This window comes from Acinetobacter thutiue, from assembly GCF_030385805.1.
Taxonomy (GTDB): domain Bacteria; phylum Pseudomonadota; class Gammaproteobacteria; order Pseudomonadales; family Moraxellaceae; genus Acinetobacter; species Acinetobacter corruptisaponis.
This window is the reverse complement of sequence record NZ_JAUDZE010000003.1, coordinates 173,015-230,685: the sequence shown is the minus strand read 5'-3', so window position 1 is coordinate 230,685 and position 57,671 is coordinate 173,015. Positions and strand designations below refer to the sequence as shown.

At 37.4% G+C, this 57,671-nt stretch carries 56 protein-coding genes and 1 pseudogene (2 of these 57 running past the window's edge); 44 read left to right on the top strand and 13 right to left on the bottom strand.

Annotated elements, in window-relative coordinates:
• Positions 1–1,284 carry the 3' portion of an FAD-dependent oxidoreductase gene (locus tag QTA56_RS09825; RefSeq protein ID WP_267980785.1) on the top strand. Its footprint begins 138 nt before the window's first position, so only the last 1,284 of its 1,422 coding nucleotides appear in the window; the start codon falls outside the window, past its left edge; the stop codon is at positions 1,282–1,284.
• A 171-nt stretch (positions 1,285–1,455) separates the two neighbouring features.
• On the top strand, positions 1,456–2,346 hold the full coding sequence (locus QTA56_RS09820) for a metal-dependent hydrolase (RefSeq protein WP_267980784.1): 891 nt from the start codon (positions 1,456–1,458) through the stop codon (positions 2,344–2,346).
• Positions 2,347–3,296: 950 nt separating this feature from the next.
• On the opposite strand, the gene QTA56_RS09815 is transcribed toward QTA56_RS09820, so the two are convergent.
• Complete coding sequence (locus tag QTA56_RS09815; RefSeq protein WP_267980783.1) at positions 3,297–3,770, bottom strand: BLUF domain-containing protein; 474 nt, start codon at positions 3,768–3,770, stop codon at positions 3,297–3,299.
• A 184-nt stretch (positions 3,771–3,954) separates the two neighbouring features.
• On the opposite strand from QTA56_RS09815, the gene QTA56_RS09810 reads away from it, so the two are divergent.
• The 20 genes and pseudogenes from QTA56_RS09810 (at position 3,955) to QTA56_RS09715 (ending at position 21,975) form a co-directional block, all read left to right on the top strand.
• Positions 3,955–4,545: a LemA family protein gene (locus QTA56_RS09810; RefSeq protein WP_267980782.1), complete on the top strand. Its 591-nt coding sequence runs from the start codon at positions 3,955–3,957 to the stop codon at positions 4,543–4,545.
• 33 nt (positions 4,546–4,578) lie between these two features.
• Positions 4,579–5,628 carry a TPM domain-containing protein gene (locus tag QTA56_RS09805; RefSeq protein ID WP_267980781.1) on the top strand — a complete coding sequence of 350 codons (1,050 nt, stop codon included), beginning with the start codon at positions 4,579–4,581 and terminating at the stop codon, positions 5,626–5,628.
• Complete coding sequence (locus QTA56_RS09800) at positions 5,622–6,182, top strand: TPM domain-containing protein (RefSeq protein ID WP_267980780.1); 561 nt, start codon at positions 5,622–5,624, stop codon at positions 6,180–6,182. Before QTA56_RS09805 ends, QTA56_RS09800 begins: the two co-directional genes overlap by 7 nt.
• Positions 6,183–6,613: 431 nt before the next feature.
• A complete protein-coding gene (locus tag QTA56_RS09795) occupies positions 6,614–6,982 on the top strand; it encodes a type IV pilin protein (RefSeq protein ID WP_411956098.1) in 369 nt (122 codons plus the stop codon).
• 125 nt (positions 6,983–7,107) lie between these two features.
• On the top strand, positions 7,108–8,949 hold the full coding sequence (locus QTA56_RS09790) for a hypothetical protein (RefSeq protein WP_267980779.1): 1,842 nt from the start codon (positions 7,108–7,110) through the stop codon (positions 8,947–8,949).
• 111 nt (positions 8,950–9,060) lie between these two features.
• Positions 9,061–9,408 carry a prepilin-type N-terminal cleavage/methylation domain-containing protein gene (locus tag QTA56_RS09785; protein WP_289821549.1) on the top strand — a complete coding sequence of 116 codons (348 nt, stop codon included), beginning with the start codon at positions 9,061–9,063 and terminating at the stop codon, positions 9,406–9,408.
• 9 nt (positions 9,409–9,417) lie between these two features.
• Entirely contained in the window at positions 9,418–10,269 is an 852-nt protein-coding gene (locus tag QTA56_RS09780; RefSeq protein ID WP_267980778.1) for a glycosyltransferase family 2 protein, read from the top strand.
• A gap of 96 nt (positions 10,270–10,365) precedes the next feature.
• Positions 10,366–11,994, top strand: coding sequence for an ABC transporter ATP-binding protein (locus QTA56_RS09775; protein WP_326498151.1), 1,629 nt, complete (start codon positions 10,366–10,368; stop codon positions 11,992–11,994).
• A 1-nt stretch (position 11,995) separates the two neighbouring features.
• Positions 11,996–12,760, top strand: a complete 765-nt coding sequence (locus QTA56_RS09770; RefSeq protein WP_267980776.1) for a DUF268 domain-containing protein — start codon at positions 11,996–11,998, stop codon at positions 12,758–12,760.
• A gap of 1 nt (position 12,761) precedes the next feature.
• Positions 12,762–13,562, top strand: a complete 801-nt coding sequence (locus QTA56_RS09765; RefSeq protein WP_267980775.1) for an FkbM family methyltransferase — start codon at positions 12,762–12,764, stop codon at positions 13,560–13,562.
• Positions 13,559–14,407: an alpha-1,2-fucosyltransferase gene (locus QTA56_RS09760; RefSeq protein ID WP_267980774.1), complete on the top strand. Its 849-nt coding sequence runs from the start codon at positions 13,559–13,561 to the stop codon at positions 14,405–14,407. Before QTA56_RS09765 ends, QTA56_RS09760 begins: the two co-directional genes overlap by 4 nt.
• A gap of 136 nt (positions 14,408–14,543) precedes the next feature.
• A pseudogene (locus QTA56_RS09755) lies at positions 14,544–15,461 on the top strand (IS5 family transposase).
• Between the two features lie 366 nt (positions 15,462–15,827).
• A complete protein-coding gene (locus QTA56_RS09750; RefSeq protein WP_267980773.1) occupies positions 15,828–16,727 on the top strand; it encodes a glycosyltransferase family 2 protein in 900 nt (299 codons plus the stop codon).
• A gap of 2 nt (positions 16,728–16,729) precedes the next feature.
• Positions 16,730–17,173, top strand: a complete 444-nt coding sequence (locus QTA56_RS09745; protein WP_267980772.1) for a cupin domain-containing protein — start codon at positions 16,730–16,732, stop codon at positions 17,171–17,173.
• Entirely contained in the window at positions 17,157–18,269 is a 1,113-nt protein-coding gene (locus QTA56_RS09740) for a DegT/DnrJ/EryC1/StrS family aminotransferase (RefSeq protein ID WP_267980771.1), read from the top strand. Before QTA56_RS09745 ends, QTA56_RS09740 begins: the two co-directional genes overlap by 17 nt.
• Complete coding sequence (locus QTA56_RS09735; protein ID WP_267980770.1) at positions 18,269–19,027, top strand: class I SAM-dependent DNA methyltransferase; 759 nt, start codon at positions 18,269–18,271, stop codon at positions 19,025–19,027. Before QTA56_RS09740 ends, QTA56_RS09735 begins: the two co-directional genes overlap by 1 nt.
• Entirely contained in the window at positions 19,024–20,097 is a 1,074-nt protein-coding gene (locus tag QTA56_RS09730) for a glycosyltransferase family protein (RefSeq protein WP_267980769.1), read from the top strand. Before QTA56_RS09735 ends, QTA56_RS09730 begins: the two co-directional genes overlap by 4 nt.
• A 201-nt stretch (positions 20,098–20,298) precedes the next feature.
• Positions 20,299–20,448 carry a cupin domain-containing protein gene (locus QTA56_RS09725; protein ID WP_326498150.1) on the top strand — a complete coding sequence of 50 codons (150 nt, stop codon included), beginning with the start codon at positions 20,299–20,301 and terminating at the stop codon, positions 20,446–20,448.
• Between the two features lie 3 nt (positions 20,449–20,451).
• A complete protein-coding gene (locus QTA56_RS09720; RefSeq protein ID WP_267980768.1) occupies positions 20,452–21,189 on the top strand; it encodes a glycosyltransferase in 738 nt (245 codons plus the stop codon).
• Between the two features lie 18 nt (positions 21,190–21,207).
• Positions 21,208–21,975: a glycosyltransferase family 25 protein gene (locus QTA56_RS09715; protein WP_267980767.1), complete on the top strand. Its 768-nt coding sequence runs from the start codon at positions 21,208–21,210 to the stop codon at positions 21,973–21,975.
• A 12-nt stretch (positions 21,976–21,987) separates the two neighbouring features.
• On the opposite strand, the gene QTA56_RS09710 is transcribed toward QTA56_RS09715, so the two are convergent.
• The 4 genes from QTA56_RS09710 to tviB are packed head-to-tail and all read right to left on the bottom strand — an operon-like array spanning position 21,988 to position 27,305.
• On the bottom strand, positions 21,988–23,007 hold the full coding sequence (locus QTA56_RS09710) for a glycosyltransferase family 4 protein (protein ID WP_267980766.1): 1,020 nt from the start codon (positions 23,005–23,007) through the stop codon (positions 21,988–21,990).
• Positions 22,997–24,082, bottom strand: a complete 1,086-nt coding sequence (locus QTA56_RS09705; RefSeq protein WP_267980765.1) for a UDP-N-acetylglucosamine 2-epimerase — start codon at positions 24,080–24,082, stop codon at positions 22,997–22,999. Before QTA56_RS09705 ends, QTA56_RS09710 begins: the two co-directional genes overlap by 11 nt.
• Before the next feature lie 18 nt (positions 24,083–24,100).
• Positions 24,101–26,011 (bottom strand): acyltransferase family protein, encoded by a 1,911-nt coding sequence (locus QTA56_RS09700; RefSeq protein ID WP_267980764.1) that lies wholly within the window; start codon positions 26,009–26,011, stop codon positions 24,101–24,103.
• 19 nt (positions 26,012–26,030) lie between these two features.
• Positions 26,031–27,305 carry a Vi polysaccharide biosynthesis UDP-N-acetylglucosamine C-6 dehydrogenase TviB gene (tviB, locus tag QTA56_RS09695; protein ID WP_411956097.1) on the bottom strand — a complete coding sequence of 425 codons (1,275 nt, stop codon included), beginning with the start codon at positions 27,303–27,305 and terminating at the stop codon, positions 26,031–26,033.
• A gap of 349 nt (positions 27,306–27,654) precedes the next feature.
• On the opposite strand from tviB, the gene QTA56_RS09690 reads away from it, so the two are divergent.
• On the top strand, positions 27,655–29,295 hold the full coding sequence (locus tag QTA56_RS09690; protein ID WP_267980763.1) for a PglL family O-oligosaccharyltransferase: 1,641 nt from the start codon (positions 27,655–27,657) through the stop codon (positions 29,293–29,295).
• A gap of 69 nt (positions 29,296–29,364) precedes the next feature.
• On the opposite strand, the gene bfr is transcribed toward QTA56_RS09690, so the two are convergent.
• The 6 genes from bfr to gmk all read right to left on the bottom strand — a co-directional run bounded on the left by bfr (position 29,365) and on the right by gmk (position 34,333).
• Positions 29,365–29,829: a heteropolymeric bacterioferritin subunit Bfr gene (bfr, locus tag QTA56_RS09685; RefSeq protein WP_267980762.1), complete on the bottom strand. Its 465-nt coding sequence runs from the start codon at positions 29,827–29,829 to the stop codon at positions 29,365–29,367.
• Between the two features lie 238 nt (positions 29,830–30,067).
• Positions 30,068–30,262, bottom strand: coding sequence for a bacterioferritin-associated ferredoxin (locus QTA56_RS09680; protein ID WP_267980761.1), 195 nt, complete (start codon positions 30,260–30,262; stop codon positions 30,068–30,070).
• Positions 30,263–30,482: 220 nt separating this feature from the next.
• Positions 30,483–30,866 carry a RidA family protein gene (locus QTA56_RS09675; protein WP_267980760.1) on the bottom strand — a complete coding sequence of 128 codons (384 nt, stop codon included), beginning with the start codon at positions 30,864–30,866 and terminating at the stop codon, positions 30,483–30,485.
• Positions 30,867–31,030: 164 nt separating this feature from the next.
• Positions 31,031–33,139, bottom strand: coding sequence for a RelA/SpoT family protein (locus QTA56_RS09670; RefSeq protein ID WP_267980759.1), 2,109 nt, complete (start codon positions 33,137–33,139; stop codon positions 31,031–31,033).
• A gap of 206 nt (positions 33,140–33,345) precedes the next feature.
• Positions 33,346–33,624, bottom strand: coding sequence for a DNA-directed RNA polymerase subunit omega (gene rpoZ / locus QTA56_RS09665; protein WP_004678747.1), 279 nt, complete (start codon positions 33,622–33,624; stop codon positions 33,346–33,348).
• An 85-nt stretch (positions 33,625–33,709) separates the two neighbouring features.
• Positions 33,710–34,333: a guanylate kinase gene (gene gmk, locus QTA56_RS09660; RefSeq protein ID WP_267980758.1), complete on the bottom strand. Its 624-nt coding sequence runs from the start codon at positions 34,331–34,333 to the stop codon at positions 33,710–33,712.
• 102 nt (positions 34,334–34,435) lie between these two features.
• On the opposite strand from gmk, the gene ispH reads away from it, so the two are divergent.
• The 18 genes from ispH (at position 34,436) to rplS (ending at position 53,302) form a co-directional block, all read left to right on the top strand.
• Positions 34,436–35,386: a 4-hydroxy-3-methylbut-2-enyl diphosphate reductase gene (gene ispH, locus QTA56_RS09655; protein ID WP_267980757.1), complete on the top strand. Its 951-nt coding sequence runs from the start codon at positions 34,436–34,438 to the stop codon at positions 35,384–35,386.
• A gap of 141 nt (positions 35,387–35,527) precedes the next feature.
• Positions 35,528–35,974, top strand: a complete 447-nt coding sequence (locus QTA56_RS09650; RefSeq protein ID WP_267980756.1) for a pilus assembly FimT family protein — start codon at positions 35,528–35,530, stop codon at positions 35,972–35,974.
• A gap of 9 nt (positions 35,975–35,983) precedes the next feature.
• Positions 35,984–36,475, top strand: coding sequence for a type IV pilus modification protein PilV (pilV, locus tag QTA56_RS09645; protein ID WP_267980755.1), 492 nt, complete (start codon positions 35,984–35,986; stop codon positions 36,473–36,475).
• Positions 36,462–37,460, top strand: a complete 999-nt coding sequence (locus QTA56_RS09640; protein ID WP_267980754.1) for a PilW family protein — start codon at positions 36,462–36,464, stop codon at positions 37,458–37,460. The genes pilV (QTA56_RS09645) and QTA56_RS09640 overlap by 14 nt, the downstream gene beginning before the upstream one ends.
• The gene (locus QTA56_RS09635) at positions 37,460–38,218 is read left to right on the top strand and encodes a pilus assembly protein PilX (RefSeq protein WP_267980753.1); all 759 of its coding nucleotides are present in this window, start codon (positions 37,460–37,462) and stop codon (positions 38,216–38,218) included. Before QTA56_RS09640 ends, QTA56_RS09635 begins: the two co-directional genes overlap by 1 nt.
• A 30-nt stretch (positions 38,219–38,248) precedes the next feature.
• On the top strand, positions 38,249–42,013 hold the full coding sequence (locus tag QTA56_RS09630) for a pilus assembly protein (RefSeq protein WP_267980752.1): 3,765 nt from the start codon (positions 38,249–38,251) through the stop codon (positions 42,011–42,013).
• A 9-nt stretch (positions 42,014–42,022) separates the two neighbouring features.
• A complete protein-coding gene (locus QTA56_RS09625; RefSeq protein ID WP_267980751.1) occupies positions 42,023–42,601 on the top strand; it encodes a type IV pilin protein in 579 nt (192 codons plus the stop codon).
• Positions 42,601–43,050, top strand: a complete 450-nt coding sequence (locus QTA56_RS09620; protein ID WP_267980750.1) for a type IV pilin protein — start codon at positions 42,601–42,603, stop codon at positions 43,048–43,050. The genes QTA56_RS09625 and QTA56_RS09620 overlap by 1 nt, the downstream gene beginning before the upstream one ends.
• Before the next feature lie 253 nt (positions 43,051–43,303).
• The gene (locus QTA56_RS09615; protein ID WP_411956092.1) at positions 43,304–43,795 is read left to right on the top strand and encodes a pilus assembly FimT family protein; all 492 of its coding nucleotides are present in this window, start codon (positions 43,304–43,306) and stop codon (positions 43,793–43,795) included.
• Entirely contained in the window at positions 43,792–44,280 is a 489-nt protein-coding gene (gene pilV / locus QTA56_RS09610) for a type IV pilus modification protein PilV (protein ID WP_267980748.1), read from the top strand. The genes QTA56_RS09615 and pilV (QTA56_RS09610) overlap by 4 nt, the downstream gene beginning before the upstream one ends.
• Position 44,281: 1 nt before the next feature.
• Positions 44,282–45,379 carry a PilW family protein gene (locus QTA56_RS09605; protein WP_267980747.1) on the top strand — a complete coding sequence of 366 codons (1,098 nt, stop codon included), beginning with the start codon at positions 44,282–44,284 and terminating at the stop codon, positions 45,377–45,379.
• Entirely contained in the window at positions 45,376–46,128 is a 753-nt protein-coding gene (locus QTA56_RS09600; RefSeq protein ID WP_267980746.1) for a PilX N-terminal domain-containing pilus assembly protein, read from the top strand. Before QTA56_RS09605 ends, QTA56_RS09600 begins: the two co-directional genes overlap by 4 nt.
• Before the next feature lie 13 nt (positions 46,129–46,141).
• The gene (locus QTA56_RS09595) at positions 46,142–50,419 is read left to right on the top strand and encodes a pilus assembly protein (protein WP_267980745.1); all 4,278 of its coding nucleotides are present in this window, start codon (positions 46,142–46,144) and stop codon (positions 50,417–50,419) included.
• 64 nt (positions 50,420–50,483) lie between these two features.
• Entirely contained in the window at positions 50,484–50,963 is a 480-nt protein-coding gene (locus tag QTA56_RS09590; protein ID WP_289821548.1) for a type IV pilin protein, read from the top strand.
• A 163-nt stretch (positions 50,964–51,126) separates the two neighbouring features.
• On the top strand, positions 51,127–51,384 hold the full coding sequence (gene rpsP / locus QTA56_RS09585) for a 30S ribosomal protein S16 (protein ID WP_267980877.1): 258 nt from the start codon (positions 51,127–51,129) through the stop codon (positions 51,382–51,384).
• 16 nt (positions 51,385–51,400) lie between these two features.
• Positions 51,401–51,949, top strand: coding sequence for a ribosome maturation factor RimM (rimM, locus tag QTA56_RS09580; RefSeq protein WP_267980744.1), 549 nt, complete (start codon positions 51,401–51,403; stop codon positions 51,947–51,949).
• 45 nt (positions 51,950–51,994) lie between these two features.
• On the top strand, positions 51,995–52,735 hold the full coding sequence (gene trmD / locus QTA56_RS09575; RefSeq protein ID WP_267980743.1) for a tRNA (guanosine(37)-N1)-methyltransferase TrmD: 741 nt from the start codon (positions 51,995–51,997) through the stop codon (positions 52,733–52,735).
• A 195-nt stretch (positions 52,736–52,930) separates the two neighbouring features.
• Positions 52,931–53,302, top strand: coding sequence for a 50S ribosomal protein L19 (gene rplS, locus QTA56_RS09570; protein WP_004660214.1), 372 nt, complete (start codon positions 52,931–52,933; stop codon positions 53,300–53,302).
• A gap of 59 nt (positions 53,303–53,361) precedes the next feature.
• On the opposite strand, the gene QTA56_RS09565 is transcribed toward rplS, so the two are convergent.
• Both QTA56_RS09565 and QTA56_RS09560 read right to left on the bottom strand, forming a co-directional pair.
• Entirely contained in the window at positions 53,362–54,336 is a 975-nt protein-coding gene (locus tag QTA56_RS09565; RefSeq protein WP_267980742.1) for a lipase family alpha/beta hydrolase, read from the bottom strand.
• Positions 54,337–54,442: 106 nt separating this feature from the next.
• Positions 54,443–55,486, bottom strand: coding sequence for a lipase secretion chaperone (locus tag QTA56_RS09560; protein WP_267980741.1), 1,044 nt, complete (start codon positions 55,484–55,486; stop codon positions 54,443–54,445).
• Positions 55,487–55,623: 137 nt separating this feature from the next.
• On the opposite strand from QTA56_RS09560, the gene truB reads away from it, so the two are divergent.
• From truB to QTA56_RS09545, 3 genes are all read left to right on the top strand, one after another.
• Positions 55,624–56,517, top strand: coding sequence for a tRNA pseudouridine(55) synthase TruB (gene truB, locus QTA56_RS09555; RefSeq protein ID WP_267980740.1), 894 nt, complete (start codon positions 55,624–55,626; stop codon positions 56,515–56,517).
• Positions 56,518–56,528: 11 nt separating this feature from the next.
• Positions 56,529–57,299, top strand: coding sequence for a sulfite exporter TauE/SafE family protein (locus tag QTA56_RS09550; protein ID WP_267980739.1), 771 nt, complete (start codon positions 56,529–56,531; stop codon positions 57,297–57,299).
• Between the two features lie 153 nt (positions 57,300–57,452).
• On the top strand, positions 57,453–57,671 hold the 5' end (the start) of the coding sequence (locus QTA56_RS09545) for a hemerythrin domain-containing protein (protein WP_267980738.1). The gene runs 228 nt beyond the window's last position; only the first 219 of its 447 coding nucleotides appear in the window; its start codon is at positions 57,453–57,455; its stop codon lies beyond the right edge, outside the window.

Sequence of the window (57,671 nt, the reverse complement as noted above, 5' to 3'; positions counted from 1 at the left end):
ACCCACCGCTGTTTAGGCTGTGGTAATCCATATTGTGAATGGAAATGTCCAGTACATAACTACATTCCAAACTGGTTAAAGCTGATTGCGGAAGGCCAGATTTTCCAGGCGGCTGAACTTTGCCATCAAACCAATACTTTGCCAGAAGTCTGTGGTCGTGTGTGTCCACAAGACCGTCTGTGTGAGGGCGCTTGTACCTTAAACGATGGTTTTGGTGCAGTGACGATTGGTAATGCTGAAAAATATATCAATGATACCGCCTTTGCTTTAGGCTGGCGTCCAGATATGTCTGGCGTGAAGTGGACGGATAAAAAAGTTGCAATCATTGGTGCAGGTCCAGCAGGTTTAGGCTGTGCGGATATCCTTGCCCGTGGTGGTGTGAAACCAGTGGTATTTGATAAGCGCCCTGAAATCGGTGGTCTGCTCACATTTGGTATTCCAGAATTTAAAATGGAAAAAGACGTAATGAAACGTCGTCGTGAAATCTTCACGGGGATGGGCATTGAGTTCCGTTTAAATACTGAAATTGGTGTTGATGTCACGATTGAACAACTGCTTGCTGAATACGATGCCGTATTTATGGGTATGGGAACCTACACCTACATGAAAGGTGGCTTTCCAGGTGAAGACCTCAACGGTGTTTACGATGCATTGGATTTCCTGATTGCCAACGTCAATCGTTGCCAAGGTTGGGAAAAAGACCCAAGCGAGTACATCAGTGTCGATGGTAAAAAGGTGATTGTTCTTGGTGGTGGTGATACCGCAATGGACTGTAACCGTACCTCGTTACGTCAAGGTGCGCATGATGTAACCTGTGCGTATCGTCGTGATGAAAGCAACATGCCAGGTTCTGCTCGTGAAGTGAAGAATGCCTATGAAGAGGGTGTAAAATTCCTGTTCAACCGTCAACCGATCGAGATTGTTGGCGAAAATGGCAAAGTGACAGGCGTGAAAGTGGTGACTACACAGATGGGTGAACCTGATAGTCGTGGCCGTCGTAGTCCTGAGCCAATTCCAGGTTCTGAGGAAGTATTACCAGCAGATGCGGTGTTACTTGCATTTGGTTTCCGTCCAAGTCCAGCAGACTGGTTTGGTTCAGCGAATGTTGGCCTGGATGGTTCAGGTCGCGTCGTTGCGGCTGAACAGCAAGAGTTCAAGTTCCAAACCTCTAACCCAAAAATCTTCGCAGGCGGAGATATGGTGCGTGGTTCTGATCTGGTTGTGACTGCAATTTGGGAAGGTCGCCAAGCTGCTGAAGGCATTCTGGATTATCTTGGTGTCTAATTAAACATTCTATAAGTCGTATTTCAATAAAGCCTGCTTATGCAGGCTTTATCTTTTTCATTTCATCTTTTTGGTAGTTTTGGCAAACCTTATAAGCTTTTTCGCCCTGTCGCTGAGGTTTTTCTGGCGCAATACTCGAAGATGGACTAGGAAATCATGCAGGCAACAACGATGGCTCTTGCAAATACGAATATGGAAAAAAACTATTTAAATCGCCCCAAGGCATTGGGGATTACGGTACGACGGCTAAACTTCAACCCTAAAAAGATAAAACGGCATTATTTTGCCAACTCACCGTTAATGTCACATCTTTTAACCGCACTTTCTTCAACCTTTCCAATTGGTGAACAGTATTTTGTCAACAGTGTTCGCAATGTGCGTGATAAAGTAAAAGACCCACAGTTACAAGCGCAAATTGCTGCCTTTATTGGGCAGGAGGCGATGCATTCCAAGGCCCATACCGAGTTTAATGATGCATGGCGTCGTGATGATTATAATCTGGACCGCTTTCAGGCATGGCTGGCAAAGCGTGATCATGCACTTCGGAATATCCACCCTAAATTACAGTTGGCCTTAACCTGTGCCTTTGAGCATTTTACTGCCATGTTGGGAGGATATGTGCTTAAACATCCAGAAGTCTTGAGCACGCTGGATGATGATGCAATGAAACTCTGGGTTTGGCATGCGATTGAGGAAATTGAGCATCGTTCTGTTGCATTCGATGTGTATCAGGAAATTTATGGTGATGATCGTATTCGCCGTCTGCTCATGCGCAGTGTAACAACAGGGTTTGCAAGCTTAACATTTTATGCCACCACCCGATTGATTTGGCAGGATAAGTGGGAAAGCTTGCCCAAAGTGGGTGGAAACCTGTTTGGAATATATTTATTAGCTAAGATGTTGGTTCAATTGATCCCAGAATACCTTTCTTATTATCAGGCTGATTTTCATCCTGCAAAGCATGACTATACGAAATTGGTGAATTACTGGAAAGCACGAATGGCCGATGAGTATGGCATGATCTCTTTTCAAGAGGAAACAGCTTCAAGACTCTATAGTTGATATTGATCGGGTAAGAGCTATTTTATATATAAAATAGCTCAATTTTTTACATACTTATCTTTCGGTTTCCATGAAGACTGAGATTTTGTTGTTTAACATTTTATTTTGATATACTTTTAACAAGGAGTTAATTATAGGTTTTATATTTAAATAACTGGTGAGAGTAATTAGAAACATCAAAATTACTTTTGAATCTAAACTCATAAAAAGAATACTGATGTAGAAAATACTAAGTAATGAAAGAATGAATTTAGTATTATAAAAGCAATAAGCACAAAAAACACCATATATAAATGCTGAAAGACATAGGTTAAAAATAGGAGGAATTCCAAGATGGTTGAAAAAAATAATAAAAAGGCATAAAGCAATCGCTGATATGGAAAACACCAGTACATCTTTCAATATATACATACTCTACTCTCACTCTAATTGAACTTTAAAAATATTACCCTGTTCTTTCCGCGCTGTAGAAAGAACAGGGTACTCATCTTTGTTATTCGCTACTGTTACTTATTGAGTTTGTAAAAACCTAAAAACAGGGTCGTGAAAGCCAGTTTTTTTATAGATATTCTAATTGAATTCAATAAGTAACACTTTCTTGCTGAGTTTTTCCATTATAAAAAAGAAGATGAAAGCGAAAATAAGAAATAACTTACATGATTGTAGGAAATGGCTTACATTTGTATGAAAAATAAACAAAATTAACAATTTAGTTTATTGCAAAAAGTTTTTATATATCATTTATTTATGGTCGTTTTTTGCTGTTTTGTTTTTAACTTGGTTTTTACAAAAGTGTACATTACTTTAACATTATGAATTTACTGAAAATTAAGGTTTATTTATGTGGGAATAGGGTAATAGGTATGGGTTTTATGAATAAAACAGCAATTTGACGTATCAATTTAAATTACTAAAGCTAAATAAAATTCTATTGAATGAAAAATTAATTCCTATATTAAAGGGTTGACCCCCCTATACTTAAAACCAATTTTTTTCTTTGGCTGTACTTTATTTTGAGTCGCTTTTATTAATGCATTTAAGCATTTGGTTAAGCTTTCTGAATCTAACTGATCAGGAGAAGACTTTTGGTCCTTTTGTTCTTTTAAGAATGCTTTTAGGATTGAATTGCGTCGTACATATTTCATTGACCATTCTTTAAAATGACGTTGTTCAATATTTTCTGTTTGTAGATGTATAACCTGATAATGTCGTTCATCAGACTGAATACTTGCAAAAAGTGTTTCAACGATACTTTTCTCTCCTTCCAGACATTGAAAAAACCTATGGTCGGCATAATAAAGCACACCACAAATATCATGCTGAGCATTAAAATTACGTGCTGTGATGAGAATATCCTGTAATTCCTCCAATAGATTTTCCCGATTTTGATCTCGTTGACTTACATAGCACAAACGGATGATCATTCACTAATGCTCTGAAAAATAAAAAATTATTATAGACTAATATGAGAGGGAAATAGTAAGTTTTCAGATGACTCTATGCAATGATATAAAGATTTCAACAAATAAATGTTACACAGCAAACAAAAAATATTATTACAATGATTTTATGCACAAATATAAAGAAAAACTTGAGGATAAATTTTTTATGAAAGTGATCAAACAAACTGCGCTCGCAACTGTATTGGCAAGCACCTTATTGTTCACAGGCTGTGGCTATAACACCTTGCAGGTGAAAGATGAGGCAGTGAATGCTTCCTGGTCTGAAGTACAAAACCAGTATCAACGCCGTGCTGACCTTGTGCCTAATTTGGTCAATGTAGTGAAAGGTTATGCCAAACATGAAGAGCAGGTACTTACAGAAGTCACGCAGGCGCGTTCGAATGTTGCAGGTTTAAAAGTGGATAAGGAAGTGCTGGAGGATCCAGCGCTGTTTGAAAAATATCAACAGGCACAGAGCCAGTTGACGGGTGCCTTATCACGTTTGATCGCAGTTTCTGAAAACTATCCTGATCTAAAAGCCAATGAACAGTTCCGTGATTTGCAAGCCCAGCTCGAAGGAACGGAAAACCGTATTGCTGTGGCACGTAACCGTTATATTACAACGGTTCAGGACTACAATGCCTATGTGCGTCAGTTCCCGCAAGTGATGACTGCAAAAGTGATTGGGATGAAAACCAAGGAAAACTTTAAGGCAGACTCATCTGCACAACAGGCGCCATCAGTTTCATTTAATTAATCGTTGAAATTGTTTTCGGCTTAGGAGGGGCGTATGTTGATCAAGTTAAAGCAAAAATTAAAATATGTTTTAACCATCATTTTTGCGATGCTTTGTTTTCAACATACAACCTGGGCTGAGACCGCCACTGCTACAGATCAAGGTGATCTAGTGGTTGCTGGAAAAATTATTCAGCAACAGCAGCAACAAAATAAGTCATCGACAACCACAGAGCAGCCTCCTGTACTACCTACAGTTGCCAATGATATGGCAGATGGGGAATCTATACGTGGTTTACCCACTTTAAACCAACCTGTGATTGATCAAGCTAAGATATTGAACGAGGCTGAAATACAGCAACTCAATCAAAAAATTCTAGCTCTCTATCAACAAGGTAAAGCTCAAATTGGTGTCATTATTGTACCCACCACAGGTCAGGAAGCGATTTTTGATTTTGCCTTGCGCACAGGTGAAAAATGGCAACTTGGCTCAGCAAAACGTGATAATGGCTTGTTAATGGCAATTGCGGTGAATGACCGTAAAATTCAGATATTAACGGGCTATGGTTTAGAAGGAGTTTTACCTGATGTGGTGCTCAGCCGTATTATTCGCAACCAAATTACGCCTGCATTTAAACAGGGACAATATGCACAGGGAGTTTCAGCTGGACTGGATGAAATTAGCCGTATTGTAAACCTTGACCCTGAAATTGCCCAACAGGCTGCACAAGAACTTAAGGATCGGCATGACCAAGCCTTACACGAACAGCAAGCTAAAGATAGCACATTGACTATGGCACTCTTTATCCTGATTGCTGGTGTAGTGGGTTCATTTATTGTGGGTAACCGTTTAAGTGCTTCCACTGCGGCTGTGGCAGCAACTGTTGCGGGGCTGGTCAATGGTGCTGGTCTTGTGATGAGCCTGTTATTAGGCATCGGAATTTTCTTTCTACTGATTACTTCATTGGCACAGCTTATTTTTCAAGCCTTTTTGTCAGGTGGTGGACGAGGGGGCGGTGGAGGAGGCTTTGGTGGTGGCAGCGGAGGTGGTTATAGTGGTGGTGGCGGCAGTTTTGGTGGGGGAGGAGCATCAGGCTCATGGTAACAAAAACGGATACAACACAGATTATTACCCAGCCTAAACTGGATGAGCATGTTCAACCAAGTTTAAAGCGTTGGTTTAAACACTTCCTTTATATATCTTCCACACATCGTTATTTCAATAAGCAAGATAGGGTGCAGATCGCCAATGCTGTGCAGCAGGCCGAAAAAGGTCATGTCGGTGAAATTCAAGTAGTGATAGAGGGGCATATTCCTTGTTCACAGGCCTATCATCAAAATACGAGATTACGTGCTCAACAGCTTTTTGCTGAGTTGGGGGTATGGGATACTGAACTCAATAGTGGTGTATTGTTATACCTGAATCTATGCGAGCGTAAAGTTGAAATTGTGATTGATCGTGGCTTAAAACATGCAACACAAACTGAGACGTGGAATAAAATTTGCCAAAATATCGTTGTTACCTTGACTCAAAAAGAATATTTGCGAGCTGTGACTGGTGGCGTGAATGAAATTGGGCAAGTTTTAGATCAATACTATGTAAAAATTGATCTGCATGACCAAAATGAATTGCCTAATGAACCTATTATATTGAAATAGATAAAAATTTAATGGATTGATTTCTTTATTGTTGTTTTTATTTTTGGAATGAATTGTAAATATACTGATCTGTATATTTAAAGTTCCATTGAAAGGGTGTTTTCTTTATTCCGATAAACGGTTGATTAAATTTTTAGCTTTATAAAGATTTTTTTTGTGATTTATTTCGCTCATTTTTAAAACAATTCGAAAATAATCAAGATTGACTCGTTCCCACTTTAAAGATAAAAAGCGAAAGTTGACATTTTTTGTCATTTTTTTCTTTCCTGTGTCAGGATTGGTTTATATGTGAGCAAATAGAATATTCTTTAAGTCTCTGTTTTTTTGCGTTAAAATTGGCTAAGCTAAGGATTGGCATAGAACATGCTAAATACAAAGTAGCTCGAAAGGCTTATAAAAAATTTATACATTGGAGAAATGTTATGAAATCAATGCAAAAGGGTTTTACTCTTATCGAATTAATGATCGTTGTAGCGATCATTGGTATTTTGGCGGCGATTGCACTTCCTGCTTACCGTGACTATATGCAACGTTCTGCAAACGGTGCATGTTTAGGTGAGGCAAAAGCTTACATGGGTACTGCGGTAGCCGATGCTGCTGATAACCGTACACCAAGTACATTTAACAGATCTGCGTGTGCGAGTGGTCCAACAGGTGGTACAGGTACAGGAAAGGTAAGTAGAGCTGATTATGCTGCTAATACTTCACTTACATTTGTACCACAAGAGCGTGGTAATGTTACCTTGAAGAAAAATACAAGTTGTGCTGCTGGAACAGGTTCTTGTTCATTGGCTCCATAATTTTTCTTGTTGTAAATTGTTTTTTTAAGAAAGCACTTCAGAGTGCTTTTTTTATTTAAAGAAAGATTGATATGTAAATTGAATATCTTTCATTAAATTTTAATAAATTTAGTTTAGAGATTTTTATGCGTTTTGCTCTAATGGTCCTTGTGGTGGTACTGTTTGTTATTACTTTGTTCTTACCAGGCCTAAGTGGGGACTTTATATTAGATGATGGCGCTAATATTTTATCCAATTACCTCCTTTATATACATGAATTGAATGTTGATGACCTGATCTATGCAGCCCTGAGTTTTCATGATGGTAATGGTTCTCGTGCCTTGCCGATGATGAGTTTTGCTCTCGATTATTGGCGTGCAGGTAGTATGGATGTAAGTGCATTTAAGGCAACCAACTTATTTATTCATGCGATTACGACCTTTGTTCTAGCTCTGTTTTTTCGACGTTTATTATTGCTTGCAAAATGGACACCACAGCAAGCGGCATGGGGAGCCTTAGCTCTCACCTTGTTATGGGCAGTTCATCCCTTACAGGTGTCTTCAGTTTTGTATATTGTCCAGCGTATGCAAACTATGGCGACTTTATTCCTCGTATCCGCACTCTGGTCTTATCTATTAATGCGGCAAAATCAAATTTCTGGAGGGCGTGGACGTATACAGGGTATATTGGTTATTATTTTCTGGTTGTTGGCATTAAGCTGTAAAGAAGATGCAGTTTTATTGCCTGTTTATACCTTATTGTTAGAATTAACTGTATTGCAGTTTAAGGCTGGGCAAGCTGTTGTAGCTCGGGGATTAAAGCAAAGTTATAGTCTATTTGTTATTTTAGCGGTATTGCTCTATATATTTGTAATTATACCTCGCTTTGGATGTTGGAAAGATATTTGTTGGCAACGAGATTTTAATAGTGGAGAGCGTTTACTAACGCAAGGACGCGTATTGGTAATGTATCTAGGGCAAATTATATTTCCATTGTCTGATCGTTTACCTTTTATTTATGATAATTATCCTATTTCACGTAGTCTATGGCAGCCTTGGACGACTTTACCCTGTTTACTTATTATTGCTAGTCTAATTGTTTGGGGATGGCGCTGGCGACATATTCGTCCTTTATTTGCATTCGGTATATTATTGTTTTTTGCAGGACACTTTATTTCTAGTAATGTGATTTTACTGGAGATGGTATTTGAGCATCGTAATCATCTCCCATTGATTGGTACTGTACTTGCTTTAGGCGACTTGGTTTTGCTTATTTGTCAACGTTTGCAATTTGGTCAAAAAGTACTTGCTACTGTATTTGTAGTGATTGCCTTGTTATTGACAGTAAGTACATTACATCAAACTTATATTTGGGGAGATACTGAGCGACTTGGTCAGAAAATGACAAAATTAGTTCCTACTTCAACACGTGCTTGGAATCAATATGCGGCATTTTATTTTAGTCGTTACAATGTAGGTAAAGATCCTAATGATTTAATTCACGCAATAGAAGTAATGGAACAAGCATTTAAAAATATTCCTTCTCCCTTGTTTGTGAGTAATATTATTATCTATAAATCTATCTTAGGTAATGTACAAGAACAAGATTGGCAGAATTATTATCAAAGTTTGGATAATGCTAATAATAATAAAGAGAAAAAACAATCATTTGACTTATTGTTGGCTGATTTTTTGAAAGGATTTGATATTGATGAAAATAAGCTTATAAGATCTATGGAAGTGATTGAAAGAAAAGGAATTATTGGCCGAGGGGATTATTTTATAGTAGCCAATAAAGTCTATAATAGCAAACGTCGTGATCGAGCAATTGTATTCTTTAAGAAAGCTGTTGAAGTTTCTTCTAATAATGACCCAATGATTCAGGATTTAATCGATGGTTTGGCTGATGGTGGTCATATGAAGTGGGTGGATGAATTGCAGAAAGTGAGAAAGCAGAAAACTGAGAAAAATATTAGTTCTAATTTTTAGAATATTTTGCTTAATTTTGTCAATTAGGGTGATTGGCATACTGTTTGCATAATTATTGATATGAACTCAAATATTGATAATGGTTTTTAAAGTATTGGGGAGTAAAAGGCTATGGAAAGGGGCTTTACTTTAATCGAGTTGATGATTGTTGTGGCAATTATTGGTATTCTTGCTGCTATTGCTTTACCTGCGTATCGGGATTATATGCAACGTTCAGCGAATAGTTCCTGTTTGGCAGAGGCCAAGACTTATATGAATTCTGCTATTGCAAATTTTGCTGATAATACGACGGCACCCACCTATGTAAATTCTGCTTGTATCAGTGGCACACAACCTACAATGAATGATTATCATAATCATGGTATAGTGGTATTTATACCAGCATTACGAGGTAATGTTTCATTACGTCAGAATGTAAATTGTAATGTTGGCACAGCAGATTGTCAGTTAGTTCCTTGAGTTTAGAGAATGCTTATATCAATTGTTCTTCCTGCTAAAAATGAATTTTCTGCAATTGGGCAGACAATTGAAAAAATTAAACAATTGAACATTATTCATGAAATTATTGTAGTGAATGATGGCTCAACTGACCACACAAAGGAAGTTGCTGAACAAGCTGGGGCAAAAGTTGTTTCCCATCCCTATTCTAAAGGAAATGGAGCCGCGATTAAGACAGGAGCTAGAACTGCAATAGGTGATGTGATTGTGTTTATGGATGCAGATGGACAACATGATCCACAGGATATTTCACGTCTGATAGAAAAAATCGAACAAGGTTATGATCTAGTGGTGGGAGCAAGACAAAAGGGTTCACAGGCGAGTCTAGGACGTGGAGTTGCGAACAAGCTTTATAATAATCTTGCAACGTATATGACAGAACACCCTGTGGAAGATTTAACCTCTGGTTTTCGTGCAGTAAGAGCGGAAAAATTTAGAGAGTTTTTATATTTATTACCAAATGGTTTTTCTTATCCGACTACAAGCACAATGGCATTCTTTAGAGCAGGTTACTCTGTAACCTATGTTCCGATTCATGCTGCAAAGCGTATTGGAAAAAGTCATATTCATCCTATTAAAGATGGAATACGTTTTTTTCTTATCATCTTTAAAATTGCAACATTATTTTCACCACTCAAAATGTTTTTGCCAATTGCAACGGTATTATTTTTAGTAGCAACAGGGTGGTATGGTTATACACTTTATGAACATGGTCGTTTTACCAATATGAGTGCTTTACTTTATACAGGAAGTGTCATGATTTTTTTGATGGGGCTAATCTCGGAGCAGATTACAGCTTTGATGTATAAGGATAATCAGTAGAGAAAATCAGTGATCCGCACCCTAATGCAACTTTGGCAGATTTTAACTCCACTGGATAAGCGTAAGTTGTTACTGACTCTTATTTTGGTCATGCTCATGGCAGTAATCGAAGCGGCTGGTGTCGTTTCGATTATGCCATTTTTAGCAGTTCTATCGAATCCTGATAGTATAGAAACCAACCGTTTCCTCTCTTATTTTTATCAATTATTTTCAAGCCATAACCCACAGCAATTTATTATGTATTTGGGGCTAACTTCTCTTTTTGTTGTTGTATTTTCAGCATATTTTAAAATAATTACTCAATATACTTTAAATCGTTTTAGTAGTTTGCAACGACATTATTTTTCAACTCGTCTATTAAATATTTACTTAAGACAAAATTATGAATTTTTTCTTCAACGTAATAGCTCTATTTTAAGCAAGAATATCTTATCTGAAGTTGATCAACTCATCTGGACGATGATTATACCTACTCTCACGTTAATATCATTTGCATTAGTATTGATCGCAATGATTGGTCTTCTACTGATTTATAATCCTGTTATGGCTCTTTCAACTGCGACAGTGTTAGGCGGTTTTTATAGTATTATTTATTGGTTAGTACGAAAAAAACTCAATCAAATCGGAGCAAGTTTTACAGAAGCCAATGCAGAACGTTATCAATCTTGTCAGGAAGCTTTAGGTGGTATTAAAGATGTGATTATTAATGATGCCAAGCAAGGATATATTGATAATTTTGAACAGTATTCACGTGTTTTTGCTCAACATATTGCGACACGGGATACATTAGGACAAATTCCTTTATATATTATTGAAACTGTGGGTTATGGTTGTTTAATTATTCTTGCGATTATATTGGTGATGTCTGGTAAAGATGTTTCGCATATTTTACCTATTTTGGGATTATATGGTTTTGCGGCCTATCGTATGTTACCTGCTGCACAGAATATATATCGTGCGATTACACAAATCAAGTTTGCTCAACCTGTTTTTGATATTTTAAAACCTGAATTTGCTTTAGAACAGTTAGAAAATAATAGTCCCATGCGTAAGCAAAATATTATTTTTAGCCGAGGAATTTGTATAGAAAACTTAAGCTTTGCCTATCCTAACCGTTTAGATAGGCCAGTTTTGCAGAATTTTAATTGTAAAGTTGCTAAAAATAGTAGTATTGGAATTGTGGGTAAAAGTGGCAGTGGCAAAAGTACTTTAATGGATATTATGCTGGGTTTGTTACAGGCACAACAAGGAAAGATTTATGTGGATGATGTGGAACTCACACAGGAAAATATATCATCATGGCAAAGTATTGTAGGTTATGTACCGCAAAGTATTTATCTGGCTGATAAGTCGGTTGCAGAAAATATTGCTTTTGGCGTTCCCAAAACCCAAATTGACATGGCACAGATTGAACATGTGGCAAAGCAAGCACAGATTCATGATTTTGTTATGCAGCAGTTACCACAAGCTTATGATACGATAGTGGGCGAGCGTGGTGTGATGCTTTCGGGTGGGCAACGACAGCGATTAGGCATTGCACGAGCATTGTATAAAAATCCACAAATTTTATTTATGGATGAAGCAACCAGTGCTTTGGATATAGAAACAGAACAGACAGTGAATGAGGCGATTCAAAGTCTAAATGGTCAAAAAACCATGGTGATTATTGCTCATAGAGAAAGTGCCGTAGCAAAGTGTGATAGGATACTTCGGTTGGGAAAATAAAATGATAAGAGCAAAAACAATTTTAAAAAAATCAGTACGTTTATTTAGAGAATCTAAAAGCTTTTTTGTATTTAAGCCATTTTTAATGTTGTGCCAATTTTATTGGTTTTTCAATCAACTGAATGAATTAAAAAAAAGTGGGGATAACACCAACTTTAATAATATAGAATATTATCCATGTTTATTTGATAATATTAACTATACTCCTTTAGAACCAACTTATTTTTTTCAGGATAGTTGGGCAGCTAAGCACCTTTTCGATATAAAGCCTAGTCATCATTACGATATAGGTAGTTCAGCAAAAACAATGGGTATATTGTCACAGTTTATTCCTATAACAATGATAGATATTCGTCCTATTGAATTAGAATTGCCTAACTTATATTTTAAAAAAGGATCTATTCTCGAATTACCTTTTGCAGATAATTCATTGGAAACCCTCTCTTCGCTTTGTGTGGTTGAGCATATAGGCTTGGGGCGATATGGCGATAGTATTGATGCATTCGGTAGTGAAAAAGCGATAGTAGAGTTAAAACGAGTGTTAAAAGTTGGTGGAGTAATTTTGTTTAGTGTGCCTATTGATAGTGAAAATAAAATATATTTTAATGCCCATAGAGCTTTTACAAGAGACTATATTCTTGCATTGTTTAGTGATTTCGAAATATTAGATGAAAAATATCATTATGGTTTAAAAATGTATGATGAATATGATCCTCAGAAAGGATTTGGAACAGGCTTATATATGTTAAAAAAAAGGAGTAATTAACATGTATACAGCAAAGGAAGTATGGAAAGAAAAACTAAGAAATTTAGCTTGGAAGCTTTTCTCTAAATTAGAGAACAATGATAACGTTAATTTTGATGAAAATGGAGAATCTTTTTTTATTGAAAGTTTATTGAAAACTTTAAGTCAAACAGAAGATAACAGTAAGAAAATTATAATATTTGATATTGGTGCAAATATTGGTCATTATACAACAATACTTCAGTCTATATCACTATTAAATCAATTAAGTTTAGAGATTCATTTGTTCGAACCCACTCAAAGCTGTTTTAATATACTTACAGAGAAATTCGGTCATGATACAAACATTATTTTAAATAATTTTGGTGCGTCATCTGAAGATGGTGAAACTGTTATCTTCTATGATAAAGAACAAAGTGGTTTAGCTTCTTTATATGATAGAAATTTGGATGCTTATAATCTAAAATTTTCACACGTTGAGAGTGTTAGTGTTAAGAAAATTTCTAATTATATTAAAGAGAGAGGAATTTTACATATTGATTTTATAAAAATTGATATTGAGGGGCATGAATTAAAAGCATTTGAGGGTTTTTGTGATTATATAAATGCTGACTTTATTGACTATATTCAATTTGAATATGGGGGGGCAAACTTAGATTCGCATACAAGTCTCATGGAGCTTTATACATTCTTTCAAAAAAGGAATTTTAGTATAGCTAAAATCATGCCTAATGGACTATCAATTAGAATATATCAACCTTGGATGGATAATTTTACTTATGCAAATTATGTGGCTATATCAAATAAGGTATTAAAAAAATGATCATTTTTTTTTCTGATGGTAGATTGGGTAATCAAATATTTCAGTATGCTTTTTTAAATACTATTGCAAGAAAAAATGAAAGAATAATAACAACCAACATGAAAAGCTTTCTTAATACTTTTGATTGTATGAATGATAAATTTAAAACCTATCAGCCTTGCAAATATCAAGCATCTTTTATTAGGATAGTATTAAAAAGAATATTTTATTTTTTGGTGAATATTCGACTGATTGGTTATATCAAACAAAATTATAATAATCAACATCCTTTGCCTGGTATTAATAGGAAACATGGATTATTTCCTGTTACATATGTTGAAACTCACTTTTTTCAATCCGAAAGTTTTTTTGATATGCAGAAGTTGAATTTTTGTTTAAAGCCTTTTTATATTGCTAATGCTAAAAATATTTTAAGAACTATTCCTGATACTTTTACTAAAGTTTTTGTTCATGTACGGCGTGGTGATTATTTATTTGAAAAATATTTAGGAGATCGTGGTATTGATTTGCCAAAAAAATATTTTATTCGAGCAATTAAAGAAATAAAAGAAAAAGTAGAAAATCCATATTTTATTTTTTTAAGTGATGATCCTCACTTTATCGAGTGTTGTTTTGAAGAAATGCCAAATAAATATGTTTCTAGGAATGATATGCCGACAGATTTAGCGTTAATGACACTTTGTGATTATGGAATTTGTTCAAATAGTAGCTTTTCATGGTGGGGAGCTTATTTAATGCAAAATAGGAAGTTAGTTCTAATGCCTAAATATTGGTATGGATGGAAGAAAAAGGTTGAGTCACACGTAGGGATTCAACCAAATTGGTGTAAGATTATAGAGATTTAAATAAAGGTTGGGCTAAATCATTATGATGTGTGCTAACATTACAGGACACTTCCACTTGTTGGGGGATTTTAGGCAACCAAAAGGTTTTATTGTACAAACCTGCCATTAATGGCTTATTCAGTAATATAATTTCCGAATGAATAAGCTAGCACTTAAAATTTATCGTACAACCAACTGGTCTTCTTATAATAAAGCCTTGGTGAATTGAGGAAACATACTATTGAATGATAGGCACAAATAAAAGGCAAACAAGAGCGAAATTAGACCTATTCAGATACGGCTATTCAATGGTGTCTCATGATCAAATCTCTATTTCGATTTTATTTACGTATGGTGGCTGGCTCTGTGCAAAGCAGCATTAAAATTTGTGGATTAGATTGGAAAGCATCAAATTACTCTATTCTATGTAGAAGACAAAGGCATATTGATATTGCGTTAGCTATCAAAAAGGTTGCAACGGGCTTTATCTACTCCTAGGCTTTACTGGCTTAAAATTTTTAGATGAAAGTGGATGGAAATGGAAAAAATATAAGCCTGAATATCGTAGACAATGGTGTAAGTTACATATCGGGATAGATGCCAAAACTCTGCAAATACGAGCTGTTCAACTCACTACCAATAATGTGAGTGATTCACAGGTACTAGAAGATTTGCTTCATCAAATTCCACAAGATGAAAAAATTGATACAGTCTATGCTGATGGTGCTTACGATACAAAGCAATGCTGTTAGGTAATTAAGGATCTGCAAGCACATGCAGTCATTCCACTAGGAAAAATGCGATGACATGGAAAGATACAAAAATAGGTTCAATTGAAAGAAAGGAATTACTAAAAACCGTCAACTATTTGAAAAGAACGATCTGGAAAAAATGGTTGGGTTATCATCGGCGAAGTTTGGTAAAAACCAAGATATGTTGCATTAAATTATTAGGAGATAAACTCAGCGCCAAGAACTTTCAAAGCCAAGTGAATGAGATTCATGAATGTGTAGCGGTTCTGAATAAATATACAGAATTAGGCAGATCTCATACTCAGATTTTACTTAAATTTTAATGGATTAGAGAAACTTTAATTTTTAAATCTTTGTACAACAAAACCTTTAGGAATTGCCAATAACTGGGTTAAAATTTTTTAAAAAAGTCATTAACAACACAGAAAACTTCTGTAAAATCGAACATGGTATAGAGGATCTAGATTGTGCCAGAACTTTATAAATGGCTCTAATTATCTTTTTTTAAAGAGGATTCCTTATCCGTAATTCGGATTATTATAGTAAATAGATTATCTTTCGATTTGTTGGATATAAGGGTAAATGTGTTTTCTTGAGATCTATATCAGAAAGATTTTTAACTATTTTAATGAATTATATTATGGAATCTAAGAATTTTTTAAATTAAATATCGTTTAGAGGTAAATGTAATGAGTAAACTATCTCCTATTGTTATTTTTACTTATAATAGACCTTGGCATACTCGTCAAACGGTGGAAGCTTTACAGAAAAATGAATTAGCACAGCAAAGTGATCTTATTATTTATAGTGATGCACCTAAAGACAGTATGGTTACAGATGAGGTACAACAAGTACGTGATTATCTTAAAACTATTTCAGGATTTAAGTCTATTAGGATCTTTGAAAAAGAAGAAAATTGGGGATTAGCGAAATCAATCATTAGCGGTGTGACAGAAATAGTTAATATTTATGGAAAAGTTATAGTGTTGGAAGATGATATGATAACAAGCCCATATTTTTTAAATTATATGAATGATGCTTTAAATCGGTATGAAAGTTATGAAAGAGTATTTGGTATAACTGGGTTTGCTTACCCTGTAGATTATCATAATTTGCCTAATGCTTATTTTATGAAAGATGAGGGGTGCTGGGGATGGGCAACATGGAATAGAGCATGGAAATTCTTTGAAAAGGATACAAATAATTTAATTAATACATTTACACCAAATATGATTAAGGAGTTTAATTTTGATGATACAAATAATTTCTGGACACAGGTCTTATTGAATCAACAAGGAAAAATTAATACATGGGCAATTTACTGGTATGCAACAGTATTTTTAAATGATGGCTTATTTTTACACCCTAAAGAAACTTTTATCAAGAATATTGGACATGATGGTAGTGGAGTACATTGTGACAAGACAAATGAATTCGATAGCCCATTTATACAGAAATATGACATAATTTTTCCTGAAAAGCTTGAGATTTGTAATATAGCAAGAAACGCGCATAAAAGATATTTTCGCTCACAAACAGGGTTTGTAAATCGAATGAGAAAAAAGTTATCATCGTTAGTGGGATTTTAAAGATGATTGAAAATATTATCTACAATAATCAACTGCTATCCATTATCATCCGTCGTAACTTTGAGAAACAAGGTATAGAGTTTTTTACTCCTGATGATTTTTCTCAACAGCTTGCTTATATGAAGCGTCCTCAAAATTATGTGATTCCTCCTCATGTACATAATCTTGTGTTGCGAGAAGTACAACTCACACAAGAAGTGCTTTATATTAAAAGTGGTAAAGTGCGAGTGGATTTTTATAATGATGATAAAAACTATCTGGAAAGTACGATTCTTGAAGCAGGAGATGTTATTTTGCTAGCATATGGCGGGCATGGTTTTGAGATGTTGGAAGAATCTGAAATCATTGAAGTTAAACAGGGACCGTATGCTGGTGAGATGGATAAAATACGGTTTGAGCCAGCTTCACAGAGCGTAATAAAGGTAAAAAATGATTCCAGTCAATGAACCCTTACTGAAAGGTAATGAAAAAAAATATCTCAATGAATGTATAGATACGGGCTGGATTAGTTCGGAAGGTGCGTTTATTCAAAGATTTGAACAGGGAATGGCGAACTATACTGGACGAAAATACGCTGTATCTGTCACCAATGGTACAGCAGCTCTTGAAATGGCGATTGTTGCTTTAGGTATTGGTTTGGGGGACGAGGTAATTATGCCAAGCTTTACCATTATTTCATGTGGACAAGCAGTGGTAAAGGCAGGGGCAACACCTGTACTTATTGATAGTGATTATTATAACTTTAATATGCAAGTTGAAGAGATTGAGGCCAAAATTACACCGAAAACAAAAGCGATTATGGTGGTGCATATTTATGGTTTACCTGTGGATATGAATCCTATATTACAGCTTGCAAAAAAATATGATTTAAAAATTATCGAAGATGCTGCTGAAATGCATGGTCAAACTTACAATGGCAAGATGTGTGGTAGTTTTGGCGACATCAGTATTTTTAGCTTTTATCCAAACAAACATATTACTACTGGTGAGGGTGGTATGGTATTAATGGATGATGAGAAATTATATGAAAAGTGTAAATCTTTACGGAATCTCGGTTTCTCAGCAGATAGTCATAAGCGTTTTATCCATGAAGAGTTAGGTTGGAATTTAAGAATGACAAATCTTCAGGCGGCATTGGGTGTGGCACAGCTAGAAAAAATTGATGAATTTGTCGAGAAAAAACGCTGGATTGGTGAAATGTATCAAGAGTTATTAGAAGATATAGAAGTAATTAATCTTCCTATAAAACAAAAATCATTTGCAGAAAATATTTATTGGGTATTTGCAATTACATTAGAAGATAACTATAAAAAAGATGCACGTCAAATGATGCAAGAGCTTGGAGCTAAAGGAATAGGAACACGTCCATTTTTTTATCCAATGCACCAACAGCCCATATTTAATAAAATGGGTTTATTTATAGATGAAGTTTATCCCAATGCAACTAAGCTTTATGAAAGAGGATTTTATATTCCAAGTGGTTTAGCATTGACAGAACAACAGATACGGGAAGTATCTAATATTATGCATGAGGTTATCTAATGAATCAATTTAGTGATTTATATTCAAAATATTATGATTTAATATATCAAGATAAAGATTATCAGAGTGAAGTTGCTTATGTAGATGGTTTGATAAAGATATATCAAAGCAATGCAAAAACTTTATTGGATATGGGGTGTGGAACAGGTAAACATGCCGAAATTTTTTGTGATAAAGGCTATATTGTACATGGTGTAGACTTAAGTACAGATATGTTGGCGATCGCCGAAACAAGAAGAATAGGTAAAGAAAATAAACTGAGTTTTAGTTATTCCAATATCCAAGACTTAGCTTTAAACCAAAAATTTGATATCGTGGTATCACTGTTTCATGTAATGAGTTATCAAAATTCGAATCAAGAATTGATAAAAGCCTTTCAGGTTGCAAAAGAACATCTTATTGATAATGGTATTTTTATTTTTGACTTCTGGTATGCTCCAGCTGTATTGACAGATTTACCGACAACACGAGTTAAACGATTGGAAAATGAATGGATTAAAGTTACTCGCTTGGCTGAACCTGTAATACATGCACAGGAAAACATTGTGGATGTAAATTATGATGTATTCGTTCAAGATAAAAAAACGCTGGATGTGGTAGAAAAAAAAGAATTACATAAAATGCGGTATTTGTTTGATACTGAACTTGAGTTAATATGTGAACAGCTTGGGTTTAAGATTTTAAATAGATTTAAGTGGATGAGTCATGATGTTCCATCACTGGATAGTTGGAATGTGGTATGGGTACTTAGTCAATGAAATGGTTAATTATATTTCCTGATTCATGGATTAGCTATTCTCCATCAATTCTAAATTTTTTAAAGATGCTTGAGTTATATGAGCAGGAATATTTAATAGTATATTTAAATACTGATGAATTTGATAATTCAAAAATAAATCTTAATGATATAAAGATTGAGATTAATAGTTCTATTGTAAAATTTTTAAAAAAAATTAGATTGTATAGGTTTTATATTTATCTAAAGTTTATTTATAGGATTAAAAAAAATGTAGAAATAAACGAGTTTGATAAAATTGTAGGGATAGATAGTATTGGATATAGTATAGCTAAAATTTTTTCTATTAATCCAATATACTACTCTTTGGAAGTGTCTAAAAATTGGTTAAATAAAATAATTTTTAATTTTTTAAAACCAAGTCTTCTTATAGTGCAAACTAAAGAACGCAAAGATTATTTGGCTAAAAATTTTAATAGTGTGGTATATATTCAGAACTCTCCAATATCTAAAAAACATATACAAGGATTAAGAAAATATAGAGGAAAGCTGGTGTATTTTGGTAATATTATTGAATCACATGGTATTGAGATTTGTCTAAGTGCTTTATATAAATTAAAAAATGAAACATTAATGATAAAAGGCACTGGTAATGATACCTATGTTGATTATTTGAGAAATAAATATAAAGATTTATTTTTTGAAGGCAGAGTTCATATTGATACTAATTATATTAATCAAGATGATATTTATAGTTTTTTAAAGGACTTTGATATGGGTTTTTGTTTTTATGATATGAATATTATCGGAAGTAAAAATTTTAACTATCTATCATCACCATCTGGAAAAATATTTAATTATCTTATGTGTGCTATCCCTGTGATAGGAAGTAAAATTATTGGACTGGATGTTATAGAGAAAAATAAAGCAGGAATATTATTATCAGAAATAAAAGTTGATAATATTGTAAAAGCAATCAAAGATATTGAATTAAATTATCAGATGTTTACTGAAAATGCCTATAAAGTTTCATATGATTTTGACTATGCAAAAATGTTTGCTAGTAATTGGGATAAGCTTTCAAACATTTAGGAGAACTTAGTGAAAAAAGACTTATCATAGTAATTGCAGAATACTTTTATCTTCTATCTACAGATTGGTCAGACACTGTTTGACCAATTTTCTGGTTTTGGTATCATACGATTTAAGCTATAAGGAAATAGCAAACCTAATGAAAAAATACTTATCAGTGGAATCAAATGGCAAAATAGTTCATATTTAGTCAAGTTTTTATTGGAAAAAGACTATAAGGTTCTTTTGGGTACAGTGCATAGTTTAGAAAATCTAGGTTGTATTCCTTTAGAGTTAATCGAGCTTCAATTGGATAGTTGTCTGGCAGAAGATGATATTATAAGATTTAAAGATGGATATGGGTGTATCTAAACAATGATAAAATCAGAAGATTTTGATGAAAAAATTAGTATTATTACGGCTGTTTATAATGAGGCAAAGTGTATTCATCATTTGATTGATAGTTTGCGACAACAAACTGACCAAAATTTTGAATGGGTCGTTGTCGATGGACATTCAACAGATAATACTTTAGAAATTTTAAAACAAATAAATGATTTAAATATAAAAATTATCTCAGATGCAGATTTTGGAATTTATGATGCTCTAAATAAAGGTATTAAAACCAGTACAGGAGAGTATTATTTAGTTGCTGGCGCGGATGATATTTTCTTCCCTAATGCGATTGCTGATTATAAAGCTGTAATTGAAACTAATGTGGATATGATAACAGCTTTTGTAATCATGGGAGATTCTATAATTAAGCCACGAGGGTATCCTTGGTTGTTTGGTCAAAAGGCTTTTATATCTAATCATGCTTTGGGGGTGCTAATTAGGAAAAGTCTACATTTAAATCATGGATTTTATTCTAATAAATTTCCTATTGCAGCAGACCAGTTATTTATACAAAAATGCGCATTAGATGGGGTGAAATTTAAAAAAATAGATAAACTAATAGGTGAATTTTCACTTGCTGGTATTAGTTCTACTGATAGCATAGGTGCATTATCAGAATTTTTTAGAATACAAGTTATGATGGGAAAAAATAAATGGATTCAATATGTATTATATATATTAAAGTTGTTAAAACGAGTTAATCGATTAAAAGTATAGTTTTAGGATGTATATATTATGAATGTCTTTGTGGTTTCTTTAATAAAAGATTTTGATAGAAGAGAACTATTGAATAAGAGTTTTTTAAAATATTATAATGATTTTTTTATTTTTAATGCTTTGAATCGTGAAGATGCAAAAATATATATAGATAATGGTAATAAACTTAAAAAAAATAAAATAGAAATGACTCTCTCAGAAATTGCTTGTGCCTTAAGTCACCTAGGAATAATGAAAGATATAGTTTTAAATAATATTAAATTTGCAATTATATTGGAGGATGATGTTATTGGAGGGGATGAGGATATTGATGAAATATTAAAAATATATTTATCATTACCTGAGAATAGTATTCTAATTGCAGGAGGACAAGAGGGGTTGAGATCTTATAAAAATTTATATGGTTTATCTGTTAAAGATAAAGTATATAGGATACCTCAACTTTACTATAGGTATTTGTCAAGAACTTGCTGCTATGTAGTATCAAATCAAATTGCTCGAAAAATTATTCAATTACAGAGTGATAGCTTAGAACGTGCTGACCAATGGGATAAATTACTAAAAGAATGTGAGAATGTATATTTTTCACCTATACTAAAACACCCTCTAATACTTGAAAATAGTCATATTGAGAAAGAGAGAAAAATAAAAAAAGGTAATAATATTTTACAGGTGATTATACGAGAAGGAATAACATACAGTTTATATTACTATTTGCGAAAAATTATCACTAGTTATTGGGCAAGGTATAAGGGTTATATTCGGATAAAGGATAATGAAAAATAGAAATTTGATCTATTAAGGTAAAAGAGCTTTAGAGTAGAGATTAATATATTGATTCACTATATTATCAATATTAAATTTTGTAATAGCAGTCTCTCTCGCTTGTTTTCCAACCTGAATACATAATTCAGGATGTTGGTTTAAATATCGAATAGTCTGTACAAAATCTTGAATATTATCTTTTTCACATAGAAAACCTGTTACACTATGTTCCACGAGTTCAGTTAATGCGGAACTGTTGGCAATAACAACAGGTAAACCGCAAGCCATCGCTTCTACAACTACTAAACCAAAACCTTCTAAGCGAGAAGGAAATATTAAAGCATCAACACTATGGTACAGGCTTAACATTTCTTCTTGTGTTTTACAGTACGGTATGGGTTTCATATTCTGAGGTAGATTTATTGGAGATTGTAGAGTATTTGATGTGAAAATTAATTCATATTCATCACCTAATTGCTCCATAATAAGGGGTAATAAATCAAAACCTTTTCTTATAGAACTGCTGCCAGCAAATAATAATTTAAAAGGTTTATTTGTATGTGTAGAATCTTTGTATTTGAATTTTTCGATATCAATACCATTATAGATTAATTCAATATTTTTGATATTAAAAATATTTTGCACCTTATTTTTTGTATATAAACTGACACATGTAACTACATTGGCATGTTCTAGAGCATGTTGTTCAATGAGCGTAATCCAAAACTTATGATACAGATGTTGAGCTAAACTTTTATATGGTTGAATAATATTGTCTTGTACACATAAGTGAACAGTAGTGACTACTGGTAAATTTTTCGGAATAAATTTAGGTGCTAACCAACTATTAATGTGTACAATATTTGCCCAGTCTGGCTTTTGAGGAGTAGGAACAAGCCAAGGTAAATATTCCGCATGATGAGGTAGCCATGTTATTTCAGCTTGAAAACCCCTCTGATTTAAAGCAATAACTAGTTGTTCTGTAAAATTGTCTGTACCAGTATTGGTCTTTACAGTAGGAAACCAAATGGCAGGTTTAGACTTATCTTCCATTGCTTTTTTTCCTATTTTTAAAGTACTCTGTAATAATTAAACTCGGTGATATTTCTAAAGTTTGAGAGTTTTTTTTCAAACTTAAATATTTTCTAGATCTAATGTATTCAAGTATACACTTAGTATCATTTAATAAAATAGCATTTTTTCCTAGCCCATCTTGTCGTTCAGTTGTTTCTCTTAGAATAATTGTGGGATGGCCAAAAAAGGCTAATTCTTCTTGGTTTGATCCACCATCGGTAATTACAAGATCAGTTGTAAGAGCCAAATTTAAGAATTTTTGATAAGTCATTCGGGGAAGTAATTTTATATTTTTGTTGCTATCTAATAGTATGGTAAGTTGATACATATTTAATTTTTTTTGCGTTGCAGGGTGTAATACAAAAAATATCTTATATTCATTGCTCAATTTTATAAGCATATTAACAATAAGATGAAGCCTTTCTTTGTTATATATGTTTTGGAATCTATGGAGTGATATTAGAATAGTATTTCCTCTTTTTTCTATATTTCTTCCGATTTTCAGATATTGAATACTATCTAATATAGTATTGCCATGAGTATATAGAGTTCGTATTTTAGGATATCTTTCCATATTTTGAACATCTTTTGGGTTTGGGCAGCAAGCAATATCTGTATATTTAAATACAATGCGTCGAATTATTTCCTCTGGAAAAGGATTAAATAGATTTTTAGATGTTAGACCACTTTCTAAGTGTACAACTAAATGTCCAGATAACTTTGCGGTGATTGTACTAAATAGTGTAGTAAGTGTATCACCATGTACAAAAACATAAGATTTTTTATTCTGTCTTAAAGTGTGTAATAAAAGAAAAATGATAGAAGGAATCCATAGTAGTAAAGCAATAATAGAAGAATGTTCTTTATCTTTGATGAGTTCAATCGGCTGTGTTGTAATACCAAATTCTTGAATCAGATCATCCATTGTATCTTTATGCTGTCCCGTCAGAATAAATTTTGTAGGCATTTGGTGTTGCTCAAAAACTCTAATTGTCGGTGCAACTTTGATTAATTGTGCTCGAGTTCCAACAATAAAAATATAATTCTGAGTCATAAGATATTTCCTTATTTGTTACTCGTAGGATTTTAGTGGATTTCCATGAATTTTTAGATAACGTTTCCCAATTTCATAGGCTCCTTCATGAGTAAGGTGGTGACTATCCCGATAAAGAGGTATATTATTTATATATGAATAACAGAAATTATTAGGACAAATAATATCATTAAAATCAATAATAATAAGTTTTGGATATTTTTTTTTAAGATATATTAGTTGATTATTCCAATTTTTTGTTGTTATAAAATGTATATTTGATTCATAACGACATGATTTTTCTGGAGAGTTTGTTCTCAGATTACAGTTAATATTAATATTATGAAGTTGAGGGTTGTCTTGTATGATTACAGGTGTTGCTCCAGACTTTATAATAATATTTATAGCTCTTTCTAAGCCTTCATTGAAAGCTTTAGATGAGTTTTTTTGATTTTCATTACTATATATACAATAGTCCATGGTAAAGTATCCCCCCATCACCACAAAGCGATAATGATTTTTTTTAATTGTTTTTTGGATTAAATCATTTCTATTTCTAAAGCGATTATTATAAAAATCTTTATTTTTACTTCCTTTATCGGTTCTTATACAATTTGTATCAGGTAAGAAGATAGTAGTTGATTGAGTAAATTCGTAACCTGAAATATTCATATCTTTGGCAAATATATCAATAATTGGAGATTGTGCATTAGCATGTGAATCTCCAACAAATAGAAGATCAATGGTATTGCTTTGTTTTAGACCTAAAAGACATGCTAGGTTATTGTTTCCTGAATCAAGACATTCATATGAATTTTGTTTAGGTGAAGGTTGTCGAGATGTATTTATCTGAAATCTATTGAATCCTACCATAATGATAGATATAAATATTATTACTAAGCTAGGAATTAAAAATAAAATTTTAAGAATATCATTGTGATTTTTAATATAAATTTTTACTGGTTTTTCAATTTTCTCATAAGTTAACCATGATAGAATAATAGTAGTAATGATGACAATAATTCTGACCTTTGTATCTAAGGCAATCGAATTAACATTTATCGCTACAATAATAGGCCAATGCCATAAATACATAGGATAAGATATTTTACCTAAATATAAGATAGGTTGCCAAATTTGTTTTTGTTCATCTATTCGAGAAAAATAAATATAGATAGCACTCGCACAGCAAACAAATAGTGCATTATAACTGGGGAATGTAGAATCTTTGGTCAGTACAAAACTAAATATAAAGAGAATAGATAAACTAAATGTTGTTAATGATATTATAATTCCTGTACTGAAATTTCTTTGTGGTAAAGCAATGAGAAAAGCTCCTAACATAAATTCAAAGAATCGTGTAGGTAATAAATAATAGGCGAAAATTGCATTGTAGTTAGCTGAATAATAAGAGCATAAAAAACTACTGATAAAAATTAGGAAAAATAAAATAAGTCTTATTCTAAATTTTAGTTTTATAGTGAATAGTAATAAGACTGGCCATATTAAATAAAATTGCTCTTCTAAGCTTAAAGACCAAATATGTAATAGTGGTGTAGTATGCGCATCAATACTAAAATAATCATTTAAGGATTGCCAAAAGTAGATGTTGCTAGATAAAATCGTTGCGGCAATTAGTGATTTAAAATATGCATATAATTCAAATGGTGTAGAGAATTGCAAAAAAACTAAAGTGCAGCAAGTTAGTACTGTAAAAAAAGCAGGTGCCAGACGTTTAACACGCCTTTGATAGAAGACTAATAAAGAAAAATTATTTTGTTGAATTTCTTGTTGGATATTTTTAGTAATAAGATAGCCAGAAATTACAAAAAATATATCAACACCGATAAAACCACCACTAAATAGAGTGATGTTTAGATGATTAAAAATTACTAAGAATACAGCAATAGTCCGTAATATATCAATATGTGGTAAATATTCTTTTTTCATATTATTTTTCGATAGTAGTTTATAAACGAATACTAGACTGATGAGGCGGGAGAATATATTTTAGGTCATAAAGAACAAAATTATTTTTACCTAAAGTTTGAATTATATCATAGCCCATATTTTTGAATTGTTGATGTCCAATTGCAATAACAATGGCATCATAATAAGTGGTCTTAGGTGCTTGAATTGGTTCTAAACCATATTCCTTGATCACTTCTAATGGATCTACCCAGGGATCGTATACATCCAGATTCAAGTCATATTCTTTGAGTGCTTGGATAAGATCAATGATCTTAGTATTTCGAATATCGGGACAATCCTCTTTAAAAGATAACCCCATCACAAGAATGTTTGCTCCTACAACCTGAATTTTTTGTTTGACCATTTCCTTGATAAGCTGGGTTGCAACATACTCTCCCATACGGTCATTTAGCCTACGGGCTGCTAAAATAATTTCTGGGTGTAGACCAATAGACTGTGCTTTATGAGTAAGATAGTAAGGGTCGACACTGATGCAATGGCCACCAACAAGTCCTGGACGAAATGATAAAAAATTCCATTTTGTCGCAGCAGCCTTTAGAACCTCTTCGGTATCTATACCAAGTTTGTTAAAGATAAGTGCAAGTTCGTTGATAAGTGCAATATTAACATCACGTTGAGTATTTTCAATAACTTTAGCGGCTTCCGCAACCTTGATTGAGGAAGCCTTATATGTGCCTGCTGTAATAATTTTTGAATAAATCTGGTCAATCAGTTCTGCTATCTCAGGTGTTGACCCTGAGGTGACTTTTTGAATAGTGGTAACATTCTTGGTTTTATCGCCTGGATTGATACGTTCTGGACTATAACCAACAAAGAAGTTTTGATTAAATTTGCACTGTGAATTTTCTTCTAATATCGGAACGCAAATTTCTTCAGTTGCTCCTGGATAGACTGTAGACTCATAAACGACGATATCACCTTGTTTAAGATACTTTGCAATAGTTTTTGATGCTTCAATTAATGGACTTAGGTCTGGTTGTTTAAAGTAATCGATCGGTGTTGGGACAGTAACAATAAAACATTGACACTCTGATAAGTCATCAGCATTTGAGCTAATCTTAATTTTAGCTAAATCATTGAGTTGATCTTGTTCTATTTCGAGTGTGGAATCTTGTTGATTGGCGAGTTCGGCCACCCGTTTGAGATTGGTATCATATCCAATTACTTGAAATTGTTTACTAAAAGCTAAAGCTAGAGGTAAGCCTACATAACCTAATCCAATAATTCCAATCTTTAAATCATTGGTCATTATCTTTTTATTAATTTCTGAGTAAATATGAGAAATAGTTTGATTGTTAAGGTTATTTTGCATCTTGGATAAGAGTCAAGGTTGTATTTTTGTATTCTAATACGTCTATCAATGTAAAAGAACTTAAATTTTAGAAATTATTTACTTTATCTGAATTAATAAATTAGCCTAACATTTTTATTTGTTCATAATGATGTATCCTGTTGTAATTATTTAATAATTTTATTGTGTGTTCTAATAAATTTATAATGGGAAGTTTAGTTGGGAGGCATATAGAATTTCTCCACCTCTGTTTAGATGATAAAAGCTCTTTACTGTATGATATGTCAAAATACCTTTTATATAATACTCTATGCCATTTCTATGCCTCATTCTTGCTAGCCTCTTACTTAGCTTCGCTTGGCTATCTCCATTTCATACTTATCCTTGGGTGACATTTTCCAGTGAGTTGGCGACTTTCGGATCTGTATTAGCTTTATTTTCACTCTTTCTCAATCAAAATGTTCAGATACCCAAACTACAACTTTATATATTGCCAGTTACATTTATTCCATTGTTACAATGGAGTTGGGGCCTAGTTTCTGACTTTAGTGTTGCTTTACTGAGTAGCGTATATCTACTGGGTTTTTGGCTCATGGTGGTCATAGGGTATAACCTATCGTTACAACCAAATGCTCGTGAACAGTTGATGCAAAGGGCTTGTTGGCTGTTAATTATTATTGCGAGTGTTACCAGCCTGATGGCGATTGTACAATGGCTAGGTCTTGAATCAAGGGTATATGGCATTATGCAGCTTAAGGGCAATCGTCCCTATGCCAATTTTGGTCAGCCAAACAATATGGCGACTTTTTTGGTGATGGGGTTAATGGGGACTTTATATTTATATGAAAAACATAAAGCTTCTGTATGGCTGTTTGGTTGTACAAGTTTAATTATCCTGTTTGCAATCGCATTAAGTCAATCCCGAACATCATGGGTGGTATGTTTATTTATTTTCATCTATTGGGTTTATAAACAGTTTAGACAAACCCCACGTTTGAATATTTTAAAATTATCGTTATGGTGTTTCACTTTTTTCGTCATTGCGGCGTGGGGGGTTTCTGCCTTTACCCATTTAATTGAGAGCTCTACAGGAACGGCGGTCATTGAGGCTGATAGCATTGTAGAGCGAGCAAGTTCTGGCTATCTGCGTTTCGAAATCTGGACTCAAATGCTTTTGGCATTAAAAGAACAGCCTTGGTTTGGATATGGCTGGAATCAAACTAGTGTTGCTCAGATGACAGTTTTTCATCTTCATCCTAATCATGAATGGGTGACCAGCGGACACAATGTGTTGCTGGATATTCTCGCTTGGAATGGCATTCCTCTAGGTTTTTTGATTATTACCTATACAGCAGTATGGCTGCTTTGGCTCAATAAAAATACGAAAGACACCACTTCAATTGTTGCGATGCTGATGGTGAGTGCCATCCTGATCCATACAATGCTTGAATTTCCACAGCGTTATGCCTATTTCCTATTACCTATGGGCTTTCTGTTGGGATTGATTCAGGCTCAAACGCCTAACCTAAAGAGTATCACACTTCATAAAAATATGATTCGTGGTTGCTGGGTACTTTCACTTATTTTGCTATTCATAATTTGGAGGGACTATAAAGTTTTTCAGGAAAATAGCCAATTGCTATTCAAGGGACAGCAACCTACAGCAGAAATTATGGGGAGTTCACGTATTTTATTACTGACTCAATTCCAACAACGCCTAGTTTGGATTGCATTAAAACCAACGGTATCTATGTCGGATCAGGATTTAATGCAGTGGGGGGATATGGTTAAGAACAAGGCAACGCCATATAACCTAAAAAAATATGCCCAGTTATTGGTTTACAACCAAAAAATGGTTGAAGCAGAGCAGCAACTTTTTATATTGCAACAATTGTATGGAGAGAATATAGGGTTGGCTGACATTGTTGAATTAAATCATAATTTAAAATAATAACCTTTACTTGGCTCTATGCTAGGCTGAAACCAAAGATTACCTTGGTTTCAGCCTGAAATTGATTGTTTAAATCTGGCTTTGGATATAGTTTTCAATACCCACATTTTCAATGAGGTCGAGTTGAGTATCAAGCCAGTCCCAATATTCTTCTTCTTTCTCTAGGATTTCCTGTACCAAGTCACGGGTAACATAGTCCTGTTGAGCTTCTGCAAGTTCAACTGCCTGTTTAATTGCAGCTATATTTTCCTTAACCTTGCGAATATCGCAATTAAGGACTTCTTCTGTATGCTGACCGATATAAAGCTTGCCGAGGTGCTGTAGATTCGGTAGTCCCTCTAGAAACAAGATACGTTCAATGACCTTGTCCGCATGCTTCATTTGGCGAATGGACTCTTTATATTCAGCTGAACCCAGTTGTGAGATTCCCCAGTCGTTAAACATGCGGGAATGTAAAAAATATTGGTTGATTGCGGTCAAATGGTGATAAAGCACCTGATTCAGTTGATTAATGACTTCACGATTGCCTTTCATTGCCCTTACTCCAAAAACACCAAGTGATGCCCTAGCAACTAAGGCAATTTATATGATTTTAATCAACAAATAATAATCTGGCGAGTAGTTTATGGAACGGCAAATGAAAATCACAATCAAAAACATCCTGATATTATTATGATTTTTATAAAAAAACCGCTTTGATGAAGAACGGTTAAAGTTCTACAGGAAGCGGTGGAGTCGTAAAATAATAGGTTAAATATAGTTAAAAAAGAGGTTATGCAGCAACAGAAATACGTGCGGCAATTTCAGCAAGCTCATCACTGATGATGGCGCGAGCTTCTGGAGCACAGCGACCACAGCAGGTGCCTAAGTCGAGTAAATCACGAATTTCACGATAACTTTCAGCGCCATTTGCAACGGCATCCTTGATATTCTGATCTGTGATTCCACGGCATAAACAAACATACATGGGAGTGATCCACAAATATAAATGCGATAATTGATATTATTGATAATTATTATCGTTTGTCAATGAATTTCATTCTAACAAGGGAAATATTATCATTGGGAATTTGAATAAAAAAATATCACCTGAGTGGAAATCCGAGTGCTGCTCGGATTTTCACGCAAAGGTGATTGATAATTCAGAACTAGAATCTTTTAAGTGGGATATTAAACTTATTTTTAATTTATTGATTAATAATAACAATACCATCCATTTCCACCAATGCTCCTTTTGGTAGGCTTGCCACACCAAGTGCGGCACGCGCTGGATAGGGTTGAGCAAAATATTCACCCATGATCTGGTTTACAAGTTGAAAATGGGAAAGGTCGGTCAGGAAAATATTCAGTTTGGCAATATCTGCCAAGCTTCCGCCAGCAGCGGCACAGACCGCCTTAAGATTGTCAAATACTCGGCGAATCTGGGCTTCAATCCCTTCAACAAGTTCCATACTGTACGGGTCTAAACCAATCTGTCCTGAAAGGTAGAGCGTATTGCCAACCAGAATTGCCTGAGAATATGTTCCAATAGCAGCAGGGGCGTGTTCAGTATGAATAACTTGACGTGACATTAAGCTCTCCTATGTCATTTTTTCTATCTTGCAACCCTGTGACTTTAACACAAAAGTATAGGTGCGAAACTGTTGAATACTGTGTAGTCGTTATTGTTTTCAAATTTTTATTTTTGGTAAATCAGCTTCAATATTTACCTGACATATCTTTGCCTCAAAATACCTTAGCCGACTTTGGCGACGTCAGCCTGCACAATTGGCATATTTAGGCGCTCAATGCGAGGAAAGCCAAAGTGCATACGCAGGTCACGGATGATTTGAGCAATCTGTTTACGGTTGCTGACCACGATATTCACGTAGGTTTTTTGATCATGGGAATCGACTGTCTCCACCCCGATTTTGGCTTTACGGCATTGGTAGATCAACTCTGAAATCTGTTCATCATTCATGATCATATGGATGCAGAGATAGGCACTGAAACGTACATCATCCACTTCTTCAGACTGCCAATGTAGTGGCATGATATTTTCTGGATGCAGGTGTTGTTCATGCAGTAAATTACGACAGCGCGAGCGATGTACGATTAAGCCACGTCGAGATAAATGTCCCTGAATCGGGTCACCCAACACGGGATTGCAGCAGTGCGCATATTTGACATCAACCCCTTCAGTACCCAGGATCAGGCGATCAGATGTCTCATGGTGCTGGGAATGGTAATCCTGTGCAAACAGATGGTTTGCGACGAGTTGGGGCAATAGGTCGCCCACCGCAATTTGTTCGAATAAGGTGTCTTTACTGCTCAAATGCCGCCATTCTAAAACGTTAATCCAGTCAGTTTGCGAAAGGTCATCAATTGAGCGATGAAATAGTTTTAAAGCACGATTGAGCGCCTGTTGGCCAACTAGACGTTGTTCGTCAATATCCTGTTCTCTTAGCATGTTTTGCAAGGCACGACGTGCTTTCTGAGTGTTAATAAAACTCAGCCAGTCAGGGTTTGGGGTTGCCAGTACATCGGTAATGATCTCGATGACCTGACCACTATGCAATGGGGTGGAAAGAGGGCGAATTTCACCATCAACCTTAGCACCTACCGCATGGTTACCCAGGAACAGGCTAGCGGAATAGGCAAAGTCCACCACAGTCGCACCCTGAGGCAGTTCATGCAATTGCCCATGTGGCGTATATACCCAGATTTTTTCCTGATGCAGATAATCCAGCAAATCGCTAAATGTGGTTTTAGCGCAGTCACTATCAATAAGGGTGTTAAGATTCTGCATGGAGGCCTGAATGGCTGAACGGCAAGCCTGAGGTGCATTTTCCCCCAGTACCACGCCAAAGCGTGCAGCCTTACGCATCAGTTCAGTCTGGATGGTCAATGAAAGTGTGGTTTTTTCACCTTTCAGTTTGATCATTAAGGACTGGTTGCCACCAGGTAAGGGGCGGCGAATATGGTCTTTATATTGTAGAACCTGAAAGTTGTCTTTAAGCGCATCTACCAGACGATCACAATCTGCAATGCTTTGTAAAATAATTTCAAAGGCATGGCTATGACTAAGTTCGTTTAGGTCAATCTCATTTTTTACAAAGTGGCGTAACAGTTCGATATTATTATTTTTCTTTTTAATACGACCTTTGAGGTCATGGTTTTTTAACAAATTAGTTAGTTTCTGTTCCCATACCGCCTGATATTCACAGCGTTTAGGTTTGGTTTCTAACAATGCGGTTTGCACATCATTAAACATGTCCAGATCAAGATTTTGATAGCACAGATGTTCCAGGTTGTCCGCCATTTCATTCATACCGACAAGGCGGGCCATAGGTACAAAAATATCAAAGGTTTCCTGTGCAATGCGTGCGCGCTTGTCTGGGCGCAACGCACCCAATGTGGTCATATTATGATAGCGGTCGGCGAGTTTAATAATAATGACACGTGGATCCTGTAAGGTGGCTTGCAGAATTTTTCGGAAAGAGGCTGCCTTGTTATATTCCTTGTCACTGGAATGGCTGAGCTTGGTCACACCATCAACTAGTTCCGCAACCACAGTGCCGAACTTCTGTCCAATTTCTTCCTTGGAGAACTCCGTATCTTCAATGACATCATGTAACAAGGCTGCCATAAGTGTATCCGCATCAAGGCGCATATGTGCCAGAATACAGCTGACAGCAATCGGATGCAGAACGTAGGGTTCTCCACTTTTACGGGTGATGCCACTATGCGCTAAATCGGCAAAATCACAGGCAGCAAGCACGTGTTGAACATCACTATCCTTAAGATAGGCATCAATAATCACTTTAAGTTGTTGCTTGGCTTGGCTGACCTCTTCGCCTGGCATAAAACACCTTTTTGATATGAATTAGAATAAAATGACACTAGTCTCTAATGAAAAGCATATTACTAAACTTGTCAATTTGTTCATTATAAAAACTCGTAAATTTTTCCAATGAGGCATATTGCTTTTATCAATATATAAAGCAGTTTGTTTCCAAAACAAAAAAGCCCAGTGTATTCACAGTGGGCTTTATGCAAAGCAAATTCGTTTTAGAAAGTGAAGCCTTCTAAATTTAATGAATTTGTAGACAATACCATATCAAGGTTTGAAGTCTGATAGTCCTGGTCGCGTTGTTTTAGAATCTCTTTAGTGACATGCCCCACTGCAATTTCACGTAATGCAACCACGGTTGGTTTGTCATTATCCCATTCTACAGTTGGTTCGATACCTTGACGTGCCAATTGACGTGCACGTTTACTCGCCACCAGTACCAACTCGAAGCGGTTATCTACATGGTCTAAACAATCTTCAACGGTTACACGTGCCATAAGTTGTCTCGTCTGAACATCATATTTGAAAGACTGAGTAGTATAAAAGGCTTTTATGCAAGACTCAAGCCATTCCCGATTAAAGTCAGTCGCGATTAAGCGTAATCAAGTTTGCGATGAGTTGTTGGTGGCGGGCGCTTTGCTGCAAGGTGACCAAGCGGTTGGCTGTGATGATCGCCTCCAAATCATGAACGGCCTTGTTAAAATCGTCATTGATAATCACGTAGTCAAAATTGGCAAAATGACGCATATCTTCCACTGCACAGCTTAGACGATGTTCAATCACATCCACTGAGTCTGTACCACGGTTGGAAAGACGTTGTCTTAAATCATACTGGGTTGGAGGGAGGATAAAAATTTGTTTGGATTCAGGAAAAAGCCGACGTACCTGTTCAGCACCCTGCCAGTCAATTTCGAGTAATACATCGTGGCCTTGTTGTAATTGTTCTTTTACCTTAGCCTGAGACGTACCGTAATAATTTCCGAATACTTCGGCGAACTCAATAAAACCGCCCTGTTCAACTTGGGCTAAAAAATGGTCTTTACTGGTAAAATGATAGTGAACACCGTCAAGCTCACCAGGGCGTTGGCTTCGTGTGGTGTGTGAGACAGAAACATGCAAGTTGCTGACACGATCGAGTAGGGCTTTAACCAAGGAGGTTTTGCCTGTTCCTGAGGCCGCAGAAACGACAAACAATAGACCCGACATGATATTTTTCCTGATATGATAAAATATCTTGGCTATTGTAGTGTAGCGTGCCATGAAACGAAATAGTTTGGCACAAATATTCAGATGATGAGAGAGGATGTTATGGAAATTGTACTCGCCAATCCACGAGGTTTCTGTGCTGGTGTTGACCGTGCGATTGCCATCGTCAATCGAGCATTGGAGTGTTTTAATCCGCCAATTTATGTACGCCATGAAGTAGTACACAACAAGTTTGTAGTGGATGACCTACGTCAGCGTGGTGCTGTTTTTGTAGATGAGCTTGATCAGGTTCCTGATGATTCCATTGTCATCTTTAGTGCTCATGGTGTTTCCAAGGCTGTACAGCAGGAAGCGGATCGCCGTGGCTTAAAAGTGTTTGATGCAACCTGCCCACTTGTCACCAAGGTTCATATTGAAGTGACCAAGTACGCACGTGAGGGCACCGAAGCGATTCTGATCGGGCATGAGGGGCACCCTGAAGTTGAAGGGACAATGGGGCAATATGATAAGTCCAGAGGTGGAGAGATCTATCTGGTTGAGGATGAACAGGATGTTGAGGCCTTAATGGTGAGACATCCTGAAAAAGTGGCGTTTGTGACTCAAACCACACTCTCGATTGATGATACGGCCAAAGTGATTGACGCCTTAAGAACGAAGTTTCCAAAAATTCAGGGGCCGCGTAAAGATGATATCTGTTATGCAACGCAGAATCGCCAGGATGCGGTACGTGACCTTGCAGAAAAATGTGATGTCGTGTTGGTGGTGGGTTCACCAAACTCATCTAATTCAAACCGTTTGCGTGAATTGGCTGAACGTATGGGTAAAGTGGCTTATTTAGTCGATAATGCGGATCAGCTTGAAAGAGAGTGGTTTAAGTCAGACAGTAAAATTGGTGTGACGGCTGGTGCATCTGCACCTGAAATTTTAATTAAGCAGGTGATTCAGCGATTACAGGATTGGGGAGCAACCCCTCCGCAAGAATTACAGGGGCGGGAGGAAAATATTACTTTTAGCCTACCGAAAGAGTTGCGGATACAGGTGATACAAGCCTAATTTGTATAGAAAAATGTGAACTCAAAACGGATGGATAACACTCCATCCGTTTTTTTATGATTCTTATCTGCTTTGTATTGGTTCTGTAAAAAATAAATTTAATATAGAGTAAGGAGTTTTAAAAAGAGTTGGGTGTAGGCGATGGGGAAAAATCGGGGATTCACCTTAATTGAATTGATGGTGACAATTGTGATAATCACAATTGTTGCAATTATGGCTGCACCTTCTTTCTCGAAGATAATTAATCGTAAACAGCTTGGCGATGATGCGCAAGACTTAGTTAATAAATTAGCTGAACTTCGATCTGATGCTATTTTAAGACAAAATGATAAGAGTTTGTCTTTGGACCCAAGTACAAGTGGAGCTTGGAAACCTAAGGGTAAGGTTAAGTGGGGGACAGGCCAACCAGCCGCTACCACTTTAACTTATAACATGATGGGGCGATTAAGTTTAACGAATAATTTATGTTTTATATTAACACACGATAGTGATGCAACTTTAAAAGCAATAATTCTAGTGCGGAAAAATGGAATGGCAATTTATGATAAATCTTTAAATGCTTGTCCATCGAATTTGGGTAATGAATAGGGAAACAACATGCGATTTTATCAGCAAGGTGTGGGGTTGGTCGAAGTATTGGTGGCATTAATTATTTTAGCCATAGCCGTCCTTGGTTTTACTGCATTACAAATACGGGCGCTTGCTGCTAGTCAGGAGGCGGGTCGTAATATACAGGCAATTAATATTGCACGGGATTTATCAGAGAGGATTAGGGTGAATCGAGAGGCTTTACTTGATTATAAAACTCCAGAAACTTTAACAAATTGTGCAACTACATTGTGTACGGCTAAACAAATGGCTGGGTATGATTTTCAAACAGTTAGTGATAAAGCAAGTGATTTGGGTATGCAAATGGCTGTTTTGGATTGTCAGGGATCAACAGCCTTAGAGCGAAAATGTATTTATGTGTCATGGGAGGGAACAACTCCTACAAATGGGGTGGCAAATACCAATTGTACTAACGGGGTGGCTTATTTACCTGACGCAAAATGTATTATTGTAGAGGTATATAACTATGATAAATCATAAACAGCATGGTTTTACCTTATTGGAATTAATGGTTGGTTTGGTTCTAGGTTTATTAATCGTAGCAGCAGGGTTATCAGTATTTTTAAGTGGACAGCGTTCTATTGCATTACAAGATGGAATGGGCGAATTACAGCAGAACGCTAATTTTGGTCTAGCCATGATGACTCATGACTTGCGACATGCTAATCTAAATTCACCGTCAACACAAAAAGTAAATAATAAGCAAGTCGGTTCAGGAATTATTTTTGAGGATGCTAACCTGCCTTCCAGTTTAGCAGGAAAGGTGACAGGTTTATTAACTAAGCAAGATGCTGACAATGATGCAACAACGGGAAAAAGTGATCAACTAACTATTCAATTTGTTCCTCAATATACCAAAATAACAAAGAAAGTATGTCCAGCTGGAAATCCAACCTGTACAGCAGCACAAAAAGTAGATGAAGTGAGCTATGTTTTCAATGGAATAGACTGTGAAGGTAATAGTTTAACGTTCTCTACTCCACAAACTATTGTGCAGCGTTACCATCTTAAGCCAGATCCAGTACAGACTGCAGGTCAACCTACAGCATATTCATTATATTGTGATGCTGGCTATTATAAAGATGGTGATACTAGCATTACGGGGATGAATGTAGACAATAATGGGCAACAATTAATGCAGCGTATTGATGCGTTTAAGATCAGACTAAGTGTTAAAGATAAGGATAAAAAATTACGTTACATGACACTCGATCAATATATTGGTGCTATGCCATCTACTGTGATTAAGGAAAGTGATTATAGTAATGTCATCTCGGTAGAAATTGGACTATTGGCCCGATCAACCAGTTCTCAGAGTTCAGAGAGTCTAATTGATAACACAAAAGTTTTTAAAATATTTGGTAATGACATATCTTTAAATAATACCCAAAAAAATGGCACTAAATTCCTTCGTGAAGTATTTAGTCAGGTTGTTGCGTTTAGAAACACATTAGGAGCATCATGATGAAAAAAAATAATGGTGCAACATTAGTTACTGTTTTAATTATTCTGGTTCTAGTCACTTTGCTTGGAACTTGGGCGGTGAAATCCAGTATTCTAGGTTTAAAAATTTCAACCAATAGTCAAGTACGTTCCCTACTGTTGGAAAATAGTAATTCTGCTTTATTTAATGTTGAGGATCCTAACCAAATTGCACGTCAATTGGCCATGGATGGAATGTTTAGTTATTTTAACTCAGCAGATAATAGTAATGATGAGTTGGTATTTTGTTATCGGCCATCCTCCATGAATACATTTTATTCTATGGATAAGATGAGTGTGATTGCAAAAGATGGTACAACTACAAAAATGGGCGTTCCTGGTTTTTGTAAAGCAGGTGAGTTCTCATCTGGGCGTTCAGCTATCCAAGCGCAAATTTATTTGCAAAAAAATGCAGAGCCAGATGCAGCTCCATTCAGTACAGCCCCAAAAGGAACAAGTTTAGGACAAAGTGATGTTCCATTGGTTGCACTTAATATTGGAGTGACAGTCATTTCTATTTTACCAAGCTATGCCAATGCAACGAATGCACAAATCGAGGCATGTTTTAAAAAGACAGCTATTTTGGAGAATGCAAAAGAAGAAAACTGTCCAACTAGTATTAATTCTGATGTTAATAAGAAAAAATGTACGGTTGAACAATGTTTTGATAACTTGAGCATTCCTTATAATCTCCAACATGCAGACTATATCGTTGGCGGTTCGCCAAAATTAAAGTCTTAACATATACCGACCTGTAAAGAGGGTGAGAAAATGAAAAATTTTAATCAAAAGTTACTTTCGGCATCGGTATCCATGTTAATGACCGTGTCGATTTGCCATGTTGCCACTACCCAAGCCAGTGATATTGAAATATATAAACTTCCTGATCAGACAAAACTTTCTATTTTTATGATGCTAGATTTATCAGGAAGTATGGATAGGAGTAATCCGAACTCAGGACGTGTCGGTTCATGTGATACACCAGATAGTGTAAAAGATGGGGATATTATAGATTTTTTAGGAGTTTATGATGCTGATGGTAGAGGATATACAAGAAACTATTGTCAAGTAGGTGGGACTAATACAAAAACTTATTACTACTTTAAAAGCGGGACACAATGGTATTCTTGTGGTGCTTCTGGAACATCCTCAGACCCTAATACAACTAGATGTCCTACAAAAATTTCTGCACCAAGTAGTGAAACATTATCTGCTTATAAAAGTGAAAGTAGTAATACTAAATATTATGCGTACACTGGTGGTACAAAATATCTTGACCGCATGAGTCGATTAAAAGATGCTTTATATAATTTAGCAACATCAGAAGATATCCCTGCAAATACTCAAATTGGTATAGGAACATTTGTTCCTAATGATGGGAAAAGAGGGTATGTTGTCATAAAATCAGATACTTGGGGGACTGTTGGTTCTGCACAAAGACAGAAAGTATTGGATTTAATTAAGAGTAGTGATTTTAAAGGGTTAAATAATACACCAACAGCAACATCCTATGCTGAATCAGCAGCATATTTATTGGGGACAACAACAGGTGGTGGAACTTATAGTGGTATAGGTTTAACAGGTGCAGCATCAGGGATTACCACAGGTTCAGGCACAGCCATGAAATATATAAGCCCATTAGACAAAATTACTGAGCCACTATGTTCAGGTAAAGGTATTTATTTCTTAACAGATGGTGAGCCAAATGGTGTTGGTGGTAGTGCTAAGACCCCAATGAAACTAGCTCTAAATTTGAGTAGTGATATAAGTACCAGTGGCGGTTTAGTAAATACCAGTGCAAAATATTCTAGTACTGCAGATTGGGAGTATATTGGTGCTTTTGCAAAATATTTAAATAATGGGAGTAACTTACAACAATTTTTTAGCAGTGTAAAAAATAATAATCAACATGTCATAAAAACGGCAGTAGTTGGATTTGGTTCAGTTTTTGATATTCCTGAGGATGGGATAAAACGTAAGAGAATGACTGACCCTAAAACAGGCAAAGAAAGGACCTATTACGATTGTAGTAAATTAACTGGTAGAGACCAACAAAATGCTTGTAATTGGGGGATGAAAAGTAAATTTTCCAATGGTACAACAACTATTGCGGGTTCTGGTGGTTATGGTGAGGGGGGGTTCTATTCCGCACAAAATACTGATGAGGTCGTCACCAGTTTTGTCAACTTTGTTGATGATATGAAACCTGAGTTTGAACCAATTGCTACGGGTTCACCAACGAGTCCAGTTGATGCACTTAACCCAATTCAGCTGCAACCTTATGGTTATTACGCAAGTTTTACACCTAAACCACAGGAAAACTATCAGTTATGGTTAGGTAACCTTAATAAATATCATGTTTATAAGGGAGAATTATATAATAGTAGTAAAACAATAAAGCTTATTCAAAGTAGTGGAGAGTTGAACTCGGGTGCTTATGGCATATGGGGTACAAATGGTGGTGGAGTATTAGAAAAATTACCATTAGGTACATGGACTAATCCTGCTAACGCAACCCAAAAATCTTCAAATCGTAAGGTTTTTACTAACCGTGAGATCAATACAAGTAATCAGGCAATAGAAGCAACAAGTTTACAAAGTGTTAATCTAACGACTTTATTTGCATCTGGTACAGATGGTAAATTGGTTAATGATCCTAAGAAAAATTACTGGCTTAACATATTGGGTTATAAAGTAGCTGAAAATGCAACAGGCTTGACAATCAATACCTTGCCAACAGAAGAACAACGTCAATTAGGTGCAGTCATGCATTCTAAACCAATTTTATTGACTCAGGAGGGTAAAATTGTAGTTACCAAGGATACGAGTACTCCTCCTAAACCAGTAGTGACAACTACTGCTCGTCAAGACTATCTGTTATTTGGTACCAATCAAGGTATGTTACATGTTGTAAAAGTAGGTACAGATACCGATACAGATAGAGGAGAAGAGGTTTTTACTTTTGTTCCGCATGAAATGATGGAAAAACAGTACAAAGGTTTCTTAAGTGAAGGAAATACTAATTTAGGTAGGGATAATCTTTATTATGGAATAGATGGGGCATGGACTGCTTATAGTCAGTATGTATCTAAAACAGGGAGTGCAAGTACCTTAACAGTAAAAGGCAAAAATGATGATGGAGATGATCTCAGCAATCAGGCTGGTTTACAGCTCGTATATGGCGGTTTACGTATGGGTGGAAGAGGCTATTATGGTCTAGACCTAAGAACGATTACTAGCCCAACGCTAAAATTTCATATTAACCCTGATGCAGCCGCAGCGAATACCCCTTTAAGCTATATGGGACAAAGTTGGTCTAAGCCAACAATTGCTTGGGTCAATTGGGGGGGGGCTCGTAAACTGGTGATGTTTGTTGGAGGAGGATATGATGCAGGTGGTGTAAACGGCAATGGTTTGGACGCTAGTGGTAATCGAGTAACTAATGGAGGCTATGAAAATCCAGCGTATGAACAAACCAATAAAAAAGGTGCGGGTGTTTATATGTTTGATGCAAATGATGGTTCATTATTATGGTGGTCAAGTGCCAATGTGGGAACCTCAACTTCTGCTACAACTGATTCTGGCACAATTGCAACCAATGATGATAATTTAAAATATAGTGTAGTTAGTCAAATCAATGCTGTTGACCGTGATGGTGACGGTTTAGTTGATCATTTATATTTTGGTGATCTAGGTGGTCAGGCATTTCGTATTGATTTAAATAATAAAGCAAGTACTTTGGGAGCTTTTGCGAAACGGGTTGTTCGTTTATACAATGCCCATGTCACAACTGGGGCAAGCCCTCGTTTTTATGAAATGCCTAGTTTTTCAGTTCACACTGGCGTAGATGGATATTTTGGTGCAGTTGCGCTGAGTTCAGGTAACCGCAGTTCTCCATTAGCAGGAACAAATACGGTAGATGGTTCAGTTGTTACTACAATAACAGCAAATGATGGTGTATACGTTATTTATGATAATGATGTCGCCCGTAAAGACCTCTATGATGATATTACTTTAAGAACATCGCCAACAGGTACAGGTGTTACTTTGACTGATGCAAGTGCCTTTGCAACATTAAAGGCAGGTATCGCACAGAAGACAGGTACTAATTACAATGGTGGTTGGAAATATCAATTTCATACTACAGCAGGAAAGTACAAAGGTATGAATGAACTCTACGCTTTAGATAACATGTTGTATGTGAATGTTTATCATAAAGATGGTACAGGCATTTCGGGAGATTGTGGTTCAGGAGTCAAAGGAGATACTGAGCTTTATCAATTCTGTTTACCTACAGGAAAATGTCCATTTGAATATCCGACTACCGCGACTGGTCCGAATAAAATTGTTTTGGGAGGAGGGATTCTTGGTACAGGTTTAGGGGTAGGCTATAGTAATAAATTGGATGAGATGAGCATAATTAAAGGGAAAGAAGGATCAGATTGCACAGATACAGCTAATAAAAATAAACCAGAATGTCAGCTATTTGATACAGGCAGCCGCTTACAGCATTTACGTTGGTATGAGTCTCGGTAGGGAAGAATGATGAAAAAAAATCATGGTTTTACCCTGATCGAATTGATGATTGTTTTGGTGATGATGGCAATTCTACTAGCAATTGCTATTCCAAGTTATCAACAATATATGCGAAAACAGGATTTGGCGATTGCGAAACAGGAGGCCTTGCGTATAGCCAGCGAACTAGAACGCTTTAAATCCAAGAATTTTAGTTATAAGGGCTTCGACGCAAGTTATATCTATAGCTCTTATAATAATTCTACTGGAACCTTGTATCTTCCTGTTGGTTCAGCAGCAGCAGATGGTAAATATGTTTTAACTCTGGTGGATGCTGATTTGAGTACTCCGACAAGCGATACTAAAAAGCCTTTAACTGTTGTAAAAAGTGGGGGGGTTGAAACCGCAGATTCCCAGTCAGTTAAAGGTTTAAATTGGGCAATAAAAGTAGAGCGCTGTAAAGTAGGGGGATGTGCCGCTACCAGTGGTTCTCCGAAAGATCCTCAAAATTATGATTTATTATTGAGAGGTAATGGTCTACGTTGTATGACTAAAAATACAATAACAAATTATGGTGATTGTGGAACCAGTGGTGTGGAGGCTTGGTAATGTGGTTACAAAAAGGATTTAATCTAATTGAATTAATGATCGTTCTTGCGATCATTGCCATTTTGGCAGCGATAGCTTATCCGTCTTATACAAAATATGTCGCAAAAGCAAATCGTGGTGATGTGCAAAGCGAGATGATGCGAATTGCTCAGAGACTACAAGCGTATCGTGTAGTCAACCATAGCTATCAAAATGCAACATTGGCTGTGGTGGATGCAACAGTAAGCTATCCTCCAGCAAAAGGGTTGTATACACTTACTTTGACGGATGCGGCAGCTACACCTAAAGCCTTAACTGAAGTTTCAGCAAATACACAAACTTGGGTGTTAATAGCGACTCCAACAAGTACACAAACAGGAGATGGTGTGATTTGTTTAAATCATCAAGGTAAAAAATTTTGGGAGAAAGGTGCAACAGATTGTGATTTTTCTAAAGATAAATGGAACTGACTATCTTCATTTTATAGTTATTTAAAAAGCAAATATCACTTGATATTTGCTTTTTTTATTACATTTAATTTTTTGTGACTTTTGTTGATTTATTTAAAACTAATGTTATCTGTATTAAATTTTTTATTGTTTATCCGACCATATCTACCTTTTATCTATAAAAAATAGATTTCATTCTGTTTTGGGTGGAAATTGATAAGTAAATAAAACAAAACTGACTAAAACAATAAGATTTGTGCATATGGAGGACTATATGCAACAAGTAAATAATAAGGCGTTCACTTTAGTTGAACTGATTGTAACTATAGCTATTTTTGCAATTATTATGGTAATCGCAGCACCATCGTTTGCTACAGCTTACACACGTCAAAAATTAGATTCCTCTGCCCGTGAACTAGTAATGAAAGTTGCTGAAGCGCAAACCAAAGCGGTTGGTTTGCGGGATACAACAGTTATTTGCTTGGATACTTTATCAAAGCAGAATTGCCTAAAAGCATTGATAGGTACTGACCCTGATGCAGATGATGTCGATAATGACTATGAAAAAAATAAAGAGCGAATTTTTATAGCCTCTCTAGATCAAGGGGTTACAGCTGACAGCCTCTCTATTTCCAGCCTTAAATTTAGAAAGAATGGCAGTCTTGCGACAGCAGCCAATTTTGTGCTGGTTCGTAACGGTCTTTCTTATTGTATCAAGGTTGGAATTACAGGAGATACAAGTATAAAAGAAGGAGCTTGCACATGAATTATATCAATCAAAAAGGTGTAGGTTTAGTTGAGGTCTTGGTTGCTTTAATTTTATTGGCCATTGGTGTTCTAGGTTTTGCGGCCTTGCAGTTGAAAGCAATTGATGCAAGTTCAGAAGCTAGCCATCAGGTTTTGGCCCTCACTATAGCACGCGATCTGGCAGAAAGAATGCGTGCCAATCCTCAAGCGACAGAAGATGGTGAGTATAAAATTGGTGCAGTATCAGTACCAACAACAGTTGTCTCAACAGCAGCAGGAAAAGCCGTCGATATTGCTGCACAAGACCTTAAAAATGCGGCTGTTCAGGCCAAAAATAATGGGATGAATATTGCTGTAGGTAATTGCCCAGTTGGAACCACTCGGCAATGTATTTATGTGGCATGGGATACAACCTCATTGACTGGTGAGAAAGGTCTGGAAAACTGTATCAAAGATGGTGTGTATGTGCAGGGTTCACACTGTTTGTTTCTGGAGGCTTACTAAAATGAAAAGAATAAGTCTCACAAATTTAGATGAATATTCACAATTGACTCACTCCGAGCATAGCTCTTCGTCTTGCGCAGTGGCGAAACGGCGTTTCGCTCATCACTGCTCAGGCTTTACCCTGATTGAACTCATGATATCAATTGCACTGGGGCTCATTATTGTTGCTGCGGCAATTCAACTTTTTATCACTGGGCTTACAAGTTACAAGCTACAAAAAGCAATGGCCCATATCCAGAACAATGCAAGTTTGGGTCTAAACTTTATTATTGATGATATTCGTAAGGCAAATCTGAGCTCTCCCATCCCAGCGGTAAATGATCAGATAGCTTATGCTGGGATTTTGCTGACTGACAAAAATGTTGGTAAGAACATTAACTTAAACTGTGCTGCTTGTTTCTCCAGTAATAAATTAACCAGTTTTGGCGATGCGCATGTTACAGGTTTAACCAATGATCAGTTGTTGATTCGCTATCAAGCCCCTCAAAACGGTTTTGACTGTTCTGGTAATGCACTGGCAAAAGATACTTTTGTGGTGCAACGATACTACGTAGGCTCAACTTCTACAGACTTACGGCATTCACTGCGTTGCCAGGCGGCCCAGTATACCCAGGCACAACTTGATGCAATCAAGGATACGGATACACCCATTGCATTAGACTGGAAAAATAGTCAGGTGATCCTTTCCAATGTTGATTTTTTCCAGGTACGGTTGGGCTACATTGATGGTGATCTGGATAATGCAGATAGCAAACTGGCTTATACCGACATTAAGAACTATATGGCTTTAACTGCCAAGAATAAAAATATTGATGGTGTAGTACAACCTGTAAGGCCCCATGTTCATGCGATTCAAATTGGGGTCTTGGTACAGTCTGCTGATAGCACAGGAAATCAGTCCGTCATTAAAGAAAGAAATCAACAATCATTTCAGGTCTTGGGTACAAATGTCACTTTAGCACCCGCTTATCAGGATTCACATTTACGTCAGGTGGTTGACCAGACCATTTCCCTAAGAAATGCTATGGGCTGGGTCAATGAGGGCTGTGATACCAGTAAGACAGAAGCAAATTGTAATACAGGGGAGAGTGGAACATGACTAAACATCAACAAGGTTCTACACTGGTCGTTGTATTAATGATTTTGTTATTAATCACGATTGTGGGAACACTCGCAATCAGACAGAGCGTCAGCTCATTAAAATTGGTCAGTAATAATCAGGTACAAACCTTGTTATTGCAAAATGCAGATGCTGCATTGTTAAAGTTTCAACGTCCTGAAACAACACAAACCATTAGTAGTGCAAATGGTATTGTGGGTTTCTTTAAAAATGAAGATAACTGGAATAAGGAGTTGGTTTTCTGTTTTAAGGGCAGCTCACCATTTGATTTGTCTAATGCGAGCTGGTTGTATTGGCAAGGGACAACAAAGCACAGCCAAAAGATGGCAACAGGTGGTGGAGCATGTCAGTCACTTACAGCCGATGATAAAAAAGACATCAATAATTTTTCAGGCGGCCGTTCTCAGGTGGTCACCCAAGTCCATATCAAGAGAGCCACTTCAACGACCCAGCCATTTTCTGACATGGCACGTGGTACAGATGCGGTCAATGCAAAAACTGAAAATAGTATGCGTCTGCATGTCCAGGTGACATCTGTCATGGAGGGCCTGCTTTCAAATCCTGAGAATGATTTATTTGATGCCAATATAGGATGTCTAAACAAAAGTATTGAACCGCCATCAGGGGTACAGGGGTTGGTTCAATGCCTGAAAGATAAAAATATTTTATATAGCACACAAGTTGCAGAATATCGCTTCTTATCTGACTTTGAACCCTCAGGTTCATAAGGGAGAAATGAACATGAAAAATAATAAAATGAAAATGGAACAACAAAAACAGACAAAAAATCAGAAGATAATGAATAACAAGCCAGTAGTTAAATGGTTATTTATTGTAGGTTCAGCATTGTCTTGTAGTTTGATGTTATCACCTGTTATTCATGCCAGTGATGTTGAGATTTATCGTCAGGGAACAAGTGGTGGGGACAGTACCATTATGTTGATGGTGGACGCTTCCCAATCTATGGGCTCACCTGCTTTAGACTTGCTTAAAGATTATCCATTATGTATTAGCAGTAAGATTTTCGCAGTGGTTGGAGCGCTACCTGTTGTGGATGTCAAGCTCACTCCAGCAGCTGGAACAGAAGCCTACTGTGATGTGGTTTTTCCAAAATCGGTTTTGGACTTATTAGGTACAGTGGATACTTTAACTGGGACGCAAAAAAATAGTTTACTGGGCTTGCAAAGTTCATTGGACTATATGCGTTCTAGTTGTACCCCATTTTCCAAACTCGAATCTGGTGAGCCAGCACGAAGTAATAAGATTCTTACAGTCAATCTTAACCTGGGGGAGGGTTATCGCTGTTATAGCCGTTTGTCACGGATCAAAATAGCGGTAAGGGATGTATTGGAAGGCAATACGAATAAAGGGATAACCGCTTTGCCTGAAAAGACAGCGATAGGACTTTCTGTATTTCCAGCAAAAGATAGCAGTGGTGGGGTCAATCAAAAAGCTGGCATGATTGTTGTACCTGCAAGAACACTGGAGACAGAGGGGCAAAAGGCTGCACTCAAAGCGGCTATTGATGGTTTGGTTCCTAGCACTGATCCATTGGGGAGAACGTTAGAGGGAGTCGTTGGAATTTTAGATAGTGTTGCTGGCGGACTGGATATTGCGGGGGTGTTGGGCGGTGTAATGACCTTGGTTGGCAGTATTCCTGATACCCTAATGGCATTGCTGGAAAATCCAGAAACCCCAACGGCAACGGCTTATGCCGAAACAGGCGCATACTTGCTTGGACATAATACAAAAGGAACAGCGGGAAATATTGTTGCAAAAAAAGTCGGTTCAAACTATGTGGCAAAATGTACATCGGTTTATACCCGAAGCTTTAATACCAATAGTACCTCATTAAATAGTTCGGAAGAACGTTGTTCGGCCGTTGGAGCGTGGGAGGAACGGCGTACAGGAACAACCTTATGCGTGATTGGTTGTCTCACCACTTGGGTCAATCCACTACTTGGCTATAATGAATACCAAAAAAATGGAACACCGCCAACGTCAGTCTATGATCCAACAACAGGCTGGCAAGACAATCAATATTACTATCAGCCATCTGAACAAAACTCGATTTATTCTGGCTTTAGCTACCGTGCCAGTACTGTGCCAATGAGCACAGCAAATAGTAATGACTATGATAATCCAAGCTCTATTAAAGCAGTGGTGAAAGGGACTTCCACTTCACAATGTCAGGCACAGGGTATTTTTGTACTGACTGGTAATGTGCCGAGAATTGATCCAGCCGATAAACTGGGCATACAACGGGTTATGCAAAAATCATTGGGTAAAACACCAAGCAATAACCCAACCGATTTTTGTAGTTCAACAACAGGCTGGTCAAGCCGTGGTTCAGACAAGGCAACATGGGCATGTATTGCCAACTATTCACAAGCTTTACTCGATAAAAATAGCAACTATCGGACTCAGGTTGAAATTAAAACAGGTGTGGCGGGTATAGGTAAGGAATTCAACTATGTTCGTTTAAATAACGATACAGTTGAGGGGGCTGGTACTGGTGGCAGCATCGTAAATGATCTGCTTAATGTGGTTAAGGGGCTGCTCAGTACTGCATTGAAAGCAGCCAATATCCTGAGTTTGGGACTGCTGGACTTAGGGAAATTAACCAATTTGGTTGATGTGATTTTACCAACCATGCCATCAGATACCACCGATATTGAGAATCTGGCGTATTGGGGACATGATGGCAAAGGTGGATGGTATACAGAAGCAAGTACAGGTGGGGTTGCGCAAAGTATCGTTAATTTTAGCAAACACATTGTTGACGCTGAGTCTGCCCCTTTCCTTGGTTTACAAACTATTCCAGCTGATCCATTGACCCCATATCAACTCAGTAATGATGTCTATAACAGTATATTTGCACCGACAGATCATCAAAGCTGGTTTGGTAACCTCAAAAAATACTCAGTGACTGATACGACCAGTGGTGAGAATGTGATTCGTCTGGTGGATTGGAAAGATCAATGGAATGGAGCAGCATTAGAGGATAAAGAAAAAGGTTCCACCCTGTTTGATGGTGGAGTGCTGAAACAGTTAAAAACCTTACGTCCATCGAAAACCAATGATTCAACACGTACATTATGGATCAATCGAAACTGCCAATCAGGTGGTGCATTTGCCGAAAGCCAAAACTTGAAAAAAGTCACATTGGATTATCTGAATGATTCAAGTGAGGCCCGTTGTAAAGATGATGCAACAGCAAAAGATGGTTATGGTGGTTATTTAATGAATTTAATGGGTTATCAATTAGATAACCCTGAAAGTGCAACAGGAAATAGTCTTGCTCAAAGCGAACCCCTTTGGCAGGTGGGGATGCCACTTCATTCTACCCCGTTAAAATTGACCCAATTTGCCAAGTTTAATGGAAGCGATATTGATCGGGATGATTATGTCCTTTTTGGTTCAACACAGGGCTTATTGCATGTTGTGAATGCGAGTAATGGTAAGGAGAAATTTGCATTCCTGCCAAATGAGATGCTGGAAAATACCAAACAAAGAGAATCGTTCACCAAGGAGCGTAAAGGTCGTTGGCAGGATATGCCTTATGGCATAGATGGAGCATGGACTGCATATACGGAATATGCCTATGGTATGGACGATAAAGGAAAAGTTTACGCAACAGTAGGCGAGGCCAAAAATAAGCAAGGTACTGTGATCGCAACAGGCAAACAACTTGTATATGGTGGTTTACGTATGGGGGGACGCAGTTATTATGCACTTAATTTGGCCGACTTAGACAATCCGAAAATTAAATTCCATATCAACCCCGAACAGGCTACTGCAAATACACCACTTAGTTATATGGGACAAAGCTGGTCGAAACCAACCATTGCCTATGTCAATTGGAAAGGACAACGTAAACAAGTCATGTTTGTGGGTGGGGGTTATGATGCAACTGGTGCAACAGTAGCTTGTAATAATTCTGGTGACAATGTGTCAAAAAATTTAGGTTATGAATGTAAAGATTATGAGCAAACCAATAAAAAAGGCGCTGGCGTATATATGTTTGATGCTGATAATGGCAATTTATTATGGTGGGCAAGTGCCAATGCAACGGATAAAAATGATACTGCAACAGAAAATGCCCTTAATGTAAATGATATGAAATACAGTGTGGTCAGTCGTATCAATGTGGCAGACCGTGATGGTAATGGTTTGGTTGATCATGTGTATTTTGGTGATTTAGGTGGGCAAGTCTGGCGTATAGACCTAAATGCCAATACCGCTACAGGTAATTTTGTAAAACGAGCAATTCGAATACTGAATTTACATCAGGCTAATGGACGCAGTCCACGATTCTATGATGCGCCAAGTTTTAGTGTCTATGGTTATGAACAACCACTGGCAGTGGTGAGTATTGCTTCAGGTAATCGTAGCTTGCCTGCTTCCGATCCAAGTTCAGGTGCAATTTATAATCTCTTTGATCGTGATGTGACCAAAAACAATTTATATGCACTGAATACTAGTGATCTGGAAACTCAAGATATTGATTTGACCACTTCTGGTAAATCTTTAAGGGGTATGTTGAGTGTTGCTGAAACCAAAGACAAAAATATTGAGGATGTGAAAGCCTTGATACCAAATGGCTGGGTCGTTTCTTTTGATCCTGATGCAAGTGTTGGTAAGGATGGAACAGCGGGCAAAGGTAAAAAGGTTATGGATGAGATGGCTGTGATTAATAAAAATCTTTATGCCAGTGTGTATGATCCAGGTTCAACACCAACTTGCCCAGTACAGGTGCGTGGTAAAACAGAGGTCTATCGCTATTGTTTACCTTTTGGTCTTTGTGAGCAAAAGCAATTATCTGAAACGATGGGGCTGGTGGGTAAATCAGGTGATGGAATTGTGGCACTGAGTGTGGGAGCAGGTTCAAGTACAACAGGTGCTTTACAATCCCGGGGTGTTGTTTCAAATACAGCAGCCAATCCGCTGACTGGAGCACCATATAATCAAATGCGCCGTCAGATTGTGCCATTAACATGGTATGAAAATAATGAGTGAGAATAAATTTTCTGACTTCGAACAATACTCCTTTCCTTGTCAGGTTAAGCCTCTGGAGAGGAGCATGGTTCGATTGAATCAAGCTTCAGGTTTTACCCTGATAGAGTTGATGATCACGGTTGCAATCATTGCAATTATCGCAGCGATTGCTATACCTAGTTATGACACCTATATACGCCGTGCAGACTTATCCACAGCACAACAGGAAATGCAGAAAATTTCTGCCCTGTTAGAGCAGCACCGTACACGTAACTTTAGTTATGATGGCTTTGTATTAAAAGGTACATCGACCAACAAAGGTCCTTATTTTAATGTTCCGAATGCAACCAATACGACTTTATTGCTGCCATTGGACAAATTAACGGGCAATCAAAAGTTTACACTTACCCTTACCGTAAATTCACAAACTTGGTCACTGAAAGCCGTAAGTGAAAACCCCCGAAATTATTCTGCTTTATTAACAAGCACAGGCTTTAAATGCAAAACCAAGACAGCAGTCAGTATTACCGTCAATGGTTGTGGCAGCAACTCGGAAGACTGGTAGGTGCAGATCGCATCAAGATTAAATTCACAGTTGTGGATAAGCCTTAAATTAATCTTTCTTTCAGGGCAAATATGACGTAGAATATCGCCCTCTATGAAAGGGGTTTGAAGTGTTGCCGATGGTCGGTGCAGGGATAATCCGTAAAAATTATAAGGTTGTTCTCATGGTTGTTATTCGTTTAGCGCGCGGTGGTGCAAAAAAACGTCCATTCTATCAAATCGTTGTGACTGATAGCCGCAATGCACGTGATGGTCGTTTCATCGAACGTATTGGTTTCTTTAACCCAACTGCACAAGGTCAAGCGGAAAAAGTTCGTTTAGATGCTGATCGTTTTGCACACTGGATTTCACAAGGTGCTCAACCTTCTGAGCGTGTTGCTTCTTTAGCTGCTCAAGCTAAAAAAGCTGCAACTGCTGCGTAATGGTAGTAGGTAACCCATGACACCAGCACAGAATGTACCCGAAGATCGTATTCAGATTGGACAGTTACGTTCAGCTTATGGACTGAATGGGTGGCTCTGGGTTTACTCCAATACTGAACCCATGAGCAATATGTTTGACTACCTCCCTTGGTACATTGAGACCAAGGCAGGTTGGCAAACAGTCGATGTAAAACGTTGGAAACCACATGGCAAAGGACTGGTTGTTTCGCTAAAGGGTGTGAGTGATCGTACTGGTGCGGAAAACCTGGTAGGTGCCAATATCTGGATTGCCAAATCACAGCTTCCAAAAGCAGATGTGGATGAGTATTACTGGTCAGATTTAAAAGGTCTAATGGTATTAGGTCTTGGTGATGATGAGCAGGAAGTCAACCTCGGTCAAATCTTTGAGCTTTTTGAAACAGGTGCCAATGATGTCATGGTGGTCAAGGCGACTGCTGACAGTGTTGACGCTGAAGAGCGTATGATTCCGTGGCATAAAGATGTGGTGCAACGTGTTGATCTGGAAGCTGGTCGCATTTACGTCAATTGGGGCGTAGATTACTAACTCTTTGTGGAGTGGTAGCGCAGCAGGAAAATAAAGGAGTCTGCGGTGTTTTTTGCAGTCATCACATTGTTTCCTGAAATGTTTGAAGCGATTACAGCGTACGGGATTAGCGGTCGAGCCGCAAAAAAACAGATTGTACAAGTCACTTGTATTAATCCGCGAGATTTTGCAGAGGGCAACTACAAACGGGTGGACGAGCGTCCTTTCGGTGGTGGTCCTGGTATGGTGATGATGGCTGAGCCGCTGGCAAAAGCAATTACCCATGCCAAACAACTTGCCTCGCAAGCAGGCTGTGTTCATGCTCCTGTGGTGTATATGTCACCGCAAGGCAAAACCCTAAATGAACAGGCGGTACAGCAATTCGTTGATTATGATGGTTTGATTGTATTGTGTGGACGTTATGAAGGGGTCGATGAGCGTTTAATCCAGCATTATGTTGATCAGGAATGGTCAATTGGGGATTACGTATTGTCGGGTGGTGAACTTCCTGCCATGGTATTGTTGGACAGCATTATTCGCCGTTTGCCTAATGTTATGTCTGATGAGCAATCTGCGATACAGGATTCTTTTGTGGATGGTTTGCTGGATTGTCCACAATATACCAAGCCTGACCATTTTGAGGGTTTGGATGTGCCTGAGGTGCTTAAATCAGGACATCATGCCAATATAGAGAAATGGCGTTTTTTGCAGCGTTATCAACGTACTTTGGATCGCCGACCAGAGTTGGTGGAAAACGTCGAGTTGAGCAAGCAGCAAAAAAAATGGCTACAAAATTCGCAGGATTAAGCCTATATCGGTTGATCCTTGCACCAGACGAGAAGCCTGGCTTCGAGTTCTACTTAAACCTGGTTTAAGTTAAAAATAGGCTCTTTAAGGCAATTTTGTCCTAAAGGGAAAGTTAAACGGGAGATATGCGCCTCAGCCTCTATTCCCAGCGGTGTAAGAGACCTCTTCTCTCCCGCACATATTGGAGATTCCACAATGAGTGGTAAACATCCTTTAGTTCAAGCTGTTGAAAATGCACAGTTAAAAACTGATATCCCTGCTTTTGCTCCTGGTGACACTGTTATTGTCCAAGTTAAAGTAAAAGAGGGTGACCGTGAGCGTCTTCAGGCATTTGAAGGTGTTGTAATCGCGAAGAAAAACCGTGGTTTAAACTCTGCTTTCACAGTTCGTAAAATTTCTAGCGGTGTTGGTGTTGAGCGTGTTTTCCAAACTCACTCTCCAATCGTTGCTAAAATCGAAGTGAAACGTCGTGGTGACGTTCGTCGTGCTAAACTTTACTACCTACGCGAGTTGTCTGGTAAAGCTGCACGTATTCGTGAAAAGTTGCCAGCGCGTAAACAAGGTTAATTTTAGCCTCGTTTTAAAGCAAAAAAATGCGCCATCTGGCGCATTTTTTTATACCTGTTTTATAGTCCCTGCAATTTCAGGCGGTTGGCATGTTGACGGTAAATATCCACTGGGTCAGGTGCGAAAATTGATTTCAAGCCCAGCACCTGATTGACTTCATCAGCATGGTTCCAAGGCAGGTTGTCCCGCACCGTCTTACCAAACTTGGCACTGCAACGGCTGACCATACCATCATTGTCACCCTTGATGTCAACAATCAGGCTCGTTCCTGCAAACAAGGGATCAAGTGGATCAAGGATGTTGGTCAGTGCCTGTGTGCCAGAGAATGAATACATATAAATGCCTTTATCCTGATAAGTGCCCTCGCCACAGGCTGTGGTTGGTACGCCCATTGGGAATCGGGTGTTAAATGCCGTTGAGCCCTCAACCGAGATGCTGCGTCCTGCCGCCATCGCGTCATGTGGATAGCTTTTCGGGTTGAGTCCCTGTGACCATGTAATCGCGCCTGAGAAGAAGTTGGCCATGGCTGCTCCAGCAGAGCCAAAGATGGTTCCATCGGTTTTCATCAGTAGGCTGGCAACAGGCGAGCCTTTATGTGTACCACTGACACTGGTCAGTGATGCCACCTTGCTCGGCATGATACCTGCAACATAGCGGATGGTTGGCCCCCCCTGACTGTGACCAATCAGGTTGACCTTTTGCTGCCCAGTAATGGCAAGGATTTCCTCAACTTGCTGAACCAGCTGTTCACCCCGAACCTCAGTTGAGTTAAAGGGGGAAAGGCGTGTGGTCCAGACATTGGCACCATTTCGTGCAAGGTCAGGCAAGATCTGGTGCCAGTAATCGACACCTAAAGGATCACTGCCAACGCGTGAAAACCCTGCCACCCCATGTACAAAAACAATGGGATATTTGGTTTTGGCATAGCTGGAGAGCACAAAGCTTTCCTTGACCTGGGTTGCGTTGGAAGCGTAGCTGGCTGACGCACTGATTGCCATAATGGATACGGCAAGATAGCGAATAAGTTTTTGCATGATATTACTCTCAATTTTTGTTTTTCATATGGGTCTTCATGTTCTTGCGAACTGACATTGCATCCGTGCTAAATCGCATTATTTCAATGTCTTGTATTAGGTGTTCCTAGTTGCTAAAGGGTAAGGGACCTCCTTGGTCATAGACCGTTTCAAATGTTTGTAGACGTTGCTGTTCCTGTGTGGACTGAAATTGTTGTTGTTTGAGCTGTTGAATGGCCTGATCTTTGGCCGATGCACTCATATTGCTGTCCACAATGGTCTTGCGCTCATCCAGATAGGACTGTACGCGTTGTTTCCAGTCTGAGCGTTGCTGGTCCAGTTGCTCCAGACGTTGGGTGGCAGCCTCGCCAACCAAGTTGACCCGCATGTCCCGCAATTCCTGTGCTGAACCATTTCTGGCCTTGATCTGTTCAGTTAAGGAACGTAAATCTTCCAGTTTGGATAAATCCTTGAGGTTTTCCTGCCAGTCCTGTGGAAGTTGGTCAAAGCGCTGTTGTAGCTGTTTAGCCTTGTTGACGGCATCCAGGTTTTTATTTTCTAAAATGCGCATACGGTCAAGCGTATATTGCTGGTAGATGTCTTCTGTACCAAACAGGCCCTCAATTTCAACTTGAGAAAAGAAACGCTGCTTTAGGTCATGCATTGCATCGAAGATTGCCTGAAAATAGCCATAACTTTCCTGAGCAGGCTGATTCATCTGCAATTTGCTCAGCTGTTCCCGATAGCTCAAATAACGTGACCATAATTCCTGAATCTGCTGCTGCTCCGATGCCTGAAAACCTTTGGCAATATAGCGCTGAAAATTTTGTCGGATTTCATCAATATTTCGTTCGCCATATTGGGAAATGAAATATTCAAAGCAGTCTCGGGTCAGCTCATTCACGACTAATTTTTGTGATGCATTAAACTGTAGTTTGCAGTTGATTTCAGTATCCATTTGGCTTGTGCTGTTAAAAGCTGCGTCACGTGCCTGTGCTGGGCCTGAATTATCTGAATGGTCTGCTGAATTAAATGTGTTGCTGGATTGATCAGTTGATTTGAACTGTGGCTGCTGATCTTGAGGGTATAACCAATACACAACACTCAGCATTGAAACTGAAATGATCAATAAGCTACATAATAGGAATATTTTTTTTCTAATTTTATTCATTAAGCATGATCCATTTGCTTTTAATTTCGAAAACGAAAGAAAATCTATCATATTTGTTGCTTTTTTAAACACGTAATTTTTAAAAATCCGATGAATAGTTTTGATAAAATACCGCTTTATAGTTTGACTTTTCATTTATGAAAAAAAGTTCGTATCGCCATCTGAGTGGTGTCTTCTTATTAAATAAGCCCTTAGGTTTAAGTTCCAATTCCGCACTTCAAAAAGTCCGCCGTCTTTTTAATGCGCAAAAGGCAGGGCATACAGGTGCCCTGGACCCACTTGCAACAGGCCTGTTACCGATCTGTCTGGGGGAGGCCACCAAGTTTTCACATTATCTGCTGGATTCAACCAAGCGTTATCAAACCACGGTGAAGCTGGGGCAAACCACCGCCACAGGCGATGTTGAGGGTGAGATTCTTCAGCAGAGAGATGTGCCTGTTTTAACGGCAGAAAGAATTGAACAGGTATTGGCGCAATTCCGTGGTGACATTCAGCAGGTGCCACCGATGTATTCAGCCCTGAAACGAGATGGTCGCCCTTTGTATGAGTTAGCGCGTCAAGGGATTGAAATTGAACGTGAAGCGCGTCCAGTCAGTATTTATGAACTGAAACTTTTAAGTTTCACCGAAGATAGTTTGACCTTAGATGTGACGTGTTCTAAAGGAACTTACATCCGAGTGCTAGGTGAAGATATTGGTGAAGCTTTGGGCTGTGGTGGACATTTAACAAAATTACATCGTACTCAAACAGGGCATTTTGAGATTAATCCAGACTATACCATTGAATATCTGGAAAGCCTGACTCTGGAACAGCGTGATGCATTATTACTATCTGTTTATGCGCCTGTTGAGCATTTTCCCAAAGTGCAGTTACCCGAAGGCCGTGAAAAGTATTTCTGCAACGGTCAGGAAAGCAATATTGAGCATGAGGCGGCGATTGAGGTGCTGGTATTTGATGGCGAACGCTGTCTGGGTCTGGCGGAAATCACCGATAAAAAACGCCTTGTACCAAAACGCCTGTTAAATCTATAAGGTTAGTGTTGATGGAATGGGAACTGATTCTGGGTCTGGTGTTCTTTGCCTTTTGTGCGGGAACCATTGATGCTGCGGTTGGTGGTGGTGGACTGATTCAGATTCCAGCGTTGATGGGTGCATTACCACAAACAGCGCCAGCAACCCTGTTTGGGACCAATAAACTGGCCTCCATTTGTGGGACAGGTTCAGCCGCATTTTCATTTGTACGACGTGTGAAGTTGCAGTGGTCGCTATTGGCCGTGATCGCCGTGTTTGCCTTTATCAGCGCTTTTGTTGGTGCTGCCTGCGTCTCAATGGTGCCCACCCATATCCTGAGACCGATTGTATTGGTCATGCTGGTGGTGATCGCCATCTATACCTTTATGAAAAAACAGTTTGGGCAAGTGCATGTGGATCAGCGAATCACCCCAAAACTGCTGATTCTCGCTGCAATCGGCAGTCTCGCCATTGGTTTCTATGATGGAATCTTTGGTCCAGGCACAGGCAGCTTCTTTATCTTCTTTTTTATTCGTTTTTTACAGGTCGATTTTTTACATGCTTCGGCATTGTCCAAGATCGGCAACTTCATGACCAATCTTGCGGCACTGAGCTTTTTCATTCCAACAGGTCATGTGCTGTTTCAGCTTGGCTTGATGATGGCGATTGCCAATATTGCGGGTTCATTATTGGGTGTGCGGTTGACGTTAAAATATGGCAGTGGCTTTATCCGTATTTTATTCCTGATACTGGTCAGTATTCTGATTTGCCGATTGGCCTACCAGATTTTGATTGCAGCCTGAGCTATAAAAATAAATTTTATATACAAAAACATACTGAAACAGCGCTGTTTTAGAAAGTGCCATTTTCTAATATGAAAGCTAGCCAAGCAGAACAGCCCAATAAAGAATTTAAACATGGGTATGGATGATGTCAGCCAATCATAGAGGTGAATAATGAATATATTTGAAGCACTGAGGGAAAGTCACGAACAACAGCGCAGTCTCTCACAACAACTCATTCAAACCAGCGGACATACTGAAGAAAGGGAACAGCTATTTAAACAGCTCAAGAATGAACTTTATGCACATTCGGTTGCTGAAGACCGTTATTTATATATCCCCTTAATGTTTAATGATGTGGGGCTGGACATTACACGGCATGCACTGGCTGAG

Bases quoted from the DNA above. Each gene is read 5' to 3' on its own strand.
- QTA56_RS09820 (WP_267980784.1), top strand. From the start codon at position 1,456: ATGGCTCTTGCAAATACGAATATGGAAAAAAACTATTTAAATCGCCCC.
- QTA56_RS09815 (WP_267980783.1), bottom strand. From the start codon at position 3,770: ATGATCATCCGTTTGTGCTATGTAAGTCAACGAGATCAAAATCGGGAA.
- QTA56_RS09810 (WP_267980782.1), top strand. From the start codon at position 3,955: ATGAAAGTGATCAAACAAACTGCGCTCGCAACTGTATTGGCAAGCACC.
- QTA56_RS09805 (WP_267980781.1), top strand. From the start codon at position 4,579: ATGTTGATCAAGTTAAAGCAAAAATTAAAATATGTTTTAACCATCATT.
- QTA56_RS09800 (WP_267980780.1), top strand. From the start codon at position 5,622: ATGGTAACAAAAACGGATACAACACAGATTATTACCCAGCCTAAACTG.
- QTA56_RS09795 (WP_411956098.1), top strand. From the start codon at position 6,614: ATGCAAAAGGGTTTTACTCTTATCGAATTAATGATCGTTGTAGCGATC.
- QTA56_RS09790 (WP_267980779.1), top strand. From the start codon at position 7,108: ATGCGTTTTGCTCTAATGGTCCTTGTGGTGGTACTGTTTGTTATTACT.
- QTA56_RS09785 (WP_289821549.1), top strand. From the start codon at position 9,061: ATGGAAAGGGGCTTTACTTTAATCGAGTTGATGATTGTTGTGGCAATT.
- QTA56_RS09780 (WP_267980778.1), top strand. From the start codon at position 9,418: ATGCTTATATCAATTGTTCTTCCTGCTAAAAATGAATTTTCTGCAATT.
- QTA56_RS09775 (WP_326498151.1), top strand. From the start codon at position 10,366: ATGGCAGTAATCGAAGCGGCTGGTGTCGTTTCGATTATGCCATTTTTA.
- QTA56_RS09770 (WP_267980776.1), top strand. From the start codon at position 11,996: ATGATAAGAGCAAAAACAATTTTAAAAAAATCAGTACGTTTATTTAGA.
- QTA56_RS09765 (WP_267980775.1), top strand. From the start codon at position 12,762: ATGTATACAGCAAAGGAAGTATGGAAAGAAAAACTAAGAAATTTAGCT.
- QTA56_RS09760 (WP_267980774.1), top strand. From the start codon at position 13,559: ATGATCATTTTTTTTTCTGATGGTAGATTGGGTAATCAAATATTTCAG.
- QTA56_RS09750 (WP_267980773.1), top strand. From the start codon at position 15,828: ATGAGTAAACTATCTCCTATTGTTATTTTTACTTATAATAGACCTTGG.
- QTA56_RS09745 (WP_267980772.1), top strand. From the start codon at position 16,730: ATGATTGAAAATATTATCTACAATAATCAACTGCTATCCATTATCATC.
- QTA56_RS09740 (WP_267980771.1), top strand. From the start codon at position 17,157: ATGATTCCAGTCAATGAACCCTTACTGAAAGGTAATGAAAAAAAATAT.
- QTA56_RS09735 (WP_267980770.1), top strand. From the start codon at position 18,269: ATGAATCAATTTAGTGATTTATATTCAAAATATTATGATTTAATATAT.
- QTA56_RS09730 (WP_267980769.1), top strand. From the start codon at position 19,024: ATGAAATGGTTAATTATATTTCCTGATTCATGGATTAGCTATTCTCCA.
- QTA56_RS09720 (WP_267980768.1), top strand. From the start codon at position 20,452: ATGATAAAATCAGAAGATTTTGATGAAAAAATTAGTATTATTACGGCT.
- QTA56_RS09715 (WP_267980767.1), top strand. From the start codon at position 21,208: ATGAATGTCTTTGTGGTTTCTTTAATAAAAGATTTTGATAGAAGAGAA.
- QTA56_RS09710 (WP_267980766.1), bottom strand. From the start codon at position 23,007: ATGGAAGATAAGTCTAAACCTGCCATTTGGTTTCCTACTGTAAAGACC.
- QTA56_RS09705 (WP_267980765.1), bottom strand. From the start codon at position 24,082: ATGACTCAGAATTATATTTTTATTGTTGGAACTCGAGCACAATTAATC.
- QTA56_RS09700 (WP_267980764.1), bottom strand. From the start codon at position 26,011: ATGAAAAAAGAATATTTACCACATATTGATATATTACGGACTATTGCT.
- QTA56_RS09690 (WP_267980763.1), top strand. From the start codon at position 27,655: ATGCCATTTCTATGCCTCATTCTTGCTAGCCTCTTACTTAGCTTCGCT.
- bfr (WP_267980762.1), bottom strand. From the start codon at position 29,829: ATGAAAGGCAATCGTGAAGTCATTAATCAACTGAATCAGGTGCTTTAT.
- QTA56_RS09680 (WP_267980761.1), bottom strand. From the start codon at position 30,262: ATGTATGTTTGTTTATGCCGTGGAATCACAGATCAGAATATCAAGGAT.
- QTA56_RS09675 (WP_267980760.1), bottom strand. From the start codon at position 30,866: ATGTCACGTCAAGTTATTCATACTGAACACGCCCCTGCTGCTATTGGA.
- QTA56_RS09670 (WP_267980759.1), bottom strand. From the start codon at position 33,139: ATGCCAGGCGAAGAGGTCAGCCAAGCCAAGCAACAACTTAAAGTGATT.
- rpoZ (WP_004678747.1), bottom strand. From the start codon at position 33,624: ATGGCACGTGTAACCGTTGAAGATTGTTTAGACCATGTAGATAACCGC.
- gmk (WP_267980758.1), bottom strand. From the start codon at position 34,333: ATGTCGGGTCTATTGTTTGTCGTTTCTGCGGCCTCAGGAACAGGCAAA.
- ispH (WP_267980757.1), top strand. From the start codon at position 34,436: ATGGAAATTGTACTCGCCAATCCACGAGGTTTCTGTGCTGGTGTTGAC.
- QTA56_RS09650 (WP_267980756.1), top strand. From the start codon at position 35,528: ATGGGGAAAAATCGGGGATTCACCTTAATTGAATTGATGGTGACAATT.
- pilV (WP_267980755.1), top strand. From the start codon at position 35,984: ATGCGATTTTATCAGCAAGGTGTGGGGTTGGTCGAAGTATTGGTGGCA.
- QTA56_RS09640 (WP_267980754.1), top strand. From the start codon at position 36,462: ATGATAAATCATAAACAGCATGGTTTTACCTTATTGGAATTAATGGTT.
- QTA56_RS09635 (WP_267980753.1), top strand. From the start codon at position 37,460: ATGAAAAAAAATAATGGTGCAACATTAGTTACTGTTTTAATTATTCTG.
- QTA56_RS09630 (WP_267980752.1), top strand. From the start codon at position 38,249: ATGAAAAATTTTAATCAAAAGTTACTTTCGGCATCGGTATCCATGTTA.
- QTA56_RS09625 (WP_267980751.1), top strand. From the start codon at position 42,023: ATGAAAAAAAATCATGGTTTTACCCTGATCGAATTGATGATTGTTTTG.
- QTA56_RS09620 (WP_267980750.1), top strand. From the start codon at position 42,601: ATGTGGTTACAAAAAGGATTTAATCTAATTGAATTAATGATCGTTCTT.
- QTA56_RS09615 (WP_411956092.1), top strand. From the start codon at position 43,304: ATGCAACAAGTAAATAATAAGGCGTTCACTTTAGTTGAACTGATTGTA.
- pilV (WP_267980748.1), top strand. From the start codon at position 43,792: ATGAATTATATCAATCAAAAAGGTGTAGGTTTAGTTGAGGTCTTGGTT.
- QTA56_RS09605 (WP_267980747.1), top strand. From the start codon at position 44,282: ATGAAAAGAATAAGTCTCACAAATTTAGATGAATATTCACAATTGACT.
- QTA56_RS09600 (WP_267980746.1), top strand. From the start codon at position 45,376: ATGACTAAACATCAACAAGGTTCTACACTGGTCGTTGTATTAATGATT.
- QTA56_RS09595 (WP_267980745.1), top strand. From the start codon at position 46,142: ATGAAAAATAATAAAATGAAAATGGAACAACAAAAACAGACAAAAAAT.
- QTA56_RS09590 (WP_289821548.1), top strand. From the start codon at position 50,484: ATGGTTCGATTGAATCAAGCTTCAGGTTTTACCCTGATAGAGTTGATG.
- rpsP (WP_267980877.1), top strand. From the start codon at position 51,127: ATGGTTGTTATTCGTTTAGCGCGCGGTGGTGCAAAAAAACGTCCATTC.
- rimM (WP_267980744.1), top strand. From the start codon at position 51,401: ATGACACCAGCACAGAATGTACCCGAAGATCGTATTCAGATTGGACAG.
- rplS (WP_004660214.1), top strand. From the start codon at position 52,931: ATGAGTGGTAAACATCCTTTAGTTCAAGCTGTTGAAAATGCACAGTTA.
- QTA56_RS09565 (WP_267980742.1), bottom strand. From the start codon at position 54,336: ATGCAAAAACTTATTCGCTATCTTGCCGTATCCATTATGGCAATCAGT.
- QTA56_RS09560 (WP_267980741.1), bottom strand. From the start codon at position 55,486: ATGAATAAAATTAGAAAAAAAATATTCCTATTATGTAGCTTATTGATC.
- truB (WP_267980740.1), top strand. From the start codon at position 55,624: ATGAAAAAAAGTTCGTATCGCCATCTGAGTGGTGTCTTCTTATTAAAT.
- QTA56_RS09550 (WP_267980739.1), top strand. From the start codon at position 56,529: ATGGAATGGGAACTGATTCTGGGTCTGGTGTTCTTTGCCTTTTGTGCG.